At 41.6% G+C, this 57,671-nt stretch carries 52 protein-coding genes (2 of these 52 only partly in view); 19 read left to right on the top strand and 33 right to left on the bottom strand.

The features are described from left to right. The 11 genes from ACNQGS_RS09750 to ACNQGS_RS09800 form a co-directional block, all read right to left on the bottom strand. Positions 1-126: the 5' portion of a hypothetical protein gene (locus ACNQGS_RS09750; RefSeq protein ID WP_213146534.1), read on the bottom strand. 66 nt of this gene lie to the left of the window's left edge; only the first 126 of its 192 coding nucleotides appear in the window; its start codon is at positions 124-126; the stop codon falls past the left edge of the window. Further along, a complete protein-coding gene (locus ACNQGS_RS09755; RefSeq protein WP_491487143.1) occupies positions 116-640 on the bottom strand; it encodes a QcrA and Rieske domain-containing protein in 525 nt (174 codons plus the stop codon). The genes ACNQGS_RS09750 and ACNQGS_RS09755 overlap by 11 nt, the downstream gene beginning before the upstream one ends. 11 nt (positions 641-651) lie before the next feature. After that, the gene (locus ACNQGS_RS09760; RefSeq protein ID WP_213118184.1) at positions 652-1,215 is read right to left on the bottom strand and encodes a 4Fe-4S dicluster domain-containing protein; all 564 of its coding nucleotides are present in this window, start codon (positions 1,213-1,215) and stop codon (positions 652-654) included. 1 nt (position 1,216) lies between these two features. Then, positions 1,217-3,406 carry a molybdopterin oxidoreductase family protein gene (locus tag ACNQGS_RS09765; RefSeq protein WP_491487144.1) on the bottom strand — a complete coding sequence of 730 codons (2,190 nt, stop codon included), beginning with the start codon at positions 3,404-3,406 and terminating at the stop codon, positions 1,217-1,219. Then, complete coding sequence (locus ACNQGS_RS09770) at positions 3,393-4,475, bottom strand: hypothetical protein (protein WP_491487145.1); 1,083 nt, start codon at positions 4,473-4,475, stop codon at positions 3,393-3,395. Before ACNQGS_RS09770 ends, ACNQGS_RS09765 begins: the two co-directional genes overlap by 14 nt. 181 nt (positions 4,476-4,656) lie before the next feature. Beyond that, entirely contained in the window at positions 4,657-5,847 is a 1,191-nt protein-coding gene (locus ACNQGS_RS09775) for a hypothetical protein (RefSeq protein ID WP_491487146.1), read from the bottom strand. A gap of 145 nt (positions 5,848-5,992) precedes the next feature. After that, positions 5,993-7,156, bottom strand: a complete 1,164-nt coding sequence (locus ACNQGS_RS09780; RefSeq protein WP_491487147.1) for an HD-GYP domain-containing protein — start codon at positions 7,154-7,156, stop codon at positions 5,993-5,995. Between the two features lie 175 nt (positions 7,157-7,331). Beyond that, positions 7,332-8,585: an ATP-binding protein gene (locus tag ACNQGS_RS09785; protein WP_491487148.1), complete on the bottom strand. Its 1,254-nt coding sequence runs from the start codon at positions 8,583-8,585 to the stop codon at positions 7,332-7,334. 179 nt (positions 8,586-8,764) lie between these two features. Further along, positions 8,765-10,180 (bottom strand): branched-chain amino acid transporter BcaP, encoded by a 1,416-nt coding sequence (gene bcaP / locus ACNQGS_RS09790; RefSeq protein WP_491487150.1) that lies wholly within the window; start codon positions 10,178-10,180, stop codon positions 8,765-8,767. 265 nt (positions 10,181-10,445) lie between these two features. Beyond that, a complete protein-coding gene (locus ACNQGS_RS09795) occupies positions 10,446-11,753 on the bottom strand; it encodes an ATP-binding protein (protein ID WP_491487151.1) in 1,308 nt (435 codons plus the stop codon). Positions 11,754-11,892: 139 nt separating this feature from the next. Beyond that, a complete protein-coding gene (locus ACNQGS_RS09800) occupies positions 11,893-12,342 on the bottom strand; it encodes a hypothetical protein (RefSeq protein ID WP_491487152.1) in 450 nt (149 codons plus the stop codon). A 92-nt stretch (positions 12,343-12,434) separates the two neighbouring features. Between ACNQGS_RS09800 and ACNQGS_RS09805 the strand changes: the two genes are divergently transcribed. The 3 genes from ACNQGS_RS09805 to ACNQGS_RS09815 are packed head-to-tail and all read left to right on the top strand — an operon-like array spanning position 12,435 to position 14,367. Next, entirely contained in the window at positions 12,435-12,746 is a 312-nt protein-coding gene (locus tag ACNQGS_RS09805) for a hypothetical protein (protein ID WP_423801109.1), read from the top strand. Between the two features lies 1 nt (position 12,747). After that, positions 12,748-13,974: a glutathionylspermidine synthase family protein gene (locus tag ACNQGS_RS09810; RefSeq protein ID WP_491487202.1), complete on the top strand. Its 1,227-nt coding sequence runs from the start codon at positions 12,748-12,750 to the stop codon at positions 13,972-13,974. Between the two features lie 6 nt (positions 13,975-13,980). Further along, on the top strand, positions 13,981-14,367 hold the full coding sequence (locus tag ACNQGS_RS09815; RefSeq protein WP_491487153.1) for a DUF350 domain-containing protein: 387 nt from the start codon (positions 13,981-13,983) through the stop codon (positions 14,365-14,367). 34 nt (positions 14,368-14,401) lie between these two features. On the opposite strand, the gene ACNQGS_RS09820 is transcribed toward ACNQGS_RS09815, so the two are convergent. From ACNQGS_RS09820 to ACNQGS_RS09840, 5 genes are all read right to left on the bottom strand, one after another. Further along, positions 14,402-15,430, bottom strand: a complete 1,029-nt coding sequence (locus ACNQGS_RS09820; RefSeq protein ID WP_491487154.1) for a potassium channel family protein — start codon at positions 15,428-15,430, stop codon at positions 14,402-14,404. Between the two features lie 33 nt (positions 15,431-15,463). Next, positions 15,464-16,960 carry an amidase family protein gene (locus ACNQGS_RS09825; protein WP_491487155.1) on the bottom strand — a complete coding sequence of 499 codons (1,497 nt, stop codon included), beginning with the start codon at positions 16,958-16,960 and terminating at the stop codon, positions 15,464-15,466. Positions 16,961-17,441: 481 nt separating this feature from the next. Then, positions 17,442-18,185 (bottom strand): C39 family peptidase, encoded by a 744-nt coding sequence (locus tag ACNQGS_RS09830; protein ID WP_491487156.1) that lies wholly within the window; start codon positions 18,183-18,185, stop codon positions 17,442-17,444. A 160-nt stretch (positions 18,186-18,345) separates the two neighbouring features. Next, the gene (locus ACNQGS_RS09835; protein ID WP_378587250.1) at positions 18,346-18,792 is read right to left on the bottom strand and encodes a threonine/serine exporter family protein; all 447 of its coding nucleotides are present in this window, start codon (positions 18,790-18,792) and stop codon (positions 18,346-18,348) included. 16 nt (positions 18,793-18,808) lie between these two features. Next, the gene (locus ACNQGS_RS09840; RefSeq protein ID WP_491487157.1) at positions 18,809-19,570 is read right to left on the bottom strand and encodes a threonine/serine exporter family protein; all 762 of its coding nucleotides are present in this window, start codon (positions 19,568-19,570) and stop codon (positions 18,809-18,811) included. A gap of 187 nt (positions 19,571-19,757) precedes the next feature. Here ACNQGS_RS09840 and ACNQGS_RS09845 point away from each other — a divergent pair, with 187 nt between their 5' ends. Both ACNQGS_RS09845 and ACNQGS_RS09850 read left to right on the top strand, forming a co-directional pair. Continuing rightward, the gene (locus ACNQGS_RS09845; protein ID WP_491487158.1) at positions 19,758-21,833 is read left to right on the top strand and encodes a carbon starvation CstA family protein; all 2,076 of its coding nucleotides are present in this window, start codon (positions 19,758-19,760) and stop codon (positions 21,831-21,833) included. Further along, positions 21,826-22,029 carry a YbdD/YjiX family protein gene (locus ACNQGS_RS09850; protein ID WP_464493041.1) on the top strand — a complete coding sequence of 68 codons (204 nt, stop codon included), beginning with the start codon at positions 21,826-21,828 and terminating at the stop codon, positions 22,027-22,029. Before ACNQGS_RS09845 ends, ACNQGS_RS09850 begins: the two co-directional genes overlap by 8 nt. A gap of 51 nt (positions 22,030-22,080) precedes the next feature. On the opposite strand, the gene ACNQGS_RS09855 is transcribed toward ACNQGS_RS09850, so the two are convergent. From ACNQGS_RS09855 to ACNQGS_RS09875, 5 genes are all read right to left on the bottom strand, one after another. Beyond that, positions 22,081-23,811, bottom strand: a complete 1,731-nt coding sequence (locus ACNQGS_RS09855) for an MFS transporter (RefSeq protein ID WP_491487159.1) — start codon at positions 23,809-23,811, stop codon at positions 22,081-22,083. 1 nt (position 23,812) lies between these two features. After that, the gene (locus ACNQGS_RS09860) at positions 23,813-24,340 is read right to left on the bottom strand and encodes a PadR family transcriptional regulator (protein WP_491487160.1); all 528 of its coding nucleotides are present in this window, start codon (positions 24,338-24,340) and stop codon (positions 23,813-23,815) included. Positions 24,341-24,515: 175 nt separating this feature from the next. Further along, the gene (locus ACNQGS_RS09865; protein ID WP_491487161.1) at positions 24,516-25,484 is read right to left on the bottom strand and encodes a ring-cleaving dioxygenase; all 969 of its coding nucleotides are present in this window, start codon (positions 25,482-25,484) and stop codon (positions 24,516-24,518) included. Positions 25,485-25,763: 279 nt separating this feature from the next. Beyond that, positions 25,764-25,994: a hypothetical protein gene (locus ACNQGS_RS09870; protein ID WP_491487162.1), complete on the bottom strand. Its 231-nt coding sequence runs from the start codon at positions 25,992-25,994 to the stop codon at positions 25,764-25,766. 71 nt (positions 25,995-26,065) lie between these two features. Then, positions 26,066-26,809: an alpha/beta hydrolase gene (locus tag ACNQGS_RS09875; protein WP_491487163.1), complete on the bottom strand. Its 744-nt coding sequence runs from the start codon at positions 26,807-26,809 to the stop codon at positions 26,066-26,068. A 218-nt stretch (positions 26,810-27,027) separates the two neighbouring features. On the opposite strand from ACNQGS_RS09875, the gene gntK reads away from it, so the two are divergent. Both gntK and ACNQGS_RS09885 read left to right on the top strand, forming a co-directional pair. After that, entirely contained in the window at positions 27,028-28,572 is a 1,545-nt protein-coding gene (gntK, locus tag ACNQGS_RS09880) for a gluconokinase (RefSeq protein ID WP_491487164.1), read from the top strand. A gap of 6 nt (positions 28,573-28,578) precedes the next feature. Then, positions 28,579-29,424, top strand: coding sequence for a MurR/RpiR family transcriptional regulator (locus ACNQGS_RS09885; protein WP_491487165.1), 846 nt, complete (start codon positions 28,579-28,581; stop codon positions 29,422-29,424). A gap of 44 nt (positions 29,425-29,468) precedes the next feature. Here the strand turns inward: ACNQGS_RS09885 and ACNQGS_RS09890 are convergent, their stop codons facing one another. Continuing rightward, positions 29,469-30,800 carry a GntT/GntP/DsdX family permease gene (locus ACNQGS_RS09890; RefSeq protein ID WP_491487166.1) on the bottom strand — a complete coding sequence of 444 codons (1,332 nt, stop codon included), beginning with the start codon at positions 30,798-30,800 and terminating at the stop codon, positions 29,469-29,471. A 218-nt stretch (positions 30,801-31,018) separates the two neighbouring features. Between ACNQGS_RS09890 and ACNQGS_RS09895 the strand changes: the two genes are divergently transcribed. Next, positions 31,019-32,245, top strand: a complete 1,227-nt coding sequence (locus tag ACNQGS_RS09895) for an MFS transporter (RefSeq protein ID WP_491487167.1) — start codon at positions 31,019-31,021, stop codon at positions 32,243-32,245. A gap of 35 nt (positions 32,246-32,280) precedes the next feature. Here the strand turns inward: ACNQGS_RS09895 and ACNQGS_RS09900 are convergent, their stop codons facing one another. From ACNQGS_RS09900 to ACNQGS_RS09915, 4 genes are all read right to left on the bottom strand, one after another. Next, positions 32,281-33,207 carry a ketopantoate reductase family protein gene (locus tag ACNQGS_RS09900; RefSeq protein ID WP_491487168.1) on the bottom strand — a complete coding sequence of 309 codons (927 nt, stop codon included), beginning with the start codon at positions 33,205-33,207 and terminating at the stop codon, positions 32,281-32,283. A 96-nt stretch (positions 33,208-33,303) separates the two neighbouring features. Continuing rightward, complete coding sequence (gene yfkAB, locus ACNQGS_RS09905; protein ID WP_491487169.1) at positions 33,304-34,416, bottom strand: radical SAM/CxCxxxxC motif protein YfkAB; 1,113 nt, start codon at positions 34,414-34,416, stop codon at positions 33,304-33,306. 266 nt (positions 34,417-34,682) lie between these two features. Further along, positions 34,683-36,812 (bottom strand): DNA helicase RecQ, encoded by a 2,130-nt coding sequence (gene recQ, locus ACNQGS_RS09910; protein ID WP_491487170.1) that lies wholly within the window; start codon positions 36,810-36,812, stop codon positions 34,683-34,685. 181 nt (positions 36,813-36,993) lie between these two features. Further along, positions 36,994-38,019 (bottom strand): asparaginase, encoded by a 1,026-nt coding sequence (locus ACNQGS_RS09915; RefSeq protein ID WP_491487171.1) that lies wholly within the window; start codon positions 38,017-38,019, stop codon positions 36,994-36,996. A gap of 187 nt (positions 38,020-38,206) precedes the next feature. Between ACNQGS_RS09915 and ACNQGS_RS09920 the strand changes: the two genes are divergently transcribed. Further along, positions 38,207-38,377 carry a hypothetical protein gene (locus ACNQGS_RS09920; RefSeq protein WP_491487172.1) on the top strand — a complete coding sequence of 57 codons (171 nt, stop codon included), beginning with the start codon at positions 38,207-38,209 and terminating at the stop codon, positions 38,375-38,377. A 118-nt stretch (positions 38,378-38,495) separates the two neighbouring features. On the opposite strand, the gene ACNQGS_RS09925 is transcribed toward ACNQGS_RS09920, so the two are convergent. Further along, the gene (locus tag ACNQGS_RS09925) at positions 38,496-40,073 is read right to left on the bottom strand and encodes a fatty acid--CoA ligase (RefSeq protein WP_491487173.1); all 1,578 of its coding nucleotides are present in this window, start codon (positions 40,071-40,073) and stop codon (positions 38,496-38,498) included. 78 nt (positions 40,074-40,151) lie between these two features. After that, complete coding sequence (locus ACNQGS_RS09930) at positions 40,152-41,297, bottom strand: acyl-CoA dehydrogenase family protein (protein ID WP_491487174.1); 1,146 nt, start codon at positions 41,295-41,297, stop codon at positions 40,152-40,154. A 348-nt stretch (positions 41,298-41,645) separates the two neighbouring features. Here ACNQGS_RS09930 and ACNQGS_RS09935 point away from each other — a divergent pair, with 348 nt between their 5' ends. Beyond that, a complete protein-coding gene (locus tag ACNQGS_RS09935; protein ID WP_491487175.1) occupies positions 41,646-43,013 on the top strand; it encodes an SGNH/GDSL hydrolase family protein in 1,368 nt (455 codons plus the stop codon). 122 nt (positions 43,014-43,135) lie between these two features. Beyond that, positions 43,136-44,098 carry a D-2-hydroxyacid dehydrogenase gene (locus ACNQGS_RS09940; RefSeq protein WP_491487176.1) on the top strand — a complete coding sequence of 321 codons (963 nt, stop codon included), beginning with the start codon at positions 43,136-43,138 and terminating at the stop codon, positions 44,096-44,098. 87 nt (positions 44,099-44,185) lie between these two features. On the opposite strand, the gene ACNQGS_RS09945 is transcribed toward ACNQGS_RS09940, so the two are convergent. Both ACNQGS_RS09945 and ACNQGS_RS09950 read right to left on the bottom strand, forming a co-directional pair. Beyond that, entirely contained in the window at positions 44,186-45,388 is a 1,203-nt protein-coding gene (locus ACNQGS_RS09945) for an RtcB family protein (protein ID WP_491487177.1), read from the bottom strand. Positions 45,389-45,908: 520 nt separating this feature from the next. Beyond that, positions 45,909-48,662 carry a dynamin family protein gene (locus ACNQGS_RS09950; RefSeq protein WP_491487178.1) on the bottom strand — a complete coding sequence of 918 codons (2,754 nt, stop codon included), beginning with the start codon at positions 48,660-48,662 and terminating at the stop codon, positions 45,909-45,911. Positions 48,663-48,929: 267 nt separating this feature from the next. Between ACNQGS_RS09950 and ACNQGS_RS09955 the strand changes: the two genes are divergently transcribed. Beyond that, a complete protein-coding gene (locus ACNQGS_RS09955; protein ID WP_491487179.1) occupies positions 48,930-49,433 on the top strand; it encodes a hypothetical protein in 504 nt (167 codons plus the stop codon). A 69-nt stretch (positions 49,434-49,502) separates the two neighbouring features. On the opposite strand, the gene ACNQGS_RS09960 is transcribed toward ACNQGS_RS09955, so the two are convergent. The 3 genes from ACNQGS_RS09960 to ACNQGS_RS09970 form a co-directional block, all read right to left on the bottom strand. Then, positions 49,503-50,225: an amino acid ABC transporter ATP-binding protein gene (locus ACNQGS_RS09960; protein ID WP_491487180.1), complete on the bottom strand. Its 723-nt coding sequence runs from the start codon at positions 50,223-50,225 to the stop codon at positions 49,503-49,505. After that, entirely contained in the window at positions 50,222-50,878 is a 657-nt protein-coding gene (locus tag ACNQGS_RS09965; protein WP_491487181.1) for an amino acid ABC transporter permease, read from the bottom strand. The genes ACNQGS_RS09960 and ACNQGS_RS09965 overlap by 4 nt, the downstream gene beginning before the upstream one ends. A gap of 104 nt (positions 50,879-50,982) precedes the next feature. After that, positions 50,983-51,795 carry a basic amino acid ABC transporter substrate-binding protein gene (locus ACNQGS_RS09970; protein WP_491487182.1) on the bottom strand — a complete coding sequence of 271 codons (813 nt, stop codon included), beginning with the start codon at positions 51,793-51,795 and terminating at the stop codon, positions 50,983-50,985. A 353-nt stretch (positions 51,796-52,148) separates the two neighbouring features. On the opposite strand from ACNQGS_RS09970, the gene ACNQGS_RS09975 reads away from it, so the two are divergent. From ACNQGS_RS09975 to ilvD, 7 genes are all read left to right on the top strand, one after another. Then, positions 52,149-52,445, top strand: coding sequence for a hypothetical protein (locus ACNQGS_RS09975; RefSeq protein WP_491487183.1), 297 nt, complete (start codon positions 52,149-52,151; stop codon positions 52,443-52,445). 173 nt (positions 52,446-52,618) lie between these two features. Further along, on the top strand, positions 52,619-52,756 hold the full coding sequence (locus ACNQGS_RS09980; RefSeq protein ID WP_491487184.1) for a hypothetical protein: 138 nt from the start codon (positions 52,619-52,621) through the stop codon (positions 52,754-52,756). Between the two features lie 149 nt (positions 52,757-52,905). Continuing rightward, positions 52,906-53,244 (top strand): MerR family transcriptional regulator, encoded by a 339-nt coding sequence (locus ACNQGS_RS09985; RefSeq protein ID WP_491487185.1) that lies wholly within the window; start codon positions 52,906-52,908, stop codon positions 53,242-53,244. Positions 53,245-53,429: 185 nt separating this feature from the next. Then, positions 53,430-54,689, top strand: a complete 1,260-nt coding sequence (locus ACNQGS_RS09990) for an ammonium transporter (RefSeq protein ID WP_491487186.1) — start codon at positions 53,430-53,432, stop codon at positions 54,687-54,689. 109 nt (positions 54,690-54,798) lie between these two features. Next, the gene (locus ACNQGS_RS09995) at positions 54,799-55,737 is read left to right on the top strand and encodes a DUF294 nucleotidyltransferase-like domain-containing protein (protein ID WP_491487187.1); all 939 of its coding nucleotides are present in this window, start codon (positions 54,799-54,801) and stop codon (positions 55,735-55,737) included. Beyond that, a complete protein-coding gene (locus ACNQGS_RS10000; RefSeq protein WP_491487188.1) occupies positions 55,724-56,458 on the top strand; it encodes an exonuclease domain-containing protein in 735 nt (244 codons plus the stop codon). The genes ACNQGS_RS09995 and ACNQGS_RS10000 overlap by 14 nt, the downstream gene beginning before the upstream one ends. A gap of 409 nt (positions 56,459-56,867) precedes the next feature. After that, positions 56,868-57,671, top strand: the beginning of a protein-coding gene (gene ilvD / locus ACNQGS_RS10005) for a dihydroxy-acid dehydratase (protein WP_491487189.1). The gene runs 867 nt beyond the window's last position; the window shows 804 of its 1,671 coding nt (coding positions 1-804); it begins with the start codon at positions 56,868-56,870; the stop codon falls past the right edge of the window.

The following is a 57,671-nucleotide window of genomic DNA, read 5'->3' on the forward strand; positions in this document are numbered from 1 at the left end:
AACAGCAGCGATGATGGTGTTTGTGTAATTTTCGTAAAAATATTGATGCACCATGTATTGTGTAAAAATAATGTTTAACATCAGCACCACAAGCAACAGGCCGACAGGGATATAACTACGCTTCATAACGCTTCACCCCCACGGCATAGACAGCGCCGTTTTCCACTTTCACATGGATTTCAGGCAATGGACGTCTTGGCGGGCCGGCAATTGGTGTGCCTGTTTCAACATCAAATTTTCCGTGATGGCAAGGACATAGCATCTCACCTTCATCCTTTTGCCAAAAAACAGGACAACGCAGGTGTGTGCAGGCATTTTGGTAGGCGACAAATTTCTTTTCCGATAAGCGAATCAGAATGGCGCTGTCGTGCTCGCCAGGAAAATGAAAATCAACAGCGTCACCGACAGGAACCTTATCTAAATCAGCAATTTTATGTTTCGGATATTTTTTATCTTCTAAGCGGTTGAGCTCCTTCGCCGCCATGACTCCCCAAGGAAGTGATGAAACGGCGAACACTCCAGCAGCACCAACCAAGGTCTTCATGAAACCGCGGCGGTCCAACTTTCGTTCGTTATTTCTATTAATATTGTGGGTATAGTTATCTTCATTGAACGGGATTTTATTATTTTTATCGCTCATGGTAATCCCTCCTAGAACAGTTTAGTGACGCCCTGCAGGATTCCAGGGAGATTCACACGTACGTTAGTTTCGCCTTCTAAATATGGCATGCTGGTTACCCATTTGCCATTATCAAGATTAAATTGCTTTTGTTTAGCTTCAATTTCTTCGTCTGTTAGCCATTGAAGTGTATTGGATGGACATACGCTCGCGCACATCGGCGGGATACCGTCCTTGGTGCGGTCAATACATAGGTCGCACTTATACATTAAATTCTGCTCTGTATCGAACTTCGGTATTCCATATGGGCAGGCAATTGTACAGTTTTGGCAGCCGATACATTTTTCCACAAGAGCCGATAACACGGCTCCTGTTTCGTGAATTTGAATTGCCTGAGCCGGACAGCTTCTTGCACATGCCGGATTTACACAGTGAAGGCACATTAAAGGCATCGTCTGCCGGTTCTTAAGCGGATTTACATCATAAACATAGTTGCGGTTGCGCTGTTCGTGTCCGCCGCACTGTGTGCAGGCAGCCAAACAGGAACGGCATCCTATGCAATTTTCCAGTTCAAGATATAACCTCTTTTTTACCACTTTATTGCACCTTCTTCATTTCTAGTTTTTCAATCTGTGCGGCACATGCCTTGAATTCCGGCATTCTTGAAATTGGATCAAGAGCGGCAATTGTCAATAGATTAATAGATTTCTCGTGGCCGAAATGGTATGGCACGAAGACTGTATCTTTACGGATCGCTTCGGTGATTTTCACTTTATATTCAGCCTCACCTCTGCGAGTATAAAGGCGTACATATTCTTCATGTTCAATATTATATTTTGCAGCTGTTTCCGGATGAACCTCAACATATGGCTCCGGACACATATCACGCAAGAATTGAATGCGGCGTGTTTGGTTACCAGATAGGTAGTGGAACACAACACGTCCGGTCGTTAAGCGCAACGGATATTCCGCATCTGGCTCTTCTGCAGGAGGACGGTATGGCAATGCACAAATTTTAGCTTTTCCGTCTGGATGATAGAACTTCTTATCTAAAAACATATGTGGTGTACCAGGGTCCTTTTCATCACGGCAAGGCCAGAACACACCGTCTTGTTTATCGATTTTATCCCAGGTAGCGCCATAATAGTCAGCGTATCCACCTTTTGAAGCTAAACGGAATTCATCTGCTACATCTCTGGCTGTTTTTAAGTGGGAGAAATATTTTCCCCTGCCAAGTTTTTCAGCAAGCTCCACTTGCATTTGCCAGTCGGGCTTTGATTCGCCTATCGGCTCCTGCGCCTTATTGATTTTTATGATGCGCCCTTCAATATTTGTAACCGTTCCTTCATCCTCTGACCAAGTAACGGACGGAAGAATGACATCAGCAAATTCTGCTGATTCAGAAAGATAGAAATCGGCGCAAACCATAAAGTCTAGTCCTTTTAATGCCTTACGGACAAAGTTTTGGTTTGGTGCAGATACCGCTGGATTTGAACAAAGCAAATACAAACCGCGAATTGTTTTTTGATCCATTAATTCAAACATTTCATAAGCAGATACACCTGGCTGCGGCATTTCTTCAGGGGTAATTCCCCACACCTGACATACTTCCTCAACATGCTTTGGATTAGTGAGCTTACGGTAGCCTGGCAGCAGGTCTGATTTTTGGCCATGCTCACGGCCGCCTTGACCGTTACCTTGGCCGGTAAATGTTGCAACACCTGATTTCGGACGGCCGATTTTCCCAGAAACTAACGCCATGTTGGTGTAACCAGAAACGTTATCGACACCTTTATGCTGCTGCTCTATACCGCGGGCAAACATGACAACAGCGTTTGGCGCTTTACCATAAATCTCAGCAGCACGGATAATTTTTTCAACTGCAATTCCTGTAATCTCGCTTGTATATTCAGGAGTAAATTCTTTGACTAATTCTTTTGTTTCTTCAAAGCCATTTGTGTGTTGGTTGATGAATTCTTCATCAACATAACCGTTTTGGATCAATAGGTTCACAATACCATTAGCAAGTGCCAAGTCTGTTCCCGGTCTTAAATCCAAGTGAACATCGGCACGTCTTGCAATCGGGGTTTCACGTGGGTCGGCAACGATCAGATAACCGCCTCTTTCCTGGACGTTCCAAACGCGGAACATCGAAGTTGGATGGCATTCTGCCGTGTTGCTTCCAGCGATGAACAAGCAATCTGTTTCATGGATATCGGTCCATGGTAATGTCGAACCACGGTCAACGCCGAATGAGCGAAGGAATCCGCCGGCTGCACTGGACATACAGAAACGTCCGTTATAATCGATATAGCGAGTTTGCAAACCAACTCTTGCAAACTTACCTGTTAAATAGCATTTTTCATTGGTCATTGATACACCACTGAAAACAGACAATGTATCTTTGCCGTATTTCCCTTGAAGCTCTTTGAATTTCCGAGCGATTAAATCATAAGCTTCATCCCAAGTTGCTTCACGGAACCCTTTGTCTGTTCCTTTTAAGGAAGCATCGTCACGGATTAACGGTCTTAAGATGCGGTCCGGATGGTTCGTCTGCTGGTAAGCAGTAACCCCTTTCGGACACATTTTTCCGACCGTAACCGGCCATTCATAGCGAGGCTCAACCCCGATAATTTTGTTTGTTTTTGTATTTACGCGTAAATTCATCCCGCACTGCATGCCACAATAGGCGCAGTGTGTTTTTATTAAGGTTTCATTTGGATGACGTACGTTTTCAATTTCTCTAAAAAATTTATCTTTTGGGGCTTTTTGGTTAACCTCTTGCATTCTGATTTGCCTCCTTGACCTTCACTTGATGGGTAGGGAATCCTGAGAATCTTGCGATACGGTATTTTCTGCGGCATGGCAGGCACAATTCCGCAAGATTAAAGCCGTCTTCCATGTTGAACTCCATGTTGTTAGTTCCCAATACTTGAATAATATCGTTCGATTGTTCGACTGATACAAATTTATCTCCGCACACTTTACATTCTTTCATATGCTGTTCTCCATAATGTTCACGGTAGTTTCTAGCAAATACGCTCATCGGACGGAACGGAATATGAGCAAGCTTACCAAATGGCAGATAGATAAGCGTTATAATGACTGAAAACTGGTGGATCAGCGACATTTGCGGCTGCATCCATCCATGTAAGAATACGTTTTGGACTGTCAATAATAGACCAGTTACTGAAATAAATAACAACATATAGAGCGGCAAGAAATCGTACATAAATTTTTGCTCTGCTCTTGCCTGCATATTTTGCATGCGGCGGTAAAGCGCCATGCTGACACCTGAAATCACCATAATGGCTGAGATGTTTAAAGCGTTGTAAGAGAACCAAGCAATGATGCCATCTGCTTTAATCCGTACCAAGTCCATTCCCATTAAGACGACTGTGTAATACCCATTTCCATCCATATTGAAGTACATCCAGCTGAACACGAGCGGGAAAGTAACTAAACAAGCAAGCACACAGCCCCACCCGATTAATACGTGCTGCATCCAGCGATAAAATCCGCGCTTTTTGATGAAGTCGTAAATCGCTAAGTGGCTTACTACTGTTTTTGGGGTGCTTTTCCTAAAAAGCAGCTTTAAGCCCTTTTTAATGATAATTTTGGTTGGCGGTCTTTCCCCCCAGGAGATGAAGCGGTAAAAGAAACCTCCTATGAAAGTAATCGTTCCTACCATATATCCATAAAGGTTTAAGTCAATATGTGTAAACATTCTTGTTCCGATAAACACCAAAATCGCAAGTCCGGCTACGCTTAAAAACATTGATTTGGCAAAATGGGAAGCAAATGCATTATTGACGGTATTATCCCGTTTTTTCGCCGATTGAATAGTTGACTCCATTTTCTTGATCCTCCCTAAAAAAAAATAACACTATCGTTTTCTTATTCTTATTTTAAGAAAAACGACAGTGTTATCTTTATCAGGGAACTCCCCCATCTAGTGGGGAAAAAACCCCTAACTATGATGGATTTTGACAAAAGTTCGTCACAAATAGAAAAGCCCCAGCATCTTGTGGCTGGAGCTAGCTATTTTGCTTTTTGATGTACTTTTTCCTTAAAGAATACAGTAGCAGCAAGAACCCGATTAACAGCTGCAGGGAGGACAAGGCGGCATCCCAGAAATGATAGGTGGATGGCCCGTAGCGAAAACAGTGGTGAATCTTTGTCATGGCAAATAGGACTTGGGGAAGGTAGTATCCGAAAAATAAAGATAAGGTAAGTACCACGCCGAGCACATAAAATATGGTATAAGTGAAAACCGTCCCCTTTTCCTCTTCAAACATTACCTCTTTTTGACTGGCCGGTTTAACAAATGTAAACAAGTTCCTAAACACCTGCTGGGCATTTTCCATGAGATTGTAGGCACCCGTAGTGTTTTCAAATACATAATATAAATCTGTTTTCAAATAGATGCAGCACTGATAAATCATCCGAATAAAAGCATCAAGGACAATTACCTTCAGCACACTCAGGAAAATCCCTGACCCGTCTGCGAAAATCAACTGACCTAGCAGTGCTGCAAAAAGAACGAACGTATCAAAACAAAGCCCCGCCAAATATAAAACATTTCGATCTTTTGAAGGTAGTTTCCATACGAATGACATATCTGTTTCGAAAACGACAAGGAATAGGCGATGTCCGATGGTTAATTTCGTGGGAAGCTGGTAGGCCCTCATGGCCAGCACGTGCCCAAATTCATGAAGCATTACAAAGCAGAAGGATAAAACGAGCCATGCCGGGATATTCAGCACCATTAAGTCAAAAATAAAAATATCCTTAAAATTTGGAAATAAAGATGGATGGGTCAGAAAAAGGAAAACGTTGATGATAAATAAGGCTGCGTAAACAGTATAAGCCGCTTTATTGAAAAAGAATTTTCCCAACTTAGGAGAAATCCACTCAAATCCAAGGGGATTTTGCTTCTTTATTGGGGCAGCTAGTTTCACACCATCCATTTCGACAACCAATTGCAGTTCGAGAAGCTGTTCGGCAAAATCGAGTAAATCAACCTCTTCATGAGGATACTTGCTTTTAAGCCGGCTTTCAATTTCACCTAACTGATAGCCTTCATTGATTAATTGAATCGCATTGATACAAACCTCCGGCATTTCATAAAATTCCCCGGAGTTGGTATCTTCAACGATATAATTCTTTTTATCTTTCCTAATTTCAATTGGGACTAATACGAGATGTGAATGGAGTGTAAGGTTCATTTTTTTACACCTGTATCCTTATTTATTTATTTAATAAAGAAGGATGCTTGGCATAATGCCAGCATCCACATTTATCATGGTTTATATCCTGGAACGAAAGGACACCACCAACACGTAGTTCTTACCTTTTTGAGTTTTCGAATTTTCATCCTCCTACCTCCTTAAATAATGTCATTTTGTCATTCCATGGATATTTAGAATGAAATTCAACCCATGCAGGATAAACCTTCTTAAATTGTTCAACCAGCATTGGATCAAATTGAGAACCCTTCCCTTCAATGACCCGGCTGTAGGCTTCCTCTACAGGCATAGCCGCCCGATAGGATCGGGAAGAAGTCATTGCATCAAAAGCATCTGCAATAGCGGTAACTCTAGCAAGTAATGGAATCGCTTCTCCCTTTAATTGATCAGGATAGCCTTTTCCATCCCAGCGCTCATGATGAGAACGAATAACACTAATAGTATCCTTTATTCCCTCGACATCTTTTACCGCATCAGCACCAACCACAGGATGAGATTTGATAATTTCATATTCATCATTACTTAATTTGCCAGGCTTCATTAAAATTGAATCAGGAATGTGAACTTTACCTATATCATGTAATAAACAGGAATAATAAAATGATTTTTGTTCATCTCGTGAAAAACTGCCAATTTCTTTAGCTAGTAACAAGGCGTAGCTTGCGACACGCTCACTATGTCCCCTAGTATATGGATCTTTTAACTCTAAAGTTGCAATAACCCCTCTAACCATCCCCTGCAATTGGTTATCATAGGAAGTACTTATTGAACGAACATAACCTTGAAAACGAACCAATAAAAAGAAAGACATTATTGAGAGAACAGCAACTAAAATAATTGGAATTAAGACATAGGAGTTATTTAATATAATGCCGATTAAGGCGTATTTTAAAGTAATTCCAAGGCTAACTAGCCAAAAATATTTTGTATTAATAAATAGAGGTAATGATAAAATCAAATATACCTCAACAATATTCCCAGTAAAATATGAATCTCCTCTACCGTAATACATAAGTATATCAACAATAAAAGTCGTAAATAAATAACTAACAAAGAATACATATTTAATTAATGATTGCTTGTTTTTACGAATTAAATAATATGATACAGGCAGTAATATTAAAATAACTATATAGGTAAGGTATAAATATTTATTAGGTACCCCAATATCTTTTTTTGCTATAAAGACAGGAAAAAGATAATAGTAAAAAAAATCATACCCTAACAAAATGATATAAAAAAACACTAGAAACCATTTTACAGTCTGTTTCTCTTCATGTTGTATCATAAAATCCTCCAAATTACCCATCACATTTGGTCTGTCCAAATAAGATAGATAAAAGAATTTCAATCTTAAGCATATATAGACAAAATCTATAAAAATTCTTTGTTCCTCTACATTATATCTTATTAGTTAAACCCTTGAAACATTTAATTTAGCTGATTTTTGTACAATTCGAGAACTAAACTTTAAAAATATTATTCTGGGATATTGGCAATCTGACTATAACTTTAGTCCCAACTCCCAATATACTCTCGATTTTCAGTCTGCCGCCATGGCCTTCAATAATTTCCTTAGTAACAACTAACCCTAGACCTGTCCCATCTTTTTTGGTCGTATAAAATGCTTCGAAAATATGTTCAAGTTTGTCCACCTCGATACCGGGGCCTTCATCCTCAATCACTATTAACAACGACGATTCTTCTGTCATTTTCATTTGGATTTTTAATAAACCACCATCTGGCATGGCCTCAACCGCATTCTTTAACAAATTAATAAATACTTGCTTTAATTGTTTTTCATCACAATCAATCAAAGGTATTGTAGCATCGGTATCCATTTCCACGTTCACACCTTGAACCTCTGCCTGCTGACAAATTAATGAAACTGTATAATCAACAATTCCTTTCATATCGGCCTTTTTAAAATTAATTTCCTTTGGTTTTCCCAGGTACATAAGGTCATCTACAATAGAATTTATTCTCTCAATTTCCTGAATCATAATTGGATAAAAGTCACTGCTATTTGGATTCGATTCATGTTGTAATTGGGTAAACCCTTTTAGTGATGAGAGCGGGTTTCGAATTTCATGCCCTATCGCTGCTGCCATTTGGCCTATCACTGCAAGTTTTTCTTTTTTATTCAGTTCCTCATGAACAGATGTTAAAGACTTTATATATGAATAAAATCTAATTAAAATGATAAAGGCAATTGCCGATAAAATGATAATGATGAAAATAGGCGGTATGATATTAGTATCGTGGAGTATTAGCCCTATTAGAACATACCTTCCAATCAATCCTAAAGTTACACTCCAATAGTATTCCTTATTAACAAACACTGGTGAAAAAAAGACAAACAAAAGCTCTACTATATTTCCTGAAGCAAACGTTAGATTAGTTCCATAATACTTCATAATAAGATCTATGCTATCAATTAGGATGTAACCAAATAACAAAAGGTATTTGACAATATAAGGATTTCCCTTTTTTATAAATGAAACGGAGATTGGCAGAAGCAAAAATACTAAAATATATAGCCAATAACCAAGTCCTCTACCAGGGAATTGAACCGCTCCGTAGTCTGTAAATCTTGGTAAAACAATATACCAAAAAAAATCATATGCAATAAAGAAGAAATAAAATAACCATAAAAATAACTTTATTGCCTTTTTTTCTTCATATATTAGCTTCGGACCTTTGCTACTTATTTCCATGAGTGTTCTCCTTAAAGTAGATACTATTCTAAAAATTCAATTTTTTGTTCATTACTCATACTATTCTACCATTTTTTTAGAATAACATTATAAAATAAATGAAAAAAACGATGATTTTCGACATTTTCTTATTGGGAAAATTTAAAGGGAGTCCCATTTGATTGGAACTCCCCTTTAAATTAGCTGACCTTTTTCAATTGTCCAGATGAATTATTTAATGTCGAATGCTTTCGTCCATAGCCAAAGTAGACGAACAATCCAATTACCAGCCAAACACCAAAACTAATCCATGTTAAAGCCGGCAGCTGTACCGCTAAATATCCGCAGAACAAGAATGCCAAAATCGGAATATACGGTACAAACGGGACTCTGAAGCCTGTTTTAGGCACTTGGTTGTTTTTTCGAAGATATAAAATCCCGACTGAAACTGTCATGAATGCGAACAAGGTTCCAATGTTTGTTAATTCTGCCAGTTTACTTAATGGAACAAACCCAGCAATAACAGACACCAATAAACAAATGATCCAAGAGTTTACAACCGGTGTTTGTTTCTTTTCATCGACCTTGGAAAACACTTTTGGCAGCAATCCGTCACGTCCGATTGCGTAGAATAGGCGGGATTGTCCGAAAAGTAAAACTAGAAGTACCGTTGTAATACCGGTGATTGCCCCAATTGAAATGAAACCGGCCACCCAATCCTGATGGATATAGGTTAAGGCGAATGCAACCGGGTTTTTCACCCCCAACAGATTATAAGGTACAATTCCCGTTAGGATAGCGGAAACAACAATATATAAAACCGTACAAACAAGCAATGAAGCAATAATTCCGATAGGCATGTTGCGTTGCGGGTTTTTAACCTCCTCAGCAGCTGTCGATACAGCATCAAAGCCAATATATGCAAAGAAAATCGTAGCCGCTCCAGTCGCTACGCCGGAGAATCCGAATGGCATAAAAGGAGTCCAGTTAGCTGGCTTTACATACCATACACCAACACCAATAAATAAAAGAACAACAACAAGCTTGATAATTACCATGACGTTATTTAGACGGGTAGATTTCTTTGCCCCCTGAGATAAAAGCAAAGTAAGTAAAAAGACGATAACGATCGCAGGAACGTCAACAAATGTTCCGTTTGCAGGGTCAAACGCACTTGTTATGGCTTTCGGAAAATGAATCCCAAAACCTGCAAGCAGCCCTTGGAAATAGCCTGACCAGCCGCTGGCAACCGCCGCTGATGCAAAGCCGTACTCGAGAATCAAATCCCAGCCTAAAATCCATGCGATCAATTCACCAAAGGTCGCATAGCTGTAAGTATAGGCACTTCCGGAAACCGGTACATTTGAAGCAAATTCCGCATAACAGAGGGCAGCAAAAATGCAAGCTAAACCTGATAAGATAAAAGAAATAATGAGCGCTGGCCCAGCATGTTCCGCAGCAGCAACTCCTGTGACAACAAAAATTCCGGTCCCTATAATGGCCCCTATCCCAAGCATTGTTAAGTCAAAGGCACCCAGCTCCTTCCTTAAGGCGGCACCTTTTTTCTCTGATTCCTGAATCAGGTCCAGAACTGATTTCTTCCTAAATAAATCCATTTATTATTTAAACCTCCTCGGGTTCAATGTTCAAATTTTCCGAAAATACAAATAAAATTTATATCGGTATAATATAATCTTTTTACTGAAAAAGCAATATTTTTATAAAAATAAAAAAACTGGTAATATTACACTGGGAATATACTGGTTTTATATTGAATTAATATAAAATAAAACTTATTAAAATTCATCGTTTTAGCTATTTTGATATAGTTTGACTGAATAAAAAAACAGATGACATCAAACGAAAGGATGTCATCTGTTTTTACATTATTTTAACTGCTGTCGGTTCTTCATTAATGATACTGCTAACTAACTCTTCTTTTTTACCTGCTGGAAGAACAATTGTTACCGTTGTTCCCAAACCTGTTTCGCTTTGATAGAAAACCTTTCCTTTTATCGTTTCAATAATTCTTAAAGATACCGAAGTCCCCAGCCCCGTTCCCTTATCTTTGGTCGTATAAAACAATGTTCCAATCCTCGATAGTTGTTCGGGTGTCATTCCTTTTCCGTTATCAGTAATCAAAACGGAGGCATGGGTTTGGTCGGACCTTGTATGTATCGTCACAACGCCTTCCTCTGAGGTGGCTTCAATCGCATTTTTCACAAGATTTACAAGAGCCTGTTTTAACTGATTTCGATCTGTATAAAGGCAAAAATCGGATGTGTCCAATTCACTTTCTAATTGTACACCCTGCTTTACAGCATAAGGTTCGAGCAGCGTGACTATTTCCTTCAATATGTCTTTTAAGGCGAATTCTTCTAGTTTTTCCAATTTCGGCTTGGCAAAATTCAAGTAATCGCTAATGATCGCCTCAGCCCGTCCTAATTCACTTAAAACCAGCCCGAAATATTCATAATTCTTCCCTTTCTCATCCTGCTGCATCAATTGTAGAAATCCCTTTACCACTGTTAATGGGTTGCGGACTTCATGGGCGATAGAAGCCGCCAGTTCACTTAATGTATTAAGCTTTTCTGCTTTAAGTATCTCTTCCTTCATTCTATTTTTCTCAATCAGCCCTTCATATAACTTTGCAGCAAGCATTAGGGAAGCGGTATAAATAAGAGCGAAAAGCAGTAAATCGGGAATGTTTATAAACAACTTGAAGGTATTTCCATTTAGATAATGATAAGTTAGAAGTGATAAATAACATAGAATTAAAGACCAGACGCCCGATAATAAAGTGAACTGTACTCTTCGATTTGAAGAAGCATTCCAAAAGCGGGTTCGCAAAAGGTAAGGGACAATAGAAGTAAGCAGGCAGCCCACAATGGCGTAATGGACACTGCTACCACCCATCATAATGCGGGCTCCAATAATAGAGGCTATGACCATCCCGCCGCCAGCAGGTCCTGCATATAAAATGGCAAGAATAAGCGGAGCGTAGCGAAGATCCCAAATAAGGCCATAATTTGAATAACTAAAAATCATGCAGGCTATTGCTGCCAGACTGTGCATGGACCCACAGATGATTGGTGAATTCCACTTTTTCTTAAAGTCAGTTAAAGCACTACAAAGCAGGACTGGTGCTAATACAATTAACAGTTGCAAAAGAAGCTTTTCCGCCAGCATCGTCATTCCCCCGAGGAATCAATTATATTATCCATTACAATACGACAAAAAACGGCACTTTCCTCCTAATGCTGAAAATTTTTTGGCAGGAAGTGTCGAGATGGCGGTTTTTGTTCTCCGGAAATCTTTTAAAAAGACGTCAACGGCTGATGCCGGTAAAGTTTCCATAGTATACATAGCATTTGCGGTCCTCATCAATCTCCCTTGAGTCCATCGCAAATTCTAAAAACTTTTCTCCCCTTTTTATATAGATGAAATCTGAGTGAAGGGCAGCGAGCACTTCGTCGTGCTCCCAAATTTCTTTTTGATCGATTAAAATGCTCCCCTGTTCGGTCAGTTCCCTTGTTTCAAATCCAATATGCGAATGATATTTCTCCAGCGTATCATTGCTGAACTCTTCTTTGTCAACATAAATGACTGCCGTTCCGTCTGGGTCAAGTGCAGTAGCAGTAACCTTGTACGTCTCATTGTTTTTTACAAAATATTCACAGGTCATTCGCGCGGCCGCTTCCGACTTGGAGATGTCGTAGTAGTGCCATAACGCCGGGTATTGTTTATTTTCTTCATCAAGTCGATACTCAAGTCTCAAATCAATCTCTCCTTTTTCTTTTACTTTTCCATTGTTTTCCTTAAAATTCATTTTATAATAAAATTACAAATTGAAAAAGGAGAGTGAGAAGTTTGAAGAAAACTAGATTGCTTATTACGGGCGTTCTTACTTCTCTTATGGCCGGAACGATCGCTGGCTGTTCCGACGACCTGCCGCCCCAGCCGGATGACAGTAGCTGCCGGGACTGGGATTGGGATGATGAGCAAGGTGTCTGGCAATGTGACGACACAGGTTCTAGCCATTATGGACACTTTTTTTATGGCGGCAAATATTTCCGAAATAAATCTTCGCTTCTGAAATCCTCCTCCTATAAGTCCTATCATTCCTCTTCCAGCTTTAAAGGGGGCTTTGGCAGCGGAACGAAGGGCGGATTTGGGGGTTAGAATGGGGGATTATTCTACACGGCGCAGACAGTTTTATTCGCAATTCCCGTCCTTTTGGTCAGACTTATATGACAGTGAATACAGTTTATTTCACACTTTCCCCATTTCAAGTACAACCGCTTTGCTGATTAGAGAAGCAACGGAGCGAATGGGCAGAGTCTTTTTTAAAACAGCAACACTTCTACGGAGCCTTCCGGATGAGCAGCTCTTACAGCTTGGATACCCGCTTGAGAGCCTTCCATTTTTACGATTGAAAAATCCTTTTCCGGAATCAGTAATTTCCCGGTTTGATTTTGCTGTAACAGAAACGGGTGTGAAGTTGCTGGAATTTAACAGTGACACGCCGACCTTTATTGTGGAATGCTTCCACATCAACGGGAAGGTTGGCAAGGAATTTGGCTTAATCGACCCGAATCAGGGCGGGGAGCGGCTTCTTTCTTCAGGTATTACCAAAGCGGTATTAGAGGCAGCTGAGGGAAAAACCTCCCCAAATGTCGTTTTTACAGCCCATCAGGATCACATGGAAGATTGGCAGACAAGCGTTTATTTAAGCGAGCTTTGTCAGGTAAAAAATAAATTGGTTCCATTGGCTGACCTGCGGATTACAGATGGTGCCTTAACGGATGCCGATGGGATCCCTATCGATGTACTATACCGGCAGACATACCCGCTTGAACATTTACTGGAGGACAGAGATCCAATCAGCGGCGCTTTAGTTGGTATTGAACTTCTACAGCTAGTAAAAGATGGAAAGCTGGCTGTGGTCAATCCTATTTCAGCTTTTTTGCTCCAGCCAAAATCGGTCCAATGCTTAATTTGGGGATTGGCGGAGCAAGGCGTTTTTTATTCTGAGGAAGAACTAGGGTGGATCAAGGAATATATGCTGCCGACCTATCTTGATCCGGATGACTTTGTTGGCAAGGCACCCTTTGTTGAAAAGCCGTCCTTCGGGCGGGAGGGGGACACTGTGACGATTTGGGATGCTCATGCTAGGGTTTATGAACAGAATGCATTTGCAACCTATAAGGATGAATTGTCAGTCTATCAATCTTATTGTTCGCTTCCGACAATAACGCTTGAAACAGAAAAGGGGCTGGAAGAGCTTTCCTATGTTATTGGATCCTTCCTCATCGCTGGAAAACCAAGTGCGATTGGAATCCGAGCAGGAGGAAAAATTACCGGCAATGAGTCTTACTTTTTGCCAGTTGGAGTAAAAAAGGGGGAATAATGGATCATGACGGATTTTTTATTATATTTGGCGGTTTCGCTTGGTTTGTTGATTGTTGGGCTTTTTCTCATGGAGGTCACAACCAAGGTTAAGGAATTTTCCTTAATAGCTAAAGGGAATAAGGCAGCGAGTTTTGTTCTTGGCGGCAGACTGCTGGGCCTCGCGATTGTGCTGTATTCTACGGCAGCTAATTCGGTTTCTTTGGCGGATATGGCCATTTGGGGCGGAATTGGAATTTTAGCACAGATTATTGTGTTTTATTTGGCGGAGTGGCTGACGCCAAGGTTTAATGTCAATCAAAGCATTGAAGCCGATAACCAGGCAGTTGGACTTTTTTTGATGTTTTTGTCGGTTTCTATCGGCGTGATTATCGCTGGATGTTTAACTTATTAGGTTAAAAAAACGCATCTCCACCGGGATGCGTTTTTTATATCCTTTGATAAGTTTTTTTGTCGCAAATAACAAACAGTCTCGCTTCTTTTGGGATAGGGTCGTGCCATTTTTTGAGGATGTTTAAGTCATCCCGATCGGCTATCAGCTGTGCTCCTTTATTTTTCAAGGATTCGTAGGCCTCGCCGTATGTTTTCCATTCCGATTTTAATTCTACCTCCCAAAGGTCGCTCCCAGCGTCCCCATCCCTTCTGCTTAATAATTGTGTAAAAAGATGGCTCGTACCCTTGGTTTGGGCGGATTTAGCCATAAGGTTGGATACAGATTGGTGAGAAAGAATAAACTCGTCGATTTTTACATGGTTAAAATTACCGACATGCCTTTCATTTAATATTTCTGCGATGGTGTAAATATTATTTTCTGTTCCTTCATCATAGCGTTCGATGGAGGAAGCGGTTAGGAGTGTTTTCCCGTCAGCTAAATCGGGATTGGTGATGCCGTCAGGAGCAAACAGCAATACCGCTTTTGCCTTTTCGATTCTTGCCCTTTTGAGGGTCTCATCATCAGTAGGGCTTCCTTGTATGTAGAGGAACCGTTCATGCTCATACGGCGTTTTCTCCAATTCGTCAATTAGTACAATTTCCGTTTTGGGCTCCGCTGCAAACAGCTCTTTAATCGTGTTTTTGCTTTTGGCTGTCCAGCCAACAATGACAAAATGATTTTCACCTTTGAAGGTCATCCTGCCTTCCTCCTTCATTTGCTTATACCTGGAAACACTGTCGATAATCATCCCGATGACTGTGCCAAAAAGCCCGATACCCAGCGTATAGACGATGACCATCGCCCAGATCTGCCCCAACTGCGTCGTCGGGTAAATATCGCCGTATCCGACCGTTGTCATTGTAGTCATAATCCACCAGACTGCGTGAAAGGTATTTTCAAAGGTTTTCGGCTCTAGCATTCTCATAATCTCTGCATTGATAAATATGTAAATGGTTGTGAAAAGGATGACGGTTCGATAGCGGTATTTGGATGCCGTTAGAAATAATCTTCGGAAGAAGATCATGAAGGGACACCTCCTTTCATAATTAAAATTCATTTAAAATAAAGGATTCGATTGAACCGGGATCCATATATCTGTTTGTTCAAGCTGTCCGGCTAGAGCATACAATAAATCTTCCCGTCCCCGGGCGGCCATGAATTGTACTCCGACCGGCAGTCCATCCGGGGTGAGATGCACAGGAACTGTCATCGCTGGCTGACCGGTTAAATTGGCAAGCTGTGTGAAAGGAGTTCTCTTCAGATTATTTTCCGCTACCTGTTCGACCGTGCCGACCTTCTTCAAAATACCGCTCAAGGATAGCTTCCCTGCAGCAGTCATCGCCAGTTTCTCTGAACTGGTTGGCTCGAGTTCCCCGATTTTTGCCGGAGGGAAAGCGGTCGTTGGCGTCATAAAGAAGTCGTATGTTTCATGAAATGTTTCCATTGCAATGGCCGCATTATCCCATTCGCGAATACTTAAAACTATTTCTTCAGCAGATGTGGCCTTTCCAACTAACCCTAAAATCCAAGTAGGCAGCTCCACATCGCCCATCTTCGCTTTCCGGCCAAGGACATCTTCTAGAGATGCCAATGTTGCCGCCACTTCCCCGAAATACATCGTTAAATAGCTTTTTGCAAGTTTCCTGCCGTCCACAGGCGCATCCATTTCGACCACATTATGACCCATCGATTCCAGCAACCTGGCTGTTTTATAGACTGCCTCCTGACATTCCTTGTGGACCTCGGCCCCTAAGGGAGACTGGACTGAAAAGGCAATCGTTAATTTCTCTGCTGGTCCGCCCTGTACCTCCTGAAGGTAGGAGCCTGCAAATGGCGGGGCATGAAAGGCAGCCGCTTTTTCGTAAATCTTGATTTCATCAAGCATCGCCGCACTATCTCTTACCGTTCTTGAGAGGATATGGTCAACAGAAGCCCCCTGCCATAGCCGGCCATAAACGGGACCGACCGGAGTCCTGCCTCTAGTAGGTTTCATTCCAAAAAGCCCGCAATAAGAACCTGGAATCCGAATCGACCCGCCGCCATCATTCGCTCCAGCAATCGGTACGATTCCAGTCGCAACCGCCGCTGCCGAACCGCCGCTCGAACCGCCTGGTGTATGCCCTAGATTCCATGGATTTCGGGTAGGGCCATAATATTTTGGCTCGGTAATGCCCATTAAGGCGAATTCCGGTACATTAGTCTGCCCGACAAATATGACGCCCGTCCTACGTACTTGCTTTACATAGGTGGAATCTGATTTTGCCCGGTAGCCCTGATACGCCTTAGAACCAGCCGTAATCTTCTCCCCTTCCACTTCTTGAGCAATATCCTTTAACAGCATTGGCACACCTGCAAAGGTCCCCTCTAAATCAACATTTTTCGCCTGCTTTTCGGCTTTTTCGTAAAATTTATTTATCACAGCGTTAAGCTTTGGGTTATGTTCCTCAATAGCTTTGATGGCTTCCGAAAGTACCTCAGTCGGTTTCACTTCTTTCTTTTTTAACAACTCCGCCAATCCCAGTCCGTCATAATTCTTATAATGAAAGCCCTCCATCTGGTCCCCCCCTTTTTTAAATAAATACTTCTATTTACTATTCAAATAATCCTTTTTATAGAAATGTTTAAAAAAAGCAGAAACCGCGAAGTCACTTTTATATTACCTATTGACAAACTTTAACTAACCATGTATTATTAAAATTCTTGCTTTTCATTTGTATAACTTGAAATAAATAGAGGATACACAATGTAAGAATTTTACTGGCTTTTCACTCGTGTTTTTTTTGGAAAGACTTATTCACACTGGAACGGCCTCGGAGCCGTAAGGATGTTAGAGAGGTAGGGCTGGCATCGTTTAGGTTTATAAAACCTACTGGTGGAAATTGTACCGCGGCATATTTAATTAAGAAATATTTAAATTTTTACATGAAGGCAGCATAATGAACTTGCAGCAATTCAAGTTACGATAAATCATAAAATAAGGAAAGCAATAGAAGGCAGAGGAGCTATTCCTCTGCCTTCGTCCAATTTTCGGGAAACTATTGGATCACGATTGCTTGTTTGCCCATTTGCTCCCAGGCCTTGATGAAGTTTTCGCGGTCTAGTTTTTTGTTCTTTGTACCGTATGGGTCATTGACATAGATGTAGGACTGGTCGTAGCCAGTAATCACCACGCTGTGTTCACTGAAGGTGATGTCGATTCTTCCCTCTGGGGTATTCCAGGTTTGAAATACGTTAACTGGTGTAAAGTTTACTGTCGTGATAATCCAAACCGGAAGTCCTTGGCTTACTTTTCTTAACAGATCTGTAAAAGGACTGCTAGTTAAATTTATGGCACGTTCCCCAGCGTATTTTTGGGCAAGCTCGTAAACGGGGCCATTGTACACCCCAAGTCCTGGCCCATGTGCCATATCTCCAACAAATCCGGTATTTGGATTTCCTTTAAGACCATTGCTGTAGGTAAACGGAACTGTTTTAATATTTTTAGCAAGCTCGTTTTTCGTCACTTTGATTCCATGATATTGCATTACCATCGCAAGGCTTGTCACTTCACAGCCATTATAGAGCAGCGGTTTATCCATTTGATTAATCAACGGGACATCAAGCAGTTTGCTCTCAGGTAAAATAGGACCATCTTTTTGAAGCGCTATCTGGCGTGTTTTTAGAGGCGGAGCTTCCGAAACCGTTTCTATTGCTGATCGTATTGCTTTAACCCCAATTATGGTCTTTGAACCAAACAGAGTCGCTATGATTACAATAAACAAGATAATCGTTTTCTTCATAAATGATAAATACCCTTCTTGTGAACTTTTCAAGTAGTACTAATATACTAATATATTACTATACCAAACATTAAAAGAACCTAAAAGAGGAAAAGTTTCCAAATGATATCCAGAGGCTGTTCCAGGTATAAAGATGTAAGGACAGCCCCTTAGAAAAAATTTATATTTTTAATTTTCTTTCATTGATTTTCCGAATTACTTGGTTGATCACTTCGGAGAAAACTAGCCCAAAGGCGATGGTTCCCGCAAGCATCAAAACCTGAGCAGCAGAACCAAGTGCCGTGTTATAATTCTCTTCCACAAAATTTCTCATGGCATTATAAGCGAGTCCCCCTGGAACTAATGGAATAATTCCCGCAACACTAAAAATAATCACAGGGGTTTTATATAATTTTGCCAATTCCTGGCTTAGCACAGCTATAAAGACCGTCGCCAGTAATGTTCCTAAAACAGGATCATCATAATAACCTTCTACAAGATAATAAACCAGCCAGCCTCCTGCACCAATCAACCCGCATTTCACCAAGGTATTCCTCGGTGCATTAAAAAGGATGCCAAATGCCCCTGTTGCAATAAAGCTGGTTATGACCTGAGCTAAAATATCCACTTTTCCAAGACCTCACTCACAAGAATTTCAGTATGACCGCAATTCCAGCCCCAATGGCAAAGGCTGTCAGAAACGCTTCGGCACCTTTTGACAGTCCGGAAACAAGGTGGCCCGCCATTAAGTCTCTAATGGCGTTGGTTACTAATAGACCGGGGACTAACGGCATGACCGATCCAATAATGATTTTATCCAGCTGATGGCCCACCCCGACGATTACAAAAAGCAAGGAAAGCAACCCAATCACAAATGCCGCCAAAAACTCGGAGAAAAACTTGATCGGTACAAATCGATGGAAATAAACAAAGCTTAAATATCCCGCACCTCCGGCAATCATTGAAGGCAAAAAATCATTCCATTCTCCCTTAAACATAATCATAAAACAGCCGCTTGCCAAGGAGGCTGCCGCGACCTGCATCCTAAATGGGAAGGAAAGGTCCTTGGCTTCAATTTCCTTTAGCTGTTTCATCGCCTCTTTACTGTCCAGATCACCGCTTGATATTTTTCGTGAAATACTATTCACAATGGCGACCTTCTCTAAATCTGTCGAACGCTCTGAAATTCTAATCAACTTGGTTTTTGTCGGTTCCGACCCTTCGGCAGAAAAAATAATACCCGTTGGCGTCACATAGCTATGTGACTTTTCAATCCCGAACGAGGCTGCCATCCGCATCATCGTATCTTCCACCCGATACGTCTCCCCGCCGCTCTGAAGCATAATTTTTCCTGCCAGAAGACAAACCTCCATAATTTCATACGTTCGTTCTGCTTCATTATTCATCTATATCTCACCACATCAATTTCAACATTTGATAAATAGTTTAATTCAAAAACAAGTTTTAAGGCAATTTTCAGACCGTTTATGATTAATTTTAACTATTTTGTCAAAATTCACAAAAATTTCCTTGAATTCAAAAAACAATGAAATATAATAGTATTGATTTTAATTATGAAAGGTGGGAATATCTTTGAGAGCGCTTAAATCGGTTTTAATCTGGGGAGTCATCGCCGCCCTTGGAGCAGCAGGTTTTGCAGTCATGGCCTTAAACAGGGGTGAAAGCATCAGTGCGATATGGCTGTTAACAGCCGCTGTCTGCGTATATGCCATTGCTTACCGTTTTTACAGCAAGTTTATCGCAGAAAAAGTCTTTCAGTTAAACGATAAAAGGAAAACCCCTGCTGAAATTCATAACGACGGAAAAGATTTTGTTCCGACAAACAAATGGGTTTTATTTGGCCACCATTTCGCCGCTATTGCCGGTGCAGGTCCATTAGTTGGTCCCATTCTTGCAGCTCAAATGGGATATTTGCCTGGAACACTTTGGATTGTCGTTGGTGTTGTTTTGGCTGGTGCTGTTCAGGACTTTGTCATTCTTTTCGCTTCCATGCGCCGCAACGGTAAATCACTCGGAGAGATGATTAAAGAAGAAATGGGCAAGGTTACAGGCGTCATTGCGATGATCGGGATTTTAGGAATCATGGTTATTTTATTAGCAGTTTTAGCCCTTGTCGTCGTAAAAGCACTTGTAGGAAGCCCATGGGGAATGTTCACGATCGCAGCAACGATTCCGATTGCGATATTAATGGGAATTTACATGCGTTTCATCCGCCCTGGCCGCGTTGGCGAAGCATCCATTATCGGTATTGTTTTACTTTTACTTGCCTTAGTTTTTGGACAGACAGTTGCCGAAACCCCAACTTTAGCAGCCATGTTCACGTTCAAAGGCGAAGCGATTGCCATTATGATGATTATTTATGGCTTTATTGCATCTGTGCTGCCTGTTTGGCTGCTGCTCGCACCACGCGATTACTTAAGTACGTTCTTAAAAGTGGGAACCATTATGGGACTTGCCATCGGTATTGTCGTAGTTGCTCCACACCTAGAAATGCCTGGTGTAACGAAGTTTATTGATGGTACGGGTCCAGTATTCGCAGGAAACCTCTTCCCGTTCTTATTCATTACTATTGCCTGCGGTTCTGTTTCCGGTTTCCATGCTCTCGTTTCATCCGGTACAACACCTAAAATGATTGAAACAGAATCACATGCCCGCCCAATCGGCTATGGTGCGATGCTGACAGAATCTTTTGTTGCCGTCATGGCAATGATTGCCGCCTGTGTGCTGCATCCTGGTGTGTATTTTGCGATTAACAGCCCAGCTGCCTTAATCGGAACTGACGTTACCCAAGCTGCTTCTGTTGTATCCAGCTGGGGCTTTACGGTCACTCCTCAAGATTTAGCTAATTATGCCAAGGATGTAGGGGAAGCTTCGATTCTCTCCAGAACCGGCGGTGCCCCAACCCTAGCGATTGGTATGGCGGTTATTTTCTCAAAAGTTATTGGCGGAAAGGCGTTAATGGCATTCTGGTACCATTTCGCGATTCTTTTCGAAGCGTTGTTCATCTTAACAACTATTGACGCCGGTACTCGTGTCGGCCGCTTTATGATCCAAGATATTTTAGGAACCGTTTATAAGCCATTTGCGAAAACTGACGCGCTGGTTCCAAACCTTATTGCAACTGCATTATGCGTTCTATTCTGGGGTTACTTCCTGTATCAAGGTGTTATTGACCCGCTTGGCGGTATTAATACACTATGGCCGCTTTTCGGTATTGCCAACCAAATGCTGGCTGGAATCGCCCTGCTCTTTGGAACTACGATTCTCTTTAAAATGGGCAAAAAAGCGTATGCCTGGGTTACCTTGCTGCCGACCGCTTGGCTATTAATTGTCACACTAACAGCAGGCTGGCAAAAGCTATTCCATGAAAATCCAAAGATTGGCTTCCTTGCTCATGCCAAAATATTCAAAGAAGCGAATGATGCCGGCAAGGTTCTTGCACCAGCGACTTCTCCAGCACAAATGAATCAAGTACTAATTAATGATTACGTGGATGCCACACTAACAGGCATTTTCATGGTTGTTGTCATTTTGGTATTAATCGCTGCCATTCGAATTTGGCTTCAGGTTTTAAACGGCAAAAAATTAACGGTACACGAAGAACCATTTATTCCGCGTACCGAAGGGGATTTGAAGAAATATGCTTAATCGCTTGAGAAAGCTCAACGCCTACCGTAAGCAATTTATTAGTTTACTGGTTGGAGTTCCAAGCTATGAAACATATGTAGCTCATATGGAATCGCACCATCCCGGTGAGCCTATTAAAACACGGAAAGAATTCTTCTGTGAGGCTCAAGATGCACGTTACAATGCGAAAGACGGTAAAGTTTCACGCTGCTGTTAAAACAGAAAAAACAGCCTAAGACCCAAGGTCGGGTTTTTAGGCTGTTTTTTATTAATTGGCTGTAGGTGATTTCGCCATTTGGACAATCCGCTTATTTCTTCTTTCTCTAAAAATCAATCCAGTTAATACACAAAGGAATACAAACGGAATACTTGTTTTATAAAGCTCTGCGAAACTAGCCGAGATTCTTTTTTCAGCAAAATCTCCTACTTGTTTGGAATAGCCTTTAACCAAAATACCTGTTTTAACAATTTCCTCATCCACTTGCTTTTCTACTTGCTTATAAATTTGATCTTTGGCCGCGCTCCTTTGGTTTTCAGGAATAGTGGCTAATACTTTTGCAGCGTTGGCATCGATAATTTGCTGGCGCTCCGCTTTTGTGATGAAGTCGGAATCAGCTTTCATCGTTTGTCTTTCATTGATGATCGATTTTTTTGTTTCCGATAAAATCTCTGCTTTAACGGTTTCCGTCACATTCAGTTTTTCAAGTTTTTGCTGTGCATAATGCATAATATCCTGTTTTTTATCATGAATATTGTTCGTCAACCCGGCCACAAAAATTGCTACAGCTAAAACAACTCCCACCTGACGCAGCATCGAAAAAACACTCTGAGATGCCGTCAGCATTTCCCCTTCAAACGAAGACGTGCTGGCAATTGTTGCGGAAGAAATCACGAAGCTAAATCCCATTCCGAGCAAACTGCAAAGCAGAATAATCTCCTTTGATGTGCTGTGAAGATTTAAGTTATGCAATAAATAATATGCCGTTCCCATGATGGCAAAGCCAATCATGACAGGAATCGTGTAGCCAATTTTTTTCGTTAGCAAACCTGCAAAGTTGGAAAATACAAAGATGGCGGCGGATACAGGTGTGACGAGGAGTGCGGCTTGGAGCTCTGTCTTGTGCTGGAAGTTGGTTAAAAACTGTGGAAGCAGGACCATGACACCGATAAGGAAGATGAACCCTGTAGTCACGATCACAACCGAACCTGTAAATAAACGGTCTCTAAACAGATTTAAATTAACCATCGGCGCTTTTGATTTTTTCTCTGCAATTATAAAAAGTACGATGGATACGGCTGTTAAAAGATAACAAATAATCGCCTGGATGCTGTCCCAGCCCCAGTTGTTTCCTTTGATTAGGACCAGATTTAGCGGGAATATGGCAGAAACCGAGAAGATTAGGCCGAACCAATCGATGGATGATTTTACTCTGTTTTCGTTTTTTAACGTTAAGATCATAAAAGAAGCGGCTATAGCAAGTAAACAAATCGGTACATTGACATAAAAGACCCAGTGCCAGCTAAGCTTTTCCGTGATAAACCCGCCGACTGTGGGACCGAGAGCAGTTGATAATCCTTGTGTTGCCCCAAGAAGCGTCAATGGCAGCACCCTTTTTTCAATCGGCATCGCAGCAATCCCAATCACCATGCTGCAAGGAATTAGGATAGCGGCCCCTAAGCTTTGGATGAACCTTGCGGCAATTAAGAATTCTTCGCTGTTTGCCAGGCCGCATAAAGCCGAGCCAAATCCGAAAATAAACAGCCCGACAATAAAAAATTTATTTCGTCCAAACATTTCAGCAAACCTTGCCAAAGGAATCGCTAAAACCGCAATCGTCATCGTGTATACATTCAGCATCCACGAGCTCGTTTCCAGCGATGTGTGCAGACTGTCCTGGATTGCCGGCAGCGTAATATTCATAATCGTTGAATCAAGCATACAAACAAATACCCCTACGCACATTAACAGTACTACCTTCATTCCGCCCGTCCCTTTCATGCTATTGCTCCCCTTTATCATTCAACTTTTTTAATTCTTCATCAATCATGTTCACAACCATTTCTGCCTGGCGAATACCAAACTGAAGTGTAAACCGCTTGTAGCGCTCCATCTCTGAACCGCACATTTCATCGATTCTGGTAAGATTATCATACATCGCTTGGTTCTTTTCTCGTTCCTCCTCAAGCCACTCGATGATCTTTTCCTTGGTGGTAAATCGCCCGAAAAAAATACGGATTAGGATATCTGATCTCGTCACAGTTGGGTTTATTGGACTGTTAAGGTATTGCTGGAATTGTTCCCGGCCAGCATCAGTAATCGCAAATAAGTTCTTGTTTGGCTTCCCTTCCTGCTGAATGACCTGTTTTTCCACCAGTCCCTCTTTTTCCATTTTTCTTAATGCTGGGTAGATAGCCCCGAACGATGCATCAAAAAAGTAAGAAACGGAATTCTCCATCATTTGCTTTATATCGTAGCCGCTCATTGGCTCCTCATATAGAAAACCTAAAATGACATCTTGCATGTTCATATATTGTTCACCTCAATATTATTTATGTTTATATTATCAATATTAATATGTTTAGTGTCAATATATAAAATGGATATTTTTTCAAATCTTTTTAAAATACTGCTTCATAAATTTAAAAAGCCAATCGATCCTAATCGATTGGCTCCCATCCTGGGCTGAAGTAATTACACAAAGTTTAATTTAGGTCTAGCGGCCGCAGCTTTTCTTCTATCTCTTTTCGGCGTGGCTCTAAAAATGGCGGTAATGCCAGCTTTTGACCCATTGTTTCCATCGGTTCGTCTGTTGCAAAGCCTGGCTCATCTGTTGATAATTCAAACAAAATGCCATTTGGCTCTCTGAAATATAATGCTTTAAAATAATAACGTTCTACTTTTCCTGAGTTCGGCAAACGATAATCCTTCAAACGTTGTGCCCATTGATTGTATTCTTCTTCATTTGGAACACGGAAAGCAACATGATGAACCCCCCCACGGCCTAATCGGGCTTTTGGTAAATCGGGCCTTCTTTCAATATGCACTTCTGCGCCACTGCCCCCTTCACCTGTTGCATAAACCAATATTTCAGGAAAATCCCCTTCAAGTGATGGGTATGATCCCACATATTGAAATCCCATGACTTCAGTAAGAACACCAATGGTAGGTTCTGCCATCCCAACAGTGAGGGTAACAGGTCCTAAACCTATTATGGCATGTTCTTTTGGAATCTCTTCCCGTACCCAAGGAATCCCCGGCCTAACACCTTCTTCACCGTTGTCAGCGACCAGTATTAAACGTGTCCCATCGAAATCTTTGAAAGCCAATGTATCACGATTTGCTCTTTTTTCAATATCATCATGTTGAACACCAGCATGTTTCAATCGTTCCTTCCAAAACAATAAAGAATTAGTAGTCGGAACTCTTAAAGATACAGTGGAAATATCTGAAGTTCCCCTGTATGAACTTCCCAGATTAGGAATGTCAAAGAAGGTCACCTCAGTACCGGGATTTCCTTCTGCATCCGCATAGAAGAGATGATATGACGATGTATCATCTTGGTTTACTGTTTTCTTTACCAATCTCATTCCTAAGATTTTTGTATAAAACTCATAATTTTTTTCTGCTTTTCCGGTCAAAATCGATACATGATGTAGCCCTAAAAGTTTCATTTCTTCCACTCCTTACATTCTTATTTTTTCAAAATCGGTTTGAATAAATGTAATTATCTCGAATTCGAGATATTATTTTAAAAATAACCTTCAATTACCCTAAACAGGATATCTTGAAGTTGAGATAATAGTAACCCTTTTACATTTATATGTCAATAGACTTTCTATTAGCGACTAAATGAAAACAAACTCCCACTTGGTTTACGAAAGCGAGAGTTTTACGTTCTTCATGGGACATAACTGCGGGCCATCCATTCCTGGTGGCTTTGTCGCTAAAATCTACTCCCCAATATTGTTCTCAAACCATTCCTGCAACTCTTGTAATGAGGTAAAAGAGAAGATTTCTTCTCCATTCTGGCCATTATCAAAACCGGTGTTTCCCCTTAATGTAATCATCCCTTCATCCTTTGAAATCAGAATCGCATAGGGATGATTCACATTTATGTACCTAGCATCCAAATCATTATCAATCCAGTTCTTACTTCGTAAAAAAGTTTCACAATGGTTCACTAATCATCACTCCTTCACTATATATTATTCCAAAAATGCAACAAAAAAAGAGACAAAAAAAATTGTCTCCATTAAAGATTTTTTTCGATAAATTTTAATGTTTTTTCGATAATTACCTGCTGGTCGTTATCAAGTGTGGCCACATGATAGCTGTCTTTCAACCGATGAAGTTCTTTAACCTCTGAGCGAATGTCATCATAAATGATTTGCAAATTATCTGGAGGGACGACATGGTCTTCATCAGAAACAAAAATTAATACCGGGCAGGTAATTTTGTGAAGGTCTGCTTTTACCTCATCCATAAAGGTCAAGATTTCCTTCACAGATTGAACCGGTGTTTTTTCATAGGCAAGTTCCACGACACCTGGTTTTTTAATATCTGAGCCGATCGCATCTAAATAACGCACATCTTCTAATTGGCGGACTGGTAACATGGCCGGAATATCAACAGCTGCATTAATAGGGATAATCGCGCGAATTTCTGGATGGGTTTCAGCCATAAACAAGGTTAATGTTCCCCCCATTGATAAACCAGTCACAAAAATCGTGTCACAGCGTTCCTGTAACCACTGGTAAGCTTCCTCTACCGAAGTAATCCAATCTTGATAGCTTGTTTGCTCCATATCTTCATAATGTGTTCCGTGCCCTTTTAAGCGCGGCCCGCACACCGTATAGCCTGCTTTGGCATAAGCCTCCCCAAGCGGGCGCATGCTTTGGGTGGACCCCGTAAAACCATGTGAGACCAAGATACCGACACGATTTCCTTCAAAATAAAACGGTTCAGCACCTTCTAGAACTGGATATTTTTCAGACATGAACTTCCCTCCCGTAAAATTTGCATATCCTCTTAAAATATTCGCTGCAAACACCTTTTTCCCTTTCTTTTTTAAAACCATCTATAATCTCTTTATGTATGTTTAACAATAGTTATAGGACAAATTGTAGTGTGCAGGAATATTTTTTCTTATATAATGATACTGGAGTAAAAATTTTTTGAACTATACAATAACGCTTCATAAAGGAGATTAATCCAATGACTAGAACCTCTTACTATCTCGGTGTTGATATTGGTACAACAAGTACAAAATCAGTTCTTTTTGCAGAAAAAGGTAAAGTTATCAGCATGCATCATGTTGAATACCCTTTATACAGCCCTGCCCCGTCCATTGCAGAACAGGATCCGGAGGAAATTTACCAAGCTGTCCTGGAAACGATGAAAGTTGCTATCAAAAAGGGCGAAATCAATACGGAACAGCTTAAGCTTGTTTCCTTTAGTTCCGCCATGCACAGCCTTATCGCCATGGATGATAACGGTAAACCAATTACCCGCTGCATTACGTGGGCAGATAGCCGCGCTACAGAAACAGCTGAAAAAATTAAAAACGAATTGAATGGTCTTGCCATTTATCGTAGAACCGGAACACCGATTCATCCGATGTCACCGCTTGCCAAAATTACTTGGCTAAAAGAGGACCATCCTGAAATCTTTAGCAAAACCAGCAAATTTATCGGTATTAAAGAGTACATATTCTTTAAGCTATTTAATCGTTATGTGATGGATTATTCCATCGCCTCTGCAACAGGGCTGTTTAACCTCGAACAGCTTCATTGGGATGCAGAAGCACTAAGTGTTGCCGGTATTACCACTGAACAATTGCCTGAACCAGTTTCAACAAAGTTTTATTTAACCGGCTTAAAAAATGAATATGTTGAGGAGCTTGGAATATCAGGGAACACTCCATTTGTAGTCGGAGCAAGTGACGGTGTTCTTTCCAATCTCGGCGTCAACGCCATTGACCCAGGAGTAATGGCTGTCACGATCGGCACCAGCGGCGCGATTCGGACTGTAACGGACAAGCCAGTGACTGATCCAAAAGGGAGAATTTTCTGTTATGCGTTAACTGAAAATCATTGGGTTGTCGGCGGTCCAGTCAATAACGGCGGGATGACCTTCCGCTGGGTTCGCGATCAGCTTGCCTGGTCGGAGGTTGAAACAGCAAAACGACTTGGCATCGACCCTTACGATGTTTTAACAAAAATTGCCGACAAGGTCACACCTGGTGCAGAGGGGCTCATTTTCCATCCGTATTTGGCGGGTGAACGTGCCCCTTTATGGAATGCCAATGCCCGCGGTTCATTTTTTGGACTTGGCCTTCATCACAAAAAAGAGCATATGATTCGTTCTGTCCTTGAAGGTGTCATTCTAAATTTATATACCGTTATGCTCGCCCTTCAGGAAATGATTGGCGTACCGCAGAAAATCCAGGCAACAGGAGGGTTTGCCCGGTCAGCATTGTGGAGACAAATGATGGCGGATATTTTCAACCAAGAAGTTGTTGTACCGGAAAGCTTTGAAAGTTCCTGCCTAGGTGCTGTTGTCCTTGGTATGTATGCACTTGGGGAAATTGAAGATTTCTCGATTATGTCAGAATTGGTCGGTTCCACCCATGCCCACCAGCCAATTGAGGAAAATGTGGCCATTTATGAGGACCTAATCCCGATTTATATCCGCCTATCACGGTTATTAAGCGAAGAATACGGAGCCATCAGCAGCTTCCAGCAAAAATGGGTGAGGTAATCACCAATGCCGCAAAACTGTCTAGGAAAAATTCGTTCTTATTACGCAAGACTTAGTGAAAAAGAAAAAAAGATTGCTGACTACATCTTGGACAGTCCCGAAAAAATCATTCATAACACCATAAACGAAGTGGCAGAGGATTTGAATGTCGCCGATGCCACTGTTTTTCGGTTTTGCAAAAGGATTGGTTTCAAGGGGTACCAGGCAATGAAAATTGCCCTCGCTTCTGAAATATTTGAACCTATTCAACAGATTCATGAAGAAATTAAGGAAGATGATACGGAGAAGACGGTTGCCGTAAAAATTTTTCAATCAAATATTAGAGCATTGGAAAACACCTTGCAGATTCTCGATGGGCCTTCTGTTCAAAAGGCAGTTGATTTATTATTGCAGGCGGACCGGGTTGAGTTCTATGGAACGGGCGGCTCAAATGTAATCGCCATGGATGCTTTCCACAAGTTTGTCCGGACAGGGATCAAAGCATTTTCCTTTATCGATTCCCATTTCCAGCTTATGTCGGCTTCCCAGCTTGGCGAAAAAGATGTGGCTGTGGTGATTTCTCATTCGGGAACAAACAAAGATACCATCAATATTTTAAGAACAGCGCAAAAAAATGGCGCCAAAACAATCGGTATTACAAGCTATCCAAAATCACCAATTGGACAAAACGTGGATGTTGCTCTTTTTACAAGCTCTGAAGAGACCGAATACCGCTCCGAAGCACTGTCTTCAAGAATCGGCCAATTAAGCTTGATAGACGCTCTTTATGTCAACATGATGATCCGCAATAAGGACAAGGCCAAAAACTCGCTTGATAAAGTTAGAGAAGCCATTTCTAATACACGAATGTAAATCTAAAAGAGGATGCCTTTTTAAGGCATCCTCTGCTTTTTTACTTAAGCAAACATATTCACTATAAGTGCTCCAATGAAGGCGACAAAGGACAGAATGGTTTCGAGTACCGTCCACGTTTTAAAGGTTTCTTCAAGAGTCAGTCCCAAGTATTCTTTAACCATCCAGAACCCGGCGTCATTAACGTGTGAGAACATTAACGAGCCTGCGCCTGTTGCAATAACCAGCAATTCTAAATTGACTCCGGACATTCCGGCCACAATGGGAGCGACGATTCCGGCAGCAGTCGTTAATGCCACTGTTGCAGAGCCTGTTGCAATTCGGATTAACCCTGCAATCAAGAACGCCAGTACGAGTGGTGATATATTCAAATCCTGAGACATGCTGGCAATTACTTTCGCCACGCCGCTATCAATAAGAATTTGTTTAAAACCGCCGCCTGCACCAATGATTAAAATAATTGAACCGACTGGTATAATACATTCTTCCACAAGTTTCTTAATTAAGTTCCTATCCATTCCATGACGGAAGCCAAGGAAATAAAAAGCTAAGAAACAAGAAATTAACAGAGCAATGACTGGGCTGCCGATAAAGGTCAACACTTTTTGCGCACCAGCTGAAAGATGCAGATATGGTGACGCTGTTCCTAATATCATTAATATGACTGGCATTAAGATCGATAGGAAGGAAACACCAACACTTGGTACCGACTTTTTATCGGCTTGATCGTCAATTTTCACCAACGTCGGTTCGCCGGTCGGGATAACCCGTTTGTTAATCATCCATGCAAATAACGGCCCACCAATTATACCTGTAGGAATCGCAATAATTAAAGAGTACAGCAATACTTTTCCAAGATTAGCCCCATAAATTCCGATTGCCGCAATCGCCCCGGGATGCGGCGGGACAAGACCGTGTGTGATTGACAAACCAGCAATAGCCGGCAGACCAACCAATAAAATATTTTGTTTAGATGCTTTTTGGATGGAAATAACCAGCGGTAACAGAATTAAAATTCCCACTTCAAAAAATACGGGAATACCGATTATAAAGCCTGAGAAAAACATCGCCCATGGCAGCTTCTTTTCGCCAAATGCCCTAATAAAGAAATTGGCAATTTGCAATCCTGCCCCTGATTCAGCGAGCATTTTACCTAAAATCGTACCTAGTGCCAAAATGCCGACTAAGTGTCCTAAGACTGCGCCGACCCCTGTTTCATAGGAACCGACAATCTTGTCCCAGCCCATTCCGGAAAAAATCGCCAAGAATAGTGCTGCGACCATTAAACTAATAAATGCATGCCACTTGAACCAAGAAACTCCTAAAATGACAATGATGATTGCCAGCAGTGTGAGGAGTAACAAATATGCATCCATTATAACTGCCACCTTTCTTTGACGTAAAAAAGCTGATAAATGATTTGAAACCAATTCATGCCTATTTGCTAAATTTCTCCTTATTGTTCTTCAACGATTACAAGCTTATACAAATAGCTAATCCTTCAAAACATAAATGTGAATGAAATTTCCTATTTAAATTTTTCTGAAATTTCGGTAAAATAATATTTAGAGAATCGAAATAAATACAGAAAGAAGTGTTATCTAACTTGAAACAACAGGACCAGGCAAAACGGAATTTGGCCATCATGTGGTTTGCCAACTTTTTTGTAGCTGGAAGCATGACAATGGTTCTGCCGTTTATCTCCCTGTACATCGAGTCACTGGGTGATTTTTCAGAGAAATACGTCCAGCATTGGTCAGGCTTAACATTTGGTATTACATTTGTGTCCGCTTTCCTCTTTTCGCCGATTTGGGGCAGGATAGGCGACCGTTATGGCAGAAGAAAAATCCTGATCATTTCCGGGATGGGAATGGCTTTTTCAATCCTGTTAATTGGGTTTGCGCAATCGGTTTGGCAGCTTTTCATGCTCCGATTTTTTATGGGCTTCTTCTCAGGATTTATTCCGATGTCACAGGCACTTATCTCCACACAAACGCCGAAGGAAATTGCCGGCCGTGTCCTCGGCACCCTGCAAACAGGAAGTATTACGGGTTCCTTATTAGGCCCGATGCTTGGCGGGGTTCTTGCTGACACCTTTGGCTATGCAGACACCTTTAAGTGGACCTCCGTCACGATTTTCCTTTCCGCCCTGCTTGTGCTGGCAGTAAAAGAAGTACGAATGGAAATAAAAAAGGGAGTGAAGTCCCACTATTCAAGCAAAGAAGTTGTCCAGCATATTATCCGTAATCCGGTCATGCTGACTGTTCTGCTCATCTCAGCCCTTGTCCAAATCGCCCATTTTAGTATCCAGCCAATCCTATCATTATTTGTCGGCGAGCTGCATGGCCCTAAAAATATTGCCTTTTATTCAGGGATTGCTTTTTCCGCTGCTGGTTTAGGGAATTTATTGATGTCCAGAAGATGGGGAAATATTGCTGACCGGCACGGTTATATTAAGGTTTTGGTGATTCTTCTTTTCCTAGCTGGAATTATTTACTTACCTGGAGCCGCGGTTACAAATCTTTGGCAGTTGGTCATCATTCGGTTTGTTCTCGGGGTTGCCATCGGGGGAATTATTCCGGTGCGAATTGCTTATATCCGCCAGGAGGCACCTCTTGCCATGCAAGGTGAGGTTCTTGGCTATAACAACAGTCTGAGGTTTCTTGGAAACATCATTGGCCCAATGCTCGGCGGCTTTATTTCCGGATATCTTGGTTTTTCGGCTGTATTTATCAGTACTAGCGTGTTATTAATTATTAGCGGTGTAATTTTGTTGGTATCTATGCATAAGCATCCAAAGCTGGCAAAGCACACAGCATAGAGGGTGAGCAACTTTGCGCTCACCCTTTTTATTATTTATTTGCCTTGCTGCAGTTGCAGTTCATACACTTTTAAATTGGCATAAACAGCTTCTAAAACCGGAACTGGAATTTGTTCTTTACGGGCGATCGTTAATAAATACCCATGCAGATGGTCCGCTTCGACAGAAAGCTGTTTCTCCATATCCCGCTGCATCGAGGATTTCATAGCATAGCCCAAGCTATCAATTTGATTCAGTTGAAGTGCTGCTATATCTTCAGGCAGAGGTGCACCAACTTTGTTCATGACGGAAATGATTTCTTGTGACAGTTTTTCGATCGTTGCCCGGCCGCTTGGCATTTCCCTGATTGGTCCAATCGGCGCCCTCATCAGAGTCGTAATTCCAGACATCGTCGAAATAAACAAATACTTGTTCCATAAATCCTGATTAATGTTGTCGCTTAGTCGATAGCCAGACCTAGTGCCAATGAAGGCTTCTTCAATTTTGAAGATTCTTTCAGTCTTTTCACCGGTTAATTCACCAAAGACAATATCGTGTCTTGGGCTTGTTTGGATGATTCTTCCCTCTTGGTCTAGGGTAGTTTCAATAAAGCACAGGCCGCCAATGATCCGCTCTTGGCCGAACTCTGCTGCTAATTGTTCAATATGAGAGATTCCGTTTAATAATGGAAGAATGGCTGTCTTTTCATTTACATATTGCCGGAAGCTATCAATTGCACCTTGCAGGTGATAGGCTTTCGTCGAGAGCAGGATTAAGTCAAACGCATCCGCTTCTTCTCCTGACAAAATCAGTTTTGGTGTCAGTGTGACGCTGCCGTGAACACTATCAATAACAAGCCCTGTTTGGTCAAGCTGCTTTTTTCTTCCTTCCCTTACTAAAAAAGTGACATCAACGCCTTTTTCCTGCAAGCGTCCGCCAAAATATCCTCCAACTGCCCCTGCACCAACGACTAAAATCCTCATGCTACAAACCTCCTATGTATAAAACTATAATTCTAGTATAAGGGAATTTTTACTAAATAGTAAGATAAAAAAGCAGGATACTCTGTCATCCTGCTTTTAAATATTGGTCTGCCGTTTTGAAAAATCAATTTCCTGATAGTAGCTGTTTTTGACAAGAATATTTGGGCCAAGACACCTTACGGATGGACAGTGGCAGCTCAGTTCTTTTGCTAAGTTCGAGGTTTGCCATGTCTGATACGCATCTTGAAGTTTCGTCGTTTGAATGTTTCCGAGCGAAGGAGCATCACCAAAATCAGTTACGATAATTTCTCCGTTGAAGATGTTGACATTTAGACGGGAGCGGCCGTCCGGATCGTTTCGAACGGTAACATTTTTGCTGGAATAGAGCCGTTTTAATAGGTTAAGATCCTCCTCTTTATTGCTGCACGGGTAAAATGGCAGCGTGCCAAACAGCATCCACGTATGATCATCCCTAATGTCCAGCAAATGATGGATCGCCTCTCGTATTTCGGCGAGCGTCAGCACTTCCAAATTGCTAGCGAAGTCACTCGGATACATCGGATGCACCTCGTGCCTTTGGCACAGCATCTCATCGACAATTTGCCGGTGAATTTTTTCAAGATGCGGCAGCGTCCGTTTGTTTAACATTGTTTCAGCGGATACCATCACACCTGCTTTGACAAGCTCGCGGCTGTTCTCTATTATTCTTTCAAAATATTTAGCCCGCTGCTGGTGATCAGGCTTTTTTTCCATCCGGGCAAAACCGCCCTCAACAAAATCGTCTATAGTTCCCCAGTTATGCGAAATATGTAGGACGTCCAAATAAGGAATAATTAATTCATAGCGGTCGAGGTCCATTGTTAAATTGGAATTGATTTGCGTCCGCACTCCGCGTTCATGTGCGTATTTTAAAATGGGAACGACATAATTTTTGATTGAGGAAAGGGAAAGCATCGGTTCGCCGCCGGTGATGCTAAGGGCTCTTAGTGTCGGGATTTCCTCCAGCCTTTGTAATAGCAGTTCGAGCGGAAGAGCCTCCGGGTCCTTTGTCTGCAAGGTATAGCCGACCGCACAATGCTCGCAGCGCATATTGCAAAGTGTTGTGGTGGTGAATTCAATATTTGTCAACTGGGGCTTTCCGTACTCCTCAATATCCAGATAGGCTTCCCAAGGATCATATTGAGGGGAAATTTTTTTCATCGTTTTCATGATTTGCTCCTTTAAATCGAATCTAACAAACTTAATTATTATAGCCGACTTTGTGGATTTGATGGTACACAAAAGCTTATGAACACCATTACGTTAATATTCAGATGGATGTTTTTCAATCTGCTTCATCCGTTTATCGACAAATTGCCGGGGAAATAGAACAAATTTATAGGAATATCGACAAACTCTTTGAATTTTCAGAAATTTATATTCTCGTCTTTCAAAAAAGGCTGTACTTGACATTAGCGCCTTGTACAGCCATGTTTTTATTTCTTTTTGCTTAAAAAATACACATATACTTTAATCATAAAATAACTCACTTCTTCCGGAAGCAAATCTTTAATAGGTTTTAGGCGGTCTCGGCCAGCTTGTTCCACTGCTTTTTCTAAAAGCGGAATATACTCGCCTGGAATCAGCCTTGTAAAATCAACAGCAAGTCCCTGCTGGGCACACTGCAGCAAATGATTTTCGACAGTGCTTACTGCCAACTCGCGCTGTTCGGCTATTTCCTGAATGGATAATTGGCTTTGATGCAGGTTCAATGTCTCTAAGTGCGAATCTGTCACCGCTTTTTTGGCCGGCTTCTTTGCCGCGACCGGTTCAGGTTCCAATTCGCTTTGGTAGTTTGGGTTTTCCTCTAAAAACGCTCGAATCACTTGGATAAACTCCAATCCATATTTTTGAAGCTTGTGTTCCCCTACCCCGCTCACATTTAACATTTCTTCACTTGCTTTCGGCAGCTTAGCACACATATCCTTGAGCGTTGCATCTGAGAAAATCACAAACGGAGGGACTTTTTCGGCCTCGGCAATCCGTTTGCGGGCTTCCCTTAATTCTTCAAATAATGGGTCATTCTTAGATACTTGTTTCACCTGGACAGTTTCCCTGCGATGAACCTGCTGATTTCCGAGTAAAACTTCTTTTCCCTTTGGTGATACATAAATGGTTGGAAAGGTACCTTGCTCAATCGCTAGCAAGTCCTGTGAAATCAAGAATTCGATAAAATCACTGACATCCTTTGCACTTTTGTCCTTCATAATTCCGTACGTTGATAATCTTTCGAAACCCATTTCGGTGACTTTTTTATTTTTTGAACCTGTTAATACTTGTGCAGTGATATTTTTACCGAAGCGCTGTCCCATTCGAATGACACAGGACAATACCATTTGTGCTTCTTTTGTTACATCAATGCTTGTCCTTTCATCGGTGCAATTCCCGCATCTGCCGCACGGCTCCGTTTCCGATTCACCAAAATAATGCAAAATAAATTCCTGCAGGCAGCTTTCTGTATGGCAATAATCGACCATCTGCTGGAGCTTTTCAAGTTCTTGAGTCATTCTAGTCCTGTCGCTGGATTGGTCAATCAGGAAACGCTGAATTTGCACATCCTGCGGAGAGTAAAGCACGATACATTCGCTGGCGAGTCCGTCACGGCCCGCACGGCCCGCTTCCTGATAATAGCTTTCCATGTTTTTTGGAAGCTGCAGGTGAATACAATAGCGGATATTGGATTTGTCGATTCCCATTCCAAATGCAGATGTCGCTACCATGACAGAAGCTTGGTCGGTTAGGAACCGTTCTTGTTCGCGGGCGCGTTCCACATCCCCCATTCCGGCATGATAGCGGGCGACATTGATATTTTCCTTTCGGAGCCGTTCGTAAAGAATATCGACATTTTTCCGTGTCGCAGCATAAATAATGCCTGCCTCTTTGTCATTCTTTTTCAGATAATCCAACAGATATTTAAGACGATCCTGTCCTTTAATGACAGAGAATGAGAGATTTTCACGTTCAAAGCCTGTGATGATGGTGTTTCGTTCATCTATTTCCAGCAGGCTGCAAATATCTTCCCGCACCCTGGGTGTTGCCGTTGCGGTTAAGGCAATGACGCTTGGCCTTTGCGGCAGCATTTGAATCATTTTTTGGATATGCCGATAGCTTGGACGAAAATCATGGCCCCACTGTGAAATACAGTGCGCTTCGTCCACTGCGATTAATGGGATTTCCATTTGTCTAAGGTCGTTTAGGAATTCCGGCGATTCCAACCGTTCGGGTGCTATGTACAATAATTTGTATTCTCCTTGCTTTGCCGCTTGGATTCGTTCATAGGCCTCCTGGAAACTAAGCGAGCTGTTGATAAAAGTGGCTGGAATTCCTACCTGAATAAGGGCATCGACTTGATCCTTCATTAATGAGATCAGCGGAGAGACAACAATGGTGGTGCCCGGGAGAATGAGAGCAGGAATCTGGTAGCAAATCGATTTTCCGCCGCCAGTCGGCATGACGCATATAGTGTTATTTCCTGTTATGACGGATTGAATGGCCTGCTCTTGGCCGGTGCGGAAGGAGCTGTAGCCAAAGTGGGATTGCAGCAGGGGAAGTGCTTGTTCAAACAAGGGAAGTCCTCCTTTTACTTTGAAGATAGATTTAATCTCCTCTATTATACTACTTTCTAAATAGATATGAAAAATTGAATATTTATGGTTTGGTGAGTCTTCATAACGACAGGAGAATTGATTTCTTTCTTCGGTCGGGTGTTATGAATCTTTCATAACACCACGACCCAAAATAAATAGATTAAACCTGACTGGACGAAGCAAACTGCAATTTAAAATCCGCTATCAATTCACCAATTACCTCATTGCGAGCATTTCGTAATTTTGGGCGGTAATACCCAGCAAGTTCTTCGATTTGCTCCGCAGTTAATAAATTCAGCTGTTTCAACACTTCGACTGCCGCAGGAAAGACGGCACGGCTATTGCCGTCTTCAACCTTGATGGCAATCCCCAGCCCTGTTTCAAGATCACCTATACAATAGACAGCCTCCGCCCCAACCTTGCCAATGAATCTGCCTTTTCCTACCTTCATAAAATCAGAACAAAAACGGGCTGTTCCGCCAACCATTTCCGGGGCTGTTATCATTGCCTTCGCCACTCGTCTAACGGCATTACGGCGATTTTCGGGCAGGGCATCCGGCTGTGCCAAGCGGGCATATCCATAAGCAATTTTTTCAAGAGGCAGGCCATGAACCGGTACGCCGCATCCGTCGATCCCTATTTCTATTTTTTCTATCGGATAATCTGTCATCTCACTGACAGCGGCAAGAATCCGCTGTTGAACGGGATGATTCAGCTCGTAATAGTTTTCCAGTGTTTCTCCTAAATGTTTGGCAGTCACGAGCATCCCGGTATGCTTTCCGGAACAATTGTTATATAAAGGAGTAATCTCTTTACCTTCACGGATTAGCTCTTTATATCTCTCTTCCCATCGCGGTGGATGGGTTCCACATTTCAAGCAAATGTCTTCAAGGCCTGCCCTAGCAAGAATGGCTAGAACCCTGTCTGTATGCATTTTCTCCCCATTGTGCGAAGCACAGCATAACGAAAGATCGGCATCGCTGAATCCATAATGATCAGCTGCCCCCGTTTCCACTACAGGAATGGCCTGAATCGGTTTCATCGAAGAACGGGCGAAAACCACTGCTTCAGGATTGCCTGCATAATAAAGTAAATTCCCCTTGGCATCCACCACTGCAATATGTCCATGATGAACGCTTTCAATTAAATTACCCCTTGTTACGTTTACTAAGTTAGTAGACTCCAAGTCACTCATCCCTTAAAAAAATTTCAAAATCTTATCACAATTATGAAACAAAAAGAGGGCTTTCACAACCGATAAAAATGTTTTAAAAATGTTCAAATTTCACCCCTATTTTATGTGATATACGTCACACAAAACAAAGTAAGTATTATTTACAATTTAATTAAGTTATTAAAAGGGGGAATTAAGAATGGCAGTCGCCTGGTTGGTTACAATTGCTTCATTTATTCTTTTTTATTATACAACATCCGTTATTATGGACGGACTTAGAGAAAGAGAACAATATGAATTATCTATTTTAGATGACCAAATTCAAAGTAACTTTGCAAATCATTCAGAGATTCCGAGAAAAGCAAGTTAGTTTGTGTTTTTAATAAGCTTTACTATTATAAAAACAGACTGCCGTACAAACGCGGCAGTCTTTACTATTTTACTTAAGGTAAATTGCAAATTCCTTTGGTACAGCATTACTCAAACTATCACTGATTTGTTGAACCCGGGCTGAAAAGCTCCTCTAATTGTTTGCGCAGAACGAATTTCTGGATTTTTCCGCTGGCGTTTCGCGGCAGTGCTTCACAGAAAATGTATTTGCGCGGACGTTTATAGTTTGCTAGGCTATTGCTGTTTTTACAATATTCGTCAAGATCCTGTTCCGTAATCTTCGGATCCTTTTTCACGACGAAAGCCGTGACGGTTTCTCCCCAGCGGTCATCAGGCTGGCCGATAACAGCGACATCCAGAACACCCTCATGAGCATGCAGGACATCTTCCACTTCACGCGGGTAAATGTTTTCGCCGCCACTGATGATCATGTCATCGACCCGGTCATTGACAAAGAGGTAGCCCTCTTCATCCATGTAGCCAATATCACCTGAGTGATACCAGCCTTTATACATTGCCTTTTCCGTGGCCTCTTCCCGATTGTAATAGCCGAGCATCATACTTGGCCCTCTTACAATAATTTCTCCCGCTTCTCCCGGCAGGCACACATCATCCGGCTCAGAAGGCCCATCCTCCCGGGTCTTTACAACCCGAATTTCATGGTTTAGTCCAGCCTGCCCGGCAGAGCCTGCCTTTCTAAGCTGGTCTTTCTCCGATAGGAAGGTAATCGCCGGCCCCATTTCAGTCATCCCGTAGGCTTGAATCAAGGAGATGCCAAGGCGGTCATGGAGCGCATGGACGAGCGATGGTGCCATTGGCGCCGCACCATACAAGCCAAGCTTTAGGCTTTCTGTATTGTATTTACTTAGATCTTCCTGCAGGAGCATATTCCACATGGTTGGGGCGGCAAAGAACTTTGTGATTTTTTCTTTCTCGATTAAGGAAAGAATGATTTTTGGATTAAACTGATGCAGGATGACATTTTTTGCTCCTATTTGCACTCTTGGGAGGAAGGCACAATGCAGCTCGGCACAGTGGAACATCGGAGCTGTGACAAGGCCGGCGTCCTCTTTTTCAAGCTTTTGGGAGGCAATACAAAGCATGCTTTGGTCGACCATGTTGCGGTGGCTGTGCATGACACCTTTAGGTCTGCCCGTTGTTCCGCTTGTATAAATAAAGGCGTAAGTATCATTTTCATTGACTTCGGTTTGGATGGTTTCTACGATGGAGGAGGCGAGTTTTTCTTGATAACTGGCGGCATAAGCGGGAGCCTCATTATCAATAAACCAAAATGAAATTTTATCAAAACGGTTGGCAACTGCCGTAATGACCGGCTCCAAATCTTTTTCAAAAATTACCACTTTGGGGGCAGCGTCGGATAAAATAAACTCCACTTCTTCCGACATGAGGCGGAAATTGATTGGGTTAAAGATGGCCCCAATTTTTGCACAGGCAAAAAAGGCCGTTCCCAATTCCTCGGTATTGAACATAAAGGTAGAGACGCGGTCGCCTTTTTTCACACCTTCCTTGATAAGGGCATTGGCTAGACGATGGACCTGCTCGTTCCATTCTTTAAAGGTGTAGCGGACATTTTTGCGCACATCGTAGAGGGCTTCCTTGTTGGGGTATTTTTGAACCGTTAAATCAAAGATTTTACCGATGGTTGTATTGCTCATTTACTCGCCTCCATTTTATTTGGATTTATAAGGAGGCAATCGGCCAGCGGCCAATTGCCATCATTATCATGTGGTTTTTTATAATCCTAAATTTTTCGCAATTATGGTTTTCATAATTTCATTGGTCCCCGCATAAATAGCTCCAACTTGAATATCCCGGAAGCGTCTGGCAATCTCGTATTCTTCCATGTAGCCGTAGCCGCCATGTAGCTGCATACATTCGGATGCAACCTTCTTGGCAATATCGGTCAGCTTCCATTTTGCCATGGACACCTTGGTCACAACGTTTTTCCCTTCCATATGCTCGGCAATCAACTGGTCCAAAAAGGCTCTGCCCATTTCAATTTCGGTGGCCATTTCGACAATTTTGAATTGCGTATTTTGGAACTGGCTGATTGGTTTGCCGAACGCTTCACGGCTTTTTACATATTCAATCGTCTTTTGCAGCATCACTTCGGCTGCTGTTTGCGCTCCAATTGCCACTAGCAGGCGTTCCTGCTGAAGTTTTTCCATCAAATATAGAAAGCCTTTTCCCTCTTCTCCTAGAAGGTTTTCCTTTGGCACACGGCAATCTTCAAAAATTAACTCTGCCGTATCCTGGGAATGGAGACCAACCTTGTTCAGCTTGCGGCCTCGAGAAAATCCAGGAGCGTCACGCTCAATGACCAGCAGGCTGACGCCCTTATGCTTTGGAACTGCCTGCAAATCGGTCTTCACCGCCACCACAATGAGGTCCGATTGAATGCCGTTGGTGATAAAAGTTTTTTGTCCATTGACAATATAATGGTCCCCGTCAAGCTTAGCAGTGGTTTTAATATTGGCAAGGTCAGAACCTGTCCCTGGCTCTGTCATCGCAATCGCAGTAATGATTTCACCGGTGACGCACTTCGGCAGCCAGCGCTGCTTTTGTTCCTCTGTTCCATAAGCGGTTATGTAAGGAACGACTATGTCACTATGAAGTCCAATTCCAATCGTTCCAGTTCCGACTCGTTCAAGCTCTTCATTAATGACAACCGAAAAGCCCCAATCAACCCCGCTGCCGCCATATTGTTCATCGATGTCTGGACAAAGGAAGCCTTGCTCACCCATCTTCGTCCAAAAAGAACGGGGAATGAGTCGATTTTCCTCCCATTGCTCATAAAAGGGATATGCTTCCTTTTCTAAAAACTTTCTTAAAGACTGGCGAAAAATTTCATGATCTTCGTTTAAATAAGGGTGTTTCATTTCTCTTAACCTCTCCTTCGTTGCGGGAAAACGCTTTCTTTTTTGTGAATTATTTGTAAATAAGGCTTTGAAGAATTTTAACAAAAACTACTACTCTTTTGAATCTTCCTAACTATTGTTTAAAATTATACCAAATTGGCAATTGGGATAAAACAATAAATTCCAAATATTATCTCTATGAAAACTAATGGATTATGTCATTTAATGCCACAAATTGACAATTAACATAAAAAAGTTCGAAATAATGAACTTTTTGGAAGGATTTGAAGAATTGTATTTGTTGAGTTAGTGAAAATATGACAATTATAATATAGTTGTTCGATATAAAAAACGTTGGAGGGTATTAAAGTGAAGCTAAAACGAATTTCTGTTCTTTTCATTCTCATGCTCGTGCTGAGCACCTTCTTTTCGTCATTTGTTTTTGCGAACAATGATGAGAGCAAATGTCATTGCAGTATAGTAGCGTTGGGAGATTCTATTACATTCGGGACTAGTCTTAATCCGAACGAAAAACCTTTCCCTAGTTTAATTACTAAATTAGGCGCTAAAGAAAACAACGTAACTAATCTTGGAGTTTCAGGCCAGACCTCTGGACAATTGTTAAGCAGTTTAAACAATGCTACTATTTCTACTAAAGTCGCAAATGCGGATGTCATCACATTGTACATAGGCGGCAATGATCTTTTGCAGGCAACAGGGTTGACTACAATCCTATCTAATCAGGATATTGGCTCCTTGACTGAGGAACAACTAGCAGCCATGGCAGCAAATGCAGGTACCGCTGTGCAACAATTAGGTGTAAATTTAAACAGTATTATCGGGAAAGTAAGATCCCTTAATGGTTCTGCCCCAATTATTCTTTACAATCTTTATAATCCAATCCCAAATAATGAAAAGCTAGCTCTTTTACATCAATTTGGCAATCAGTTTATAACGATGATTAACAGTAACTTAATCAATCCAGCTGCCCAGCCGCAAAACGGGGTTTATTTAGCAGATGCATTTAAAGCCTTTGACGGAAAACAAGAACAATATATTATTAATGGTGAAGTGATACCAGAATTAGGAATTGGGGTTCACCCAACTGAAGCTGGACATCAAGCGCTTGCAAAATTAGCAGACCGGATATTAGCACCTCTCTTTCCTGAAAAAGTGCTAACTGTGCAATTAACTCCATCCACTGTAGACTCTACAAAAGAACCAGTTACCATTAAGGTTCAAACCAACGCCGAAAATGCACAAGCCATGAAATGGCTACCAGGTACAAAATCGGTTCAGGATTTCCAAGCAGCTGGGACCGAAATAAAAGACTCAGCCTTCCAAGTAACAGGAAATGGCATCTATACAGTTTATGTAAAAGATGAATGCGACAGAGAAGCAGTTGCAACCATTGAGATTAAAAACATTACAAAAGAAGAGCCAAGCAAGGAAAACCCAAATCCAGGTCCGGGTGGAACGGATACTTCAAATCCAGCACCAACACCTAACCAAAATGGCACATCAAATCAAAATCCAGCACCGCAAGGAGATACAACGACAATCACGCCTGTAAGTTCAACAACACCGCCTGTTTCGACTGTCGCTGCCACAGCAGGACATAAATTACCTAAAACGGCCACACCTATTTATAACTACATGGCTATGGGACTTGCTCTAATTGGATCCGGATTAATAGCTTTAAAACTACAGCGTAGAAGAAAAAGAGAATCTTTTTAAACTGTAAAATGCCAGTTTGCTTCGTAGCAGGCTGGCATTTATTTATGATAAATTTACCATCTCAACCCAAAAGCTGATATCATAAATTTAATAAGAATTATATGACTGGAGGTATTCGTAACATGGATAAGAGAAAATTAGTAATTACTCATAACCTTGAACAGAATCTGTTCGACCAAATTAAAATGGTTGTTCCTGATTGGGAATTAATCGCCAGCAAGGAGAAAGAAATCTGGCAAGCACATGCCAAGGATGCTGAAATTATTGCCGGGTGGAAAAAAGGCCTTGATGAATATTGCCTTGCTCCTGATTCAAAACTGAAGTGGCTCCAAAGTTGGAGTGCCGGTGTCAATACCTTGCCGCTTGAAAAGCTGGAAGCCCATAATATTCTTTTAACAGGTGCAAGCGGCGTGCATGCCTACCCTATTTCTGAAACAATTTTCGCATTACTGCTTGGTCTAACCCGAAAAATCCATACATATGTACGAAACCAGCAAGCCAAAACCTGGCATCATGCTAATATGAAGCTCGAAATCCATGGAAAAACAATTGGCATTATCGGGGTCGGAACAATCGGAAAAGAAACCGCCAAAATCGCCAAAGCCTTTGGAATGAAGGTTCTCGGTGTACGGCATTCGGGCCAGCCGGCTGAGTTTGTCGATGAGATGTACACTACCGATCAATTGGACGCACTTTTACCGCAGTGCGATTATGTGGTAGTCACCTTGCCGCTGACGAAAGAAACATGCCGCATAATCGGCGCCGAACAGTTCAAACTCATGAAACCTGAGGCCTTCTTTATCAATATCGGCCGTGGTGAAATCGTGGTTGAAGAAGAAATCGTCAAAGCCTTGCAGGATGGTGAGATTGCCGGAGCAGGTCTAGATGTTTTCGAAAAAGAGCCATTAAGCCAGGACAGTCCGCTTTGGGAAATGGAAAATGTCATTATCACTCCACACACCTCCGGTTCCACTGAGCATTATAATGATCGTGTCGTCGAAAATATCTTGATACCCAATTTAAAAAGCTACCTTTCAGGTGAAGGCCCTTCTATTAATCTTGTTGATTATGCAAAAGGGTATTGATTTGAAAAAGAACAGAGACTATCTCAACCATTACGAGATAGTCTCTTTCGTTTCTGTTAAAAAAGAGAGACCACATTTGCCTCTCTACTATGATTTTTTATATCTTCCTGGAGTGTATTTTTCACTCGCCTTAAAGTTATATACCGGTTTAATAAAGCTTGCAATCTCTACGGTTTCTTCCACTTTTTCAAGAATTTCATTGATTGGCTTGTAGGCCATTGGCGCTTCATCGAGGGTTTCTTCAGACACCGATGTCGTCCATATGCCCTTCATTGTGTTGTGGAAATCATCCATCCTTAAGGTCCTCATGGCCTGGGTCCGGCTCAAGACACGGCCCGCTCCATGCGGTGCCGAGTAATTCCACTCGTCGTTACCCTTACCGACTGCTAAAATTGACCCGTCCCTCATATTGATAGGAATAATCAGCCGCTCCCCTTTTTGTGCAGATACTGCGCCCTTACGCAAAATCAGGTTATCGGTATCGATATAGTTGTGTATTGTATCGAAACGATCCGCTTCTTCGAATCCCATATTTTCAGTAATCGCTCTGGCGATTTCTTCACGGTTGGCTTTTGCGAATGCCTGAGCCAGTTTCATGTCATGAATATAGTCATTAAAATCCTCGCCTTCCAAATAGGCTAAATCATCCGGAATGATGGGATTTTTTTCTTTGTAGTTTTGAATCATAGCTTGAATTTCCCTTTGGCGCCCCTCAGTCTTTAGTTTTTCAATGATTTCGCTTAAATCATGCTTACGGAGCTTAGAGATGGCCAGCTTTTGATAATATTGTGCAATCTTTGCTCCTATATAGCGACTTCCGGTATGGATAGTTAAATAGTGGAATCCTTCAGAGTCAGTCGAAACCTCAATGAAATGATTACCGCCACCAAGCGTTCCAACACTATATAGGCTTTTATTCTGACTCAGAATATGGGCTGCTTTAAATTCTTCCGTGGACGGAAAACTCGTGTTAACGAAACCGACGGTCTCATCCGTATGAATCTCCTGTCCGCTAGGGACGTACGTCCTGATCACTTTATCCAATTTATTAAAATCGACCTTTTTTTCTTGAAGTTTGACAGTCATAACGCCGCAGCCGACATCCACGCCTACCAGATTCGGGACCACTTTATCCTTTAACTGAATGGTCGTGCCAATCACGCAGCCTTTCCCAGCATGATAGTCTGGCATAATACTAATTTTGGTATCTTTTAGAAATGCTTGATTACAAAGCTCCTTGATTTGCTCAAGCGCTGCTTCCTGCGTCTGTGTTCCCGTTATTTTAATCACGAGTTTCTCGCCTCCTTTTACAGATATTAACAATAGGCTAACATTGATGGGGGATTTAAACAATCGATTTTTGTGCGACAAATTTCTTTTGCAACTATTAGGTATATGAAGGACATTTTGATTCGACTGACAACTGTTTTTGTCCTTAATCCCGCTTTTCAAGGACATTTTGCTACGGACGGCACCTGTTTTTGTCCTTCATCCGGCTTATCATGGACATTTCACTACTCCCGACATCTGATTTTGTCCTTCATCCAGCTTATCATGGACATTTCGCTACTGCCTGCACCTGATTTTGTCCTTCATCCGGCTTATCAAGGACATTTCACTACTCCCGACATCTGATTTTGTCCTTCATCCGGCTTATCAAGGACATTTCACTACTGGCGGCACCCGTTTTTGTCCTTAATCCGGCTTATCAAGGACATTTCGCTACTCCCGGAACCTGATTTTGTCCTTCATCCCCCAGCAACTAAAAAAAGAAGATGCCCCCACCACTGGACATCTTCCAACAAAACTATTAATATATCGTCTGCATTCCTTTTCCGGCCACTGTCATCCACTCGAACTGGCGCAGCCTTACCTCGAACAGCGTCAGCGGGTCGCGGAACATTTGCGGGTTGGCGTTCAACTTGTTCAGCATCTCGCGGTTTGATGCCGCCTCTCCGCGCGTTTCTTCCACTGCAGATTTTAAGACACCTAGTGGACTCTTGAAAAACCAAGAGACATCCCTCTCCAACGATTTTTCAAATAGCTCGAACGGCTGGAAAAACTGGCGGCACACCTGTGCAGCAACCTCTGTATAATCCTCGTTTTCCACAAAGGACTTGTATTTGTTATATACCATCGTTTTGTTCTGCGACAAGGCCCCGAACAGCTTCCCCGCACTTTTCAATAAGAACTGCGAAGGAGTCCGCTTCAGCAAAATATTGACAGGCTCAAGCACGAATCGGCTTGTCATTCGGTCGATATCGCGGCGCCAATCATCAAGCACCTTAAAATCACACTCAAGGCTAAGCCTCTCTTCACCATACATTTGATTGAAACCTGCACCGAGCTCAATTAATAATTCCTGCCCTTGGTCAAATTCCTCCCGACAGCCCTTAATCCATTCCTGAAGCCTTGTATAGTAATTCGGCATTACCTGCTGCTCCAGATAATCCTGAATGCGGTTGTTCATCTCATGATTGAGGTCCAAATGAATGGTACTGAAATTACTGTCCTCCCTGATCAAGTTCGAGCACTCTGACAGCATTTTGGGAATAGCTTCAAAAATATCCGCTTCAATCGATTCCTTTACAGAGCGGTACAGCTTGGTGATTGACTTTGTTTTCTGCGATACCTCATCATTCAATTGATGGACAGCACCACTTAACTTCATATTCATTTCCTCGTTCCAATGAACCGTTTCAATTAAGCGATTTTCAACGTCAAGCCGCTTTTGCAAAAGACCTGCAATCGTCGCGCGAATAAAATATAACAGTTTAGCAAGACGTTTATCTGCTATGTTTCTTGTATTACGAATTGAGTCGATAAACACCTGTAGATCGCTTAACTGCTGTACACGGTCATATTGTGAAGAAAAGCCTAACAGCTTGGCATCAGGCAAATAAGAATGAATCGCATGCTTCGTTTCCTCATAAACCTGAATGGCATCCTGTTCATTTACAATTGTGTCCAGCTTACTCAACAGAAAATGGATCGGCAGGTCGGGGGCAAGTCCTTGGATTTGTGCCACAACTGCCCGCTCTTTTTCCGTAAACGGAGCATTCGCATCCAACACAAACAAAACAGAGTCAGCAAGGTTTAAATACTTCAACACCTCAAAACGGTCATTTTGGTTCCCTTTTAACCCTGGTGTATCAATTATAGCCAAACTATTCTCCTGTAAAAAAGGAGTTGGCTGCTTAAATTCAATGATGGACTCAAGCGCATTACGAAGACGGTCCATGCGCTCTTGGAAGTCAGTAAATCCGGAAAGTGTCTTAATCTCTCCGTCAGTTATTTCGGTAATATCCACTTCTCCGCCATTTTTAAACATCACAACGGATGAAGTCGGGCTGTCCTGAACGTCCTCACCGAAAATGGTATTGATAAAGGTAGACTTTCCGCTGCCTACGAGTCCGGTAACAAACAGATGCTGCGTATCGAAGTCAACAAGCTGGTCAACAATCCAGTTCACACGGTTGTTTTTCCCCATATCGTTAACTTCCGCCCATTTAATAATCGCTTCAAGTAACGACAAGCACTCTTCCAGTTCATCCATGTCACACTCTGTCTTGCTGATTAAATGTTCAGCCTCCTCCACAATGGAGACGCTGAGGCTTGCCGGAAATAGTTCGTTCCAGGACAAAATAGCCGCTGCCGCAGCAACAACATTCCCGCCATCAGCTAGCCGCACCCAGTTTGTCAGCAGGTCCGGAAGAAAATCATCAATTTGTTTAATGTAGTACTTACCGCCAATATAGTGAAAATACGTATCTTTATGCAGTCGCGAAAGCTCGCGCAATTGATCTTGGCGGTCCAACTCCAGATTCAACAATAATTGATTGATTTCCTTAATCCAAAGCAGATAGGAATTTTCATTCATATAACTGTTCCATAACGATGAAACAAGCTGCTCAAATTTTTCCTTATTTACGCCATACAAACTAAATAAGGCATGGGAAAAATAGCTAGGTGACAGCGCCCGTGTCACTCCATTTTCCACATAGGTGTTTAGAATTTCAAACCACTCAAGCGATTCTGTCCGCTTTGCTTCGTTTACCGCTAGTTCAATGGCATTATCCCAATCTTCCCGCTCTTCAAAAAAAGCGCGGGCCACATTCGTGACATTTGGGTAATCCGGATAAGCAGCCACCGTTCTTTTAATGACCGCCACAGCGGCATCAATTTTGCTGCGTTCAATATAAAGAGCAAATAACTTTAACGCGACCTCAGCATTCAATGTAGAATTATCAGTTTCAATCACCGTGTATATATCTTCCGCCGCCGACAACAGGCCCAGTTCATAATAGGCATCGGCGGTATTTTTTCTGGCCCACGGTTCAAGCTCGTTGATAATATTTTCCCATTTAAAAATAGCTGATTCATAGTCCTTATGATGAAAATATACTTCCCCTTGGGCATACCTTATCCGTGTTAAATCCGGGAGATCCTTTCGGGCTTCCTCCTGAAATGCTTCCCCCAGCACCTTAATGGGGTGTTCATCTTCATGTTCATTAATGAACATTTTATAAAAGGTTTTGTCCTTTAATTGTTTTTCAAACGTCATTTCTATCCCCCCAATTGCCAACACTCTATTGTATATATGGTAAAGAGGCATTATTATTCCTCATACTATTCGAAGGTTATGTGGCTTATAAGTCCCTTTTTACCGATTTTACCAAATGTTTTGATGTAAATTATATCAGTTGTATTTCATTTTCGAGACAAACAACATACCTTCATTCTGTTTTAAAAAATAAAAATTAGATCATCCTTCCTTATTTACCTTCTTAAAAAGTATAATAAGACAAATAATCCAAAGGAGAAATCTATTATGGAAAGGGAGCAGGCATTATTTTTATCAAAAAAAATCGAAAACTTAAGGTCCACTGAATATGAGATAAAGAAATTAGAAACCGTTAATAGTACATTACCCAAGTTCCACCAATGGACGAATGGGAAGACCACCTTAGCTGCCTTTAAGGTAAATAAGCCAAGTACTGAAACAGGCTGTTACCTTCTATTTATTGATTGGCACCACAAGGGGATCTATTACTTAGTCATATATGCTTATGACAAGTCTACTACCTTGGCAGAATTACGTCAGGTTCAGGATGTTGACGGAACTCCTCATATAATGTGGACCTATAAACCTTTTAAGCGGGACGGAAAAAATGATACACGAAAAGCTTATTTTAAACAGATGTTCGGTTCCACTTCAGTTCAAATTCCCTTCCCGGTTTCCGAAACGGATGTTGATGACTTTTTAACACAATTATTTAAGCTATGTCAAAATCGAATAAAAGCTGATCAAATTGTAAACGTATTCGAGCTTTAACAGGTTTTTTCTTTTTGCGCCTAGCGATAGCTAAAGAAAAGGGAGGCATAATCCGCCTCCTTCCGTTTTCTATAGGACTTTACTTAAAAACGCCTTTGTCCGTTCTTCTTGAGGATTTTCAAAAATATCCTTCGGTACCCCTTCTTCGACCACAAAACCACCATCCATAAAAATCACCCGGTCACCTACCTCGCGGGCAAAGCCCATTTCGTGGGTCACGACCACCATGGTCATCCCTTCCTTGGCCAGTTGCTTCATAACTTCAAGTACCTCGCCAACCATTTCCGGATCAAGTGCAGAGGTAGGCTCATCAAACAACATGATTTTCGGTTCCATCGCCAGTGCTCTCGCAATTGCGACCCGTTGCTTTTGCCCGCCTGACAACGAATCAGGATAGGCATCTGCCTTTTCCGCTAACCCGACTTTGCGTAAAAGTTCCAAGCCTTTTTCCCGGGCTTTTTCCGCTGGGACTTTTCTTACCTTAAGTGGCGCCAGCATAATATTTTCAATGACCGTTTTATGCGGGAACAGGTTAAATTGTTGAAACACCATACCCACTTCAGTACGGATCGCGTTGATATCCGTTTTTTTATCGGTAATGTCAGTCCCTTCAATCCAAACATGGCCGTCTGTAATCGTTTCTAGCAGATTAAGACAGCGCAGAAAGGTGGATTTTCCAGATCCTGACGGGCCAATGACCACTACTACCTCCTGAGGCTTTACGGATACGTTAATTCCTTTCAGGACCTCGTTCGTTCCAAATGTTTTTTTCAAACTCTTTACTTCTATCATTCTGTGGCCAACCTTCTTTCAAGTTGATTTAACAATAAGCTGAGTGAAAAAGTTAAGACCAAATAAATGAGTGCCGCTGTAATATATGGTTCCCATGCACGGTAGTACTGCCCCTGCATTGCCTGTCCCCAATACATCAATTCTTTAACAGCGATAATGGCTACCAGTGATGAATCCTTGATTAAGACAATAAATTCGTTTCCAAGCGGCGGAATCATCCTTTTAATAGCCTGTGGCAGGATAACGAAGCGCATTGCCTGTACATGATTCATCCCAAGCGAGCGGGCGGCTTCCATCTGGCCCTTATCAATTGATTGAATACCGGCGCGGAAAATTTCTGCCACATAGGCTGCTGAATTTAACGAAAGAGCTGTAATACCAGCAATAATGCCATTTGTTTCACCTATAATGAGAGGAATAAGTCCAAAGTGAACTAATAAAATCTGCACTAATAATGGCGTTCCCCGGAAAAACGTAATATAAGCCTTAAACGGGAAAGCAAGCCACTTATTCTGCACCATTTTCCCCAGCCCAATAAATAGTCCTAGGAAAGTGCCTATTAAAATACTGGCAATAGAGATGCCAATGGTAAGCAATGTTCCTTTTGCAAAAAATGGAGCATATTCAGCAAGTATGTCCCAACGAATATCCATTCATGAATCCCCCTATTTAAACCTTGTGCTTAACTGTGATGTTGTTAAGACAAAAATTGCGTAACTGCTAGTTTGTAAGAGTTACGCAATTCTAGTTTTAAAGATTATTTTTGTTGTGCTTTGACTTCGGTAAGGTCCGGATCTACCTTAAACCACTTCTTGTAGATTTTCGCATATTCACCGTTTTCCATGACTTCTTTAATAGCCTTATCAAAATCAGCTTTTAACTTACTTCCCTTAGGGAACAATAATCCGTAAAACTCTTTATCAAAGGCAGCTTCATCTTCTATGATGACAAAATTTTCTTTCGGATTATTTTTTACATACTCTTCAATGACAGTGTTATCAGCAACAACTGCGTCCGCACCGCCGCCTTTTAACTCCATAATTGCCAGATTGTTATCCTTAAACTTTTTAAGATTTTTACTTTCTGCCCCAAGGAGCTTTTCAACTGCTTCCTGACCGGTTGTTCCATTTTGCACTGCCACGACCTTGTCTTTTAAATCTTCTGCGCTTTTAATCGGGCTGTCTTTTGGAATCATGATTTTATTAGTAGATAAGAAGTAAGGTACTGAGAAATCATAGGTTTGTTTACGTTTGTCGTTAATTGTAATGGAGGAAATTCCGATGTCTGCTGTTTTTCCTTTAATTTCAACAAATAATGGATCCCAGCCCACATGTTCAACCTTTACTTTGTAGCCGGCTTGCTTTGCAACAGCGTTAATGAAGTCGATATCAAATCCGACCACTTCCCCTTTATCTTGGTACTCGAACGGGGCATATGCCGCATCTGTCACGACTCTTAACGTCTTATCCTTGTCCCCTTCGCCCCCGCTTGTTTTGCTTGTTCCGCATGCCGAGAGAATGAACACAAATGCAGCAACCAAAATTGTAGTGAATAATTTAAAATTCTTCATTTTGGACCTCCTATATTTTTTTATTAAATCATTTTTTGCAATTCCAATAATATTTTGAATATACACTATTGAATAAATTTTTAAAAGTAGTTTATCAAAAATATTTACAATATTGGGATAATAAATTTTTATACCTAACAATGTTTATCTATTCATAGACTTTAATTTATTACTATATTAATAAGTTTAAATAATATTATATATATAGTTTTTTGAAATCTTACACATTCCTAATTCATTAAGCTCATTTTTTAAAATATTCAAAAGGGGTTTCCATGGGTATTAGCCGTTGCTCCTCCACGAATACCTACATATTGTATATCACATCCACAAAAATAAAGGAGTGTAGCCCCATGAATCCATACGGTTATTATCATATCCCGCAATCGCAAGTGGACTATAATACCTATGTCCCGCAAATCCTTCCGCAAGGAACCCAAGCTCAGTTCGACCCGAATAGACAGCCGCAGCAGCTTGAGCGGAGAGTCAACCAACTCGAAAGGGAAAATAATCGCCAGCAGCAGGAAATCGAGCGGCTTTCCCGTGAAGTTAACCAGCTCTCGCGCCGCCTGCAGCGTGTAAATCAACGCCTGCGTGCTGTTGAAAGAAGGTTTAACTTTCCGTTTACTCCATTCGATGGGGAATATTAATAAAAATGAACCAGGTCCAGCACCTGGTTCATCTTTATTAACCCCCCGTAAAGTTTCCTTTCAAGTTCCCAAACCCCGTTTTAAAAAGTATGTTACATAATCTTACAGAATCCCTGACAAAACTCGAAAACTCAGATAAATTTTTCCATATAAAACTAGAGAGGATGATTCATATGAATCAAAAAAGTTCCGTTCGATTAGCTAAAACGATTCTTCTTTTAGATCAATTACGAGATGAATTATATGAAGAACTCATGAAAAACCTGGGGCCAAGCGGACACGAATTATTAAGAAGACTTCAAAACCTTTAAGCGTGAGGGATATCTCACTAGATACCCTGATAAATTTCCTCCAAAGCAAAACAAAATAAATGTCAATCTTAATTACATGTGAGAAAATATAACATAAAAATACATTAAGATTTATTGGACTTTAGAATGGAGTGTGGTGAGAAGAAAACATGGGAAATGAATCATCTTACAAAGATAAAAAGGTCATTACCATTGGCATTGTTAAAGAACTTACCGGTTTATCCGAAAGACAGATTCGTTACTATGAAGAGCGCAAACTCATTTTTCCGGAAAGAACCGCCGGCGGCAGCCGTAAATACTCGTTTGCAGACGTGGAACTACTAGTGGATATCGCCAACAAAATTGAGGACGGTGTCCAGACACACGAAATCAGAAAGGAAATGCTAAAAGCACAAAAGAAACAAAACCAGGAAGAAATTCGCAGAAAGATGATACAAGGTCAGCTAAATGCCCAATTCGGGATACGAAAAGGCCCAGCTTCTCATTAAGGAAGCTGGGCTTTTTTGTTGTGTATGGGCTGACTCTGATTCAAATATCAACATCGAAGATTTTCCAAATAATAAAAACCATGTAAGAATTCCTAACAGGATTGTAGAACTGCTAACAAATACATGTAAAAATACAACTACACCAAACGTTACAAATACTAACATACTTTAAAGGAGGAACAATCATGGATACTTTATTTTTAATGAACAGTCTGTGGGTAATGCTGGGAGCAGTCCTCGTCATCTTGATGATCGGCGGCTTCATCCTCTTGGAAACAGGATCAACTCGAATGAAAAATGCTGGGCATGTAGCCGGGAAAACGATTCTTACCTTTGGTATTGGCTCCATTGTATTTTGGGCAGTTGGCTTTGGCCTCATTTTTGGCAAAGGAAGTTCAATTCTTGGTTTCTCGGACTTCTTTTACTCAGGTTATGACATTAAAGGTTTAGCACTATCAGGCTCAGTATTCTTCCTATTCCAATTAGCATTTGCAGGCATTTCTTTAACAATCGCCTTTGGGGGATTTGCCGAACGCGCTAAATTGGGCGCCTATATTGTCTTCGCCGTCCTATTTTCCATTATCGTCTATCCGCCGATTGCCCATTGGATTTGGGGTGGAGGCTGGCTGGCTGAACATGGCAAACAAGATTTTGCAGGCTCCACCGTTGTTCATTTAACAGGTGCGATGGCGGCACTGGCAGCTACAATTATCTTAAAACCTCGGATTGGTAAATATAATAAGGATGGCTCCGCTAATAATCTTGCAGGTCACAACCAGGTGTTTACCGCCCTTAGCGTGTTGCTTTTATGGGTAGGCTGGTTCGGTTTCAACGCCGGAAGCACGTTATCGGTTGACAAAGCCTTTTTCGGTTTTGTTGCCACCAATACCAACTTGGCCGCTGCAGCCGGTACCGTCGCGGCGATGATGATCTCTTGGATGGTTTTAGGAAAAGCCGATGTGCCGATGATGCTGAACGGGGCACTAGCAGGCCTTGTGGCAATTACCGCTTCTTGCGCATTTGTTGAAACCTGGGCGGCCGTGGTGATCGGATTTATTTCAGGAATCCTCGTCTTCTACAGCATTCGTTTTTTTGAAAAAAGAAAAATTGATGATCCGATTGCAGCATTATCCGTTCATGGTACAGCAGGAGTTTGGGGCACCCTGTCAACGGGATTCTTCGCCACAAAAGAATTAGCAACGGTCGGGAAGCCGGGATTATTTTACGGTGGCGGCCTGCACCAGCTAGGTGTTCAAGCAATGGGGGTTTTGGTGTGCGGCACCTTCGCATTTATTGTCTCTTTTATTCTTCTTAAGATCATGAAAACAGCAATGAACGGGCTTAGAGTAACTGAAGAGGAAGAAATTATCGGTCTTGATATGAGCGAACACGGCAGTTACGGCTACCCTGAATTACTGAAATCTGAACAACGGCTTAATGCTTAAATTTTTTATTACAAAGAGGCTGCCCTCGGCAGCCTCCTCTTTCTAAAAGGGGTGGAACCAAATGTCGGACTCCTGCTATATGGAAATCCGTAAATTTCGGGATGACAAAATGAAGCAAGCATCTCACGATCACATTAAATTAAATCAACTCCACGATGAAATAATGAAAAAGGTCATCCATATTGCCTTAAAGCAAACTACTGAAAAGCTCGGACCTTTGCCCTGTCCCTTCACATTTTTTGTCATGGGTTCAGCCGGCCGGTTCGAACAGTCTATCTGGAGCGACCAAGATCATGGAATTATTTATCAGGAAGATCGTGTTGAAACAAAGGTTTATTTCCTTGAACTAGGAAAAGAAATATCAAGAGGGTTATTCCAAGCCGGATATTCTTATTGTGATGGCGGGGTGATGGCCAGCAATCCATTATGGTGCAAATCCTTAAATGAATGGCATCAGCAATTGATGAAGTGGATTTTTGAGTTCTCCTGGGAGTCTGTTCGCTATCTATTAATCTTTATAGACGCGAGAACATTATTGGGAAATCAGGAATTTGTAGATACTTTAAAAAATCAAATCTATCGGACTGCAAATAAAGATCAGCTTGTTAAAAAAATGCTTAACAACACGAAGTATCTCAAAAATGGCATTAACGTTTTCGGAAAGCTAGTGACTGAAACACACGGGCCATACGCAGGATTGCTAAACATCAAAGAAATCGGCATCTTACCTTACGTAAATGCCGTCCGTCTCATTGCTATCAAAGAGAATCTGCTGACAACACCCACACTTGAACGGCTAGATAAGCTTTCAGAACTACATTTTTCCGATATTGATATAGATTTATTCAAACATCAGTTTATTAGATTATTAAACTTTCGGCTAATCTATTGTAACCACACAAATTACGATTCTGGCCATTATTTGCCTGTCGCCCACTTATCGAGAGAGCAATCGAAAGAATTAAAAGATGTTATCAAATACGGCTCGGCCCTTTTTCACTCTGTCCGAAAGTTAATTGAAAAGGAAGATTCCCATGCCAATGAATGAAATGATTCAATTCTTCAGACAACTATCCGGAAAAATCAATTCCAATCTTTACGCTGGCCTGCCGTGGAGCTCTTCACCGCAGCAGCAGACATTTCTCAGGGAACTGCAGAAAGAACTCAAGCAGACGAACACGCTGCAAATCCCCCTCTATGAGCTGCCGGTAGTTGTATTTGATATTGAGACAACAGGTTTTTATCCAGATAAGGGGGATCAGATTATTTCGATTGGAGCGGTCAAAATGATGGGAGCAGAAATGAAAGCGGGGGAAACTTTTTATACTCTCGTAAAGTCAGACCTTCCTCTATCAAAGGAGATTTCTGAACTAACCAGTATTCAAGAGATAGAATTACGTCATGCCCCTAATCCCGCAGATGTACTGGTGAATTTTTCCAAATTTATCAAAAGTAATATTCTTGTCGCCCATCACTCCAATCATGAGCTGAATTTTATGAGAAAGATGACAAGGGATTATCTGCGCTGTAGTTTTGTCCACCGTATTGTTGATACATCCTTCCTGCTTCGGCTCGAAGACCCATTCTTTATTCAAAGGCCGCTTGAGGAAATCTGCCAGAACTGCGGCATTGAAATAAAGAACCGGCATCATGCTCTTGGAGATGCGCTTATGACAGCCAAGATTTGGAGTCATTATCTAAAAGCGGCAGAAACAAAAGGCTTTAAAAATCTGCAGGAAATATATGAATATCTTTCAAAGCTCAAGTAACGATAACAGTCAGTTGAATAAATATACAAGCCGCTACATTTTTTCTACTATAATTAATGGAAGGAAAAGTTAACTTTGTTTCCGTTTATTTCCTCCCCTCTAATTTAAATTCCCACAATAAATCTGCAAATAAAAAAATTCATAAATTTTTTTATTTTCGATATAACCCCATGATGAAAGGATTGTAAACGCTCCCAGTTTGTTTAACTAGTTTGAATTGTCAGATTTTTGTGTTGACCATGTCTTTAATTGGTTGTATGATAATCGTCAATAAGTACTAAGAAATTTTTCTTGGCGCCTTTATTCAATTCTTTATAAATGAGAACGACAAAGGCTCTTCTTTTTAATAACGGAATGGCTTGTCAATATGAAGAAACAAACCATGACCTGTCAGTTAGGAGATCGTAAAATGAGAAGCGATATGATTAAAAAGGGGATTGATCGTGCTCCCCACCGCAGCTTACTATACGCAACAGGGGTCAAAACGAGTGATTTGGAAAAACCGTTTATCGGTGTTTGTAACTCGTACATTGATATTATCCCTGGTCATAAACACCTTAATCATTTCGGTGAAATAGTCAAGGAAGCCATCCGCGAAGCCGGCGGTATTCCTTTCGAATTTAATACAATCGGTGTAGATGACGGAATTGCCATGGGACATATCGGAATGCGCTATTCGCTTCCAAGCCGCGAAATTATCGCGGACAGTGCCGAAACAGTCATCAATGCCCATTGGTTCGATGGAGTCTTCTACATTCCGAACTGTGACAAGATCACGCCAGGAATGTTGATGGCAGCAGCCCGAACCAATGTACCATCCGTTTTTGTATCAGGCGGTCCGATGGAGGCTGGTGTTTCACCAACAACAGGAAAAAATCTTTCCCTTACTTCAGTTTTTGAAGGTGTTGGTGCTTACCACAATGGTACCATCAGCCAGCAGCAGCTGCTTGAAATTGAAACCAATGCCTGTCCTACTTGCGGCTCATGTTCTGGTATGTTCACAGCGAATTCTATGAACTGCTTAATGGAAGTTTTAGGAATGACCGTTCCTGGCAATGGAACGATGGTTGCTACTTCTGAAGAAAGACATGAATTAATTAAGCAAGCAGCAAGACATTTGATTGACTTAATTAAAAAAGATATTAAACCTCGCGACATCATTACACGAGAAGCCATTGATAATGCCTTTGCACTAGACATGGCGATGGGCGGA

Source organism: Neobacillus sp. PVCKKU3, from assembly GCF_058323225.1.

Bases quoted from the DNA above. Each gene is read 5' to 3' on its own strand.
- ACNQGS_RS09755 (WP_491487143.1), bottom strand. From the start codon at position 640: ATGAGCGATAAAAATAATAAAATCCCGTTCAATGAAGATAACTATACC.
- ACNQGS_RS09765 (WP_491487144.1), bottom strand. From the start codon at position 3,406: ATGCAAGAGGTTAACCAAAAAGCCCCAAAAGATAAATTTTTTAGAGAA.
- ACNQGS_RS09770 (WP_491487145.1), bottom strand. From the start codon at position 4,475: ATGGAGTCAACTATTCAATCGGCGAAAAAACGGGATAATACCGTCAAT.
- ACNQGS_RS09775 (WP_491487146.1), bottom strand. From the start codon at position 5,847: ATGAACCTTACACTCCATTCACATCTCGTATTAGTCCCAATTGAAATT.
- ACNQGS_RS09780 (WP_491487147.1), bottom strand. From the start codon at position 7,156: ATGATACAACATGAAGAGAAACAGACTGTAAAATGGTTTCTAGTGTTT.
- ACNQGS_RS09785 (WP_491487148.1), bottom strand. From the start codon at position 8,585: ATGGAAATAAGTAGCAAAGGTCCGAAGCTAATATATGAAGAAAAAAAG.
- bcaP (WP_491487150.1), bottom strand. From the start codon at position 10,180: ATGGATTTATTTAGGAAGAAATCAGTTCTGGACCTGATTCAGGAATCA.
- ACNQGS_RS09795 (WP_491487151.1), bottom strand. From the start codon at position 11,753: ATGCTGGCGGAAAAGCTTCTTTTGCAACTGTTAATTGTATTAGCACCA.
- ACNQGS_RS09810 (WP_491487202.1), top strand. From the start codon at position 12,748: ATGGGGGATTATTCTACACGGCGCAGACAGTTTTATTCGCAATTCCCG.
- ACNQGS_RS09815 (WP_491487153.1), top strand. From the start codon at position 13,981: ATGACGGATTTTTTATTATATTTGGCGGTTTCGCTTGGTTTGTTGATT.
- ACNQGS_RS09820 (WP_491487154.1), bottom strand. From the start codon at position 15,430: ATGATCTTCTTCCGAAGATTATTTCTAACGGCATCCAAATACCGCTAT.
- ACNQGS_RS09825 (WP_491487155.1), bottom strand. From the start codon at position 16,960: ATGGAGGGCTTTCATTATAAGAATTATGACGGACTGGGATTGGCGGAG.
- ACNQGS_RS09830 (WP_491487156.1), bottom strand. From the start codon at position 18,185: ATGAAGAAAACGATTATCTTGTTTATTGTAATCATAGCGACTCTGTTT.
- ACNQGS_RS09840 (WP_491487157.1), bottom strand. From the start codon at position 19,570: ATGAATAATGAAGCAGAACGAACGTATGAAATTATGGAGGTTTGTCTT.
- ACNQGS_RS09850 (WP_464493041.1), top strand. From the start codon at position 21,826: ATGCTTAATCGCTTGAGAAAGCTCAACGCCTACCGTAAGCAATTTATT.
- ACNQGS_RS09855 (WP_491487159.1), bottom strand. From the start codon at position 23,811: ATGAAAGGGACGGGCGGAATGAAGGTAGTACTGTTAATGTGCGTAGGG.
- ACNQGS_RS09860 (WP_491487160.1), bottom strand. From the start codon at position 24,340: ATGAACATGCAAGATGTCATTTTAGGTTTTCTATATGAGGAGCCAATG.
- ACNQGS_RS09865 (WP_491487161.1), bottom strand. From the start codon at position 25,484: ATGAAACTTTTAGGGCTACATCATGTATCGATTTTGACCGGAAAAGCA.
- ACNQGS_RS09875 (WP_491487163.1), bottom strand. From the start codon at position 26,809: ATGTCTGAAAAATATCCAGTTCTAGAAGGTGCTGAACCGTTTTATTTT.
- gntK (WP_491487164.1), top strand. From the start codon at position 27,028: ATGACTAGAACCTCTTACTATCTCGGTGTTGATATTGGTACAACAAGT.
- ACNQGS_RS09885 (WP_491487165.1), top strand. From the start codon at position 28,579: ATGCCGCAAAACTGTCTAGGAAAAATTCGTTCTTATTACGCAAGACTT.
- ACNQGS_RS09890 (WP_491487166.1), bottom strand. From the start codon at position 30,800: ATGGATGCATATTTGTTACTCCTCACACTGCTGGCAATCATCATTGTC.
- ACNQGS_RS09900 (WP_491487168.1), bottom strand. From the start codon at position 33,207: ATGAGGATTTTAGTCGTTGGTGCAGGGGCAGTTGGAGGATATTTTGGC.
- yfkAB (WP_491487169.1), bottom strand. From the start codon at position 34,416: ATGAAAACGATGAAAAAAATTTCCCCTCAATATGATCCTTGGGAAGCC.
- ACNQGS_RS09920 (WP_491487172.1), top strand. From the start codon at position 38,207: ATGGCAGTCGCCTGGTTGGTTACAATTGCTTCATTTATTCTTTTTTAT.
- ACNQGS_RS09925 (WP_491487173.1), bottom strand. From the start codon at position 40,073: ATGAGCAATACAACCATCGGTAAAATCTTTGATTTAACGGTTCAAAAA.
- ACNQGS_RS09930 (WP_491487174.1), bottom strand. From the start codon at position 41,297: ATGAAACACCCTTATTTAAACGAAGATCATGAAATTTTTCGCCAGTCT.
- ACNQGS_RS09940 (WP_491487176.1), top strand. From the start codon at position 43,136: ATGGATAAGAGAAAATTAGTAATTACTCATAACCTTGAACAGAATCTG.
- ACNQGS_RS09950 (WP_491487178.1), bottom strand. From the start codon at position 48,662: ATGACGTTTGAAAAACAATTAAAGGACAAAACCTTTTATAAAATGTTC.
- ACNQGS_RS09955 (WP_491487179.1), top strand. From the start codon at position 48,930: ATGGAAAGGGAGCAGGCATTATTTTTATCAAAAAAAATCGAAAACTTA.
- ACNQGS_RS09960 (WP_491487180.1), bottom strand. From the start codon at position 50,225: ATGATAGAAGTAAAGAGTTTGAAAAAAACATTTGGAACGAACGAGGTC.
- ACNQGS_RS09965 (WP_491487181.1), bottom strand. From the start codon at position 50,878: ATGGATATTCGTTGGGACATACTTGCTGAATATGCTCCATTTTTTGCA.
- ACNQGS_RS09970 (WP_491487182.1), bottom strand. From the start codon at position 51,795: ATGAAGAATTTTAAATTATTCACTACAATTTTGGTTGCTGCATTTGTG.
- ACNQGS_RS09975 (WP_491487183.1), top strand. From the start codon at position 52,149: ATGAATCCATACGGTTATTATCATATCCCGCAATCGCAAGTGGACTAT.
- ACNQGS_RS09980 (WP_491487184.1), top strand. From the start codon at position 52,619: ATGAATCAAAAAAGTTCCGTTCGATTAGCTAAAACGATTCTTCTTTTA.
- ACNQGS_RS09985 (WP_491487185.1), top strand. From the start codon at position 52,906: ATGGGAAATGAATCATCTTACAAAGATAAAAAGGTCATTACCATTGGC.
- ACNQGS_RS09990 (WP_491487186.1), top strand. From the start codon at position 53,430: ATGGATACTTTATTTTTAATGAACAGTCTGTGGGTAATGCTGGGAGCA.
- ACNQGS_RS09995 (WP_491487187.1), top strand. From the start codon at position 54,799: ATGAAGCAAGCATCTCACGATCACATTAAATTAAATCAACTCCACGAT.
- ACNQGS_RS10000 (WP_491487188.1), top strand. From the start codon at position 55,724: ATGCCAATGAATGAAATGATTCAATTCTTCAGACAACTATCCGGAAAA.